This is a genomic window from Curtobacterium sp. NPDC087080, from assembly GCF_044745105.1.
GTDB lineage: Bacteria > Actinomycetota > Actinomycetes > Actinomycetales > Microbacteriaceae > Curtobacterium.
The window spans coordinates 328138-383702 of the sequence record NZ_JBIUZP010000003.1 but is presented as its reverse complement, the minus strand read 5'-3'; the positions used below and the strand labels follow the sequence as shown (position 1 = coordinate 383702).

62 protein-coding genes (1 of these 62 running past the window's edge) are annotated in these 55565 nt (G+C 73.1%); 41 read left to right on the top strand and 21 right to left on the bottom strand.

What is annotated here, in order from left to right; translation table 11 throughout:
• The 9 genes from ACIPEQ_RS10140 to ACIPEQ_RS10100 form a co-directional block, all read left to right on the top strand.
• Positions 1 to 539, top strand: the 3' portion of a protein-coding gene (locus ACIPEQ_RS10140) for a magnesium and cobalt transport protein CorA (protein WP_238638141.1). Its footprint begins 445 nt before the window's first position; 539 of the gene's 984 nt are visible here — the last part of the coding sequence; its start codon lies beyond the left edge, outside the window; it ends in the stop codon at positions 537 to 539.
• Positions 540 to 683: 144 nt separating this feature from the next.
• Positions 684 to 2804: an alpha-galactosidase gene (locus ACIPEQ_RS10135; RefSeq protein ID WP_402715034.1), complete on the top strand. Its 2121-nt coding sequence runs from the start codon at positions 684 to 686 to the stop codon at positions 2802 to 2804.
• 121 nt (positions 2805 to 2925) lie between these two features.
• Positions 2926 to 4221 (top strand): chloride channel protein, encoded by a 1296-nt coding sequence (locus ACIPEQ_RS10130; protein WP_402715033.1) that lies wholly within the window; start codon positions 2926 to 2928, stop codon positions 4219 to 4221.
• 84 nt (positions 4222 to 4305) lie between these two features.
• Positions 4306 to 4518 (top strand): antitoxin, encoded by a 213-nt coding sequence (locus ACIPEQ_RS10125; protein ID WP_209824242.1) that lies wholly within the window; start codon positions 4306 to 4308, stop codon positions 4516 to 4518.
• A gap of 110 nt (positions 4519 to 4628) precedes the next feature.
• Complete coding sequence (locus tag ACIPEQ_RS10120) at positions 4629 to 5924, top strand: aminotransferase class V-fold PLP-dependent enzyme (RefSeq protein ID WP_402715255.1); 1296 nt, start codon at positions 4629 to 4631, stop codon at positions 5922 to 5924.
• Complete coding sequence (gene sufU, locus ACIPEQ_RS10115; RefSeq protein WP_402715032.1) at positions 5921 to 6370, top strand: Fe-S cluster assembly sulfur transfer protein SufU; 450 nt, start codon at positions 5921 to 5923, stop codon at positions 6368 to 6370. The genes ACIPEQ_RS10120 and sufU overlap by 4 nt, the downstream gene beginning before the upstream one ends.
• Positions 6371 to 6496: 126 nt before the next feature.
• Positions 6497 to 7894: an LLM class flavin-dependent oxidoreductase gene (locus tag ACIPEQ_RS10110; protein WP_402715031.1), complete on the top strand. Its 1398-nt coding sequence runs from the start codon at positions 6497 to 6499 to the stop codon at positions 7892 to 7894.
• Between the two features lie 33 nt (positions 7895 to 7927).
• Positions 7928 to 8422: a GNAT family N-acetyltransferase gene (locus tag ACIPEQ_RS10105; RefSeq protein WP_402715030.1), complete on the top strand. Its 495-nt coding sequence runs from the start codon at positions 7928 to 7930 to the stop codon at positions 8420 to 8422.
• An 87-nt stretch (positions 8423 to 8509) separates the two neighbouring features.
• Positions 8510 to 9232, top strand: coding sequence for a VIT1/CCC1 transporter family protein (locus ACIPEQ_RS10100; protein WP_402715029.1), 723 nt, complete (start codon positions 8510 to 8512; stop codon positions 9230 to 9232).
• A 149-nt stretch (positions 9233 to 9381) separates the two neighbouring features.
• Here ACIPEQ_RS10100 and ACIPEQ_RS10095 read toward each other — a convergent pair whose 3' ends face one another.
• Entirely contained in the window at positions 9382 to 10257 is an 876-nt protein-coding gene (locus ACIPEQ_RS10095; RefSeq protein ID WP_402715028.1) for a hypothetical protein, read from the bottom strand.
• A 254-nt stretch (positions 10258 to 10511) separates the two neighbouring features.
• Here ACIPEQ_RS10095 and ACIPEQ_RS10090 point away from each other — a divergent pair, with 254 nt between their 5' ends.
• Entirely contained in the window at positions 10512 to 11102 is a 591-nt protein-coding gene (locus tag ACIPEQ_RS10090; protein WP_402715027.1) for a hypothetical protein, read from the top strand.
• Positions 11103 to 11253: 151 nt separating this feature from the next.
• Here ACIPEQ_RS10090 and ACIPEQ_RS10085 read toward each other — a convergent pair whose 3' ends face one another.
• Positions 11254 to 11787, bottom strand: a complete 534-nt coding sequence (locus tag ACIPEQ_RS10085; protein ID WP_402715026.1) for a GNAT family N-acetyltransferase — start codon at positions 11785 to 11787, stop codon at positions 11254 to 11256.
• Positions 11788 to 11976: 189 nt separating this feature from the next.
• On the opposite strand from ACIPEQ_RS10085, the gene ACIPEQ_RS10080 reads away from it, so the two are divergent.
• The 6 genes from ACIPEQ_RS10080 to ACIPEQ_RS10055 all read left to right on the top strand — a co-directional run bounded on the left by ACIPEQ_RS10080 (position 11977) and on the right by ACIPEQ_RS10055 (position 16537).
• Complete coding sequence (locus ACIPEQ_RS10080) at positions 11977 to 12552, top strand: VanZ family protein (protein ID WP_402715025.1); 576 nt, start codon at positions 11977 to 11979, stop codon at positions 12550 to 12552.
• Positions 12553 to 12745: 193 nt separating this feature from the next.
• Positions 12746 to 13330, top strand: a complete 585-nt coding sequence (locus tag ACIPEQ_RS10075) for a hypothetical protein (protein WP_402715024.1) — start codon at positions 12746 to 12748, stop codon at positions 13328 to 13330.
• Entirely contained in the window at positions 13327 to 14190 is an 864-nt protein-coding gene (locus ACIPEQ_RS10070; RefSeq protein ID WP_402715023.1) for a DUF4262 domain-containing protein, read from the top strand. The genes ACIPEQ_RS10075 and ACIPEQ_RS10070 overlap by 4 nt, the downstream gene beginning before the upstream one ends.
• 94 nt (positions 14191 to 14284) lie before the next feature.
• Positions 14285 to 15439, top strand: coding sequence for a hypothetical protein (locus ACIPEQ_RS10065; protein WP_402715022.1), 1155 nt, complete (start codon positions 14285 to 14287; stop codon positions 15437 to 15439).
• A 196-nt stretch (positions 15440 to 15635) separates the two neighbouring features.
• Positions 15636 to 16118, top strand: coding sequence for a hypothetical protein (locus ACIPEQ_RS10060; protein ID WP_402715021.1), 483 nt, complete (start codon positions 15636 to 15638; stop codon positions 16116 to 16118).
• Positions 16119 to 16180: 62 nt separating this feature from the next.
• The gene (locus tag ACIPEQ_RS10055) at positions 16181 to 16537 is read left to right on the top strand and encodes a hypothetical protein (RefSeq protein WP_402715020.1); all 357 of its coding nucleotides are present in this window, start codon (positions 16181 to 16183) and stop codon (positions 16535 to 16537) included.
• Positions 16538 to 16555: 18 nt separating this feature from the next.
• On the opposite strand, the gene ACIPEQ_RS10050 is transcribed toward ACIPEQ_RS10055, so the two are convergent.
• Complete coding sequence (locus tag ACIPEQ_RS10050) at positions 16556 to 17101, bottom strand: cysteine hydrolase family protein (protein WP_402715019.1); 546 nt, start codon at positions 17099 to 17101, stop codon at positions 16556 to 16558.
• Between the two features lie 60 nt (positions 17102 to 17161).
• Here ACIPEQ_RS10050 and ACIPEQ_RS10045 point away from each other — a divergent pair, with 60 nt between their 5' ends.
• Entirely contained in the window at positions 17162 to 17575 is a 414-nt protein-coding gene (locus tag ACIPEQ_RS10045; protein WP_402715018.1) for a hypothetical protein, read from the top strand.
• A gap of 40 nt (positions 17576 to 17615) precedes the next feature.
• Here ACIPEQ_RS10045 and ACIPEQ_RS10040 read toward each other — a convergent pair whose 3' ends face one another.
• A complete protein-coding gene (locus tag ACIPEQ_RS10040; protein ID WP_402715017.1) occupies positions 17616 to 17909 on the bottom strand; it encodes a hypothetical protein in 294 nt (97 codons plus the stop codon).
• Positions 17910 to 18008: 99 nt separating this feature from the next.
• Here ACIPEQ_RS10040 and ACIPEQ_RS10035 point away from each other — a divergent pair, with 99 nt between their 5' ends.
• The 8 genes from ACIPEQ_RS10035 to ACIPEQ_RS10000 all read left to right on the top strand — a co-directional run bounded on the left by ACIPEQ_RS10035 (position 18009) and on the right by ACIPEQ_RS10000 (position 26919).
• Positions 18009 to 18524: a hypothetical protein gene (locus ACIPEQ_RS10035; protein ID WP_402715016.1), complete on the top strand. Its 516-nt coding sequence runs from the start codon at positions 18009 to 18011 to the stop codon at positions 18522 to 18524.
• 90 nt (positions 18525 to 18614) lie between these two features.
• Positions 18615 to 19508, top strand: a complete 894-nt coding sequence (locus tag ACIPEQ_RS10030) for an SDR family oxidoreductase (RefSeq protein WP_402715015.1) — start codon at positions 18615 to 18617, stop codon at positions 19506 to 19508.
• A gap of 169 nt (positions 19509 to 19677) precedes the next feature.
• Positions 19678 to 21240 (top strand): NCS1 family nucleobase:cation symporter-1, encoded by a 1563-nt coding sequence (locus ACIPEQ_RS10025; protein ID WP_209824233.1) that lies wholly within the window; start codon positions 19678 to 19680, stop codon positions 21238 to 21240.
• Between the two features lie 121 nt (positions 21241 to 21361).
• A complete protein-coding gene (locus ACIPEQ_RS10020) occupies positions 21362 to 22141 on the top strand; it encodes an aspartate/glutamate racemase family protein (RefSeq protein ID WP_402715014.1) in 780 nt (259 codons plus the stop codon).
• Entirely contained in the window at positions 22138 to 23544 is a 1407-nt protein-coding gene (gene allB / locus ACIPEQ_RS10015; RefSeq protein WP_402715013.1) for an allantoinase AllB, read from the top strand. Before ACIPEQ_RS10020 ends, allB begins: the two co-directional genes overlap by 4 nt.
• Positions 23541 to 24782, top strand: a complete 1242-nt coding sequence (locus ACIPEQ_RS10010; protein WP_250368334.1) for an alanine--glyoxylate aminotransferase family protein — start codon at positions 23541 to 23543, stop codon at positions 24780 to 24782. The genes allB and ACIPEQ_RS10010 overlap by 4 nt, the downstream gene beginning before the upstream one ends.
• Positions 24779 to 26092, top strand: coding sequence for an allantoate amidohydrolase (locus ACIPEQ_RS10005; protein ID WP_402715012.1), 1314 nt, complete (start codon positions 24779 to 24781; stop codon positions 26090 to 26092). Before ACIPEQ_RS10010 ends, ACIPEQ_RS10005 begins: the two co-directional genes overlap by 4 nt.
• The gene (locus ACIPEQ_RS10000) at positions 26089 to 26919 is read left to right on the top strand and encodes an SIS domain-containing protein (RefSeq protein ID WP_250368332.1); all 831 of its coding nucleotides are present in this window, start codon (positions 26089 to 26091) and stop codon (positions 26917 to 26919) included. Before ACIPEQ_RS10005 ends, ACIPEQ_RS10000 begins: the two co-directional genes overlap by 4 nt.
• Here the strand turns inward: ACIPEQ_RS10000 and ACIPEQ_RS09995 are convergent.
• Positions 26886 to 27380 (bottom strand): SRPBCC family protein, encoded by a 495-nt coding sequence (locus tag ACIPEQ_RS09995; RefSeq protein ID WP_402715011.1) that lies wholly within the window; start codon positions 27378 to 27380, stop codon positions 26886 to 26888. The genes ACIPEQ_RS10000 and ACIPEQ_RS09995 overlap by 34 nt on opposite strands.
• A complete protein-coding gene (locus tag ACIPEQ_RS09990; protein ID WP_402715010.1) occupies positions 27377 to 27949 on the bottom strand; it encodes a GNAT family N-acetyltransferase in 573 nt (190 codons plus the stop codon). The genes ACIPEQ_RS09995 and ACIPEQ_RS09990 overlap by 4 nt, the downstream gene beginning before the upstream one ends.
• Positions 27950 to 27994: 45 nt before the next feature.
• Here ACIPEQ_RS09990 and ACIPEQ_RS09985 point away from each other — a divergent pair, with 45 nt between their 5' ends.
• From ACIPEQ_RS09985 to ACIPEQ_RS09970, 4 genes are all read left to right on the top strand, one after another.
• The gene (locus ACIPEQ_RS09985; RefSeq protein WP_402715009.1) at positions 27995 to 29029 is read left to right on the top strand and encodes a dipeptidase; all 1035 of its coding nucleotides are present in this window, start codon (positions 27995 to 27997) and stop codon (positions 29027 to 29029) included.
• 167 nt (positions 29030 to 29196) lie between these two features.
• Positions 29197 to 30135 (top strand): cysteine synthase A, encoded by a 939-nt coding sequence (gene cysK, locus ACIPEQ_RS09980; RefSeq protein ID WP_126891344.1) that lies wholly within the window; start codon positions 29197 to 29199, stop codon positions 30133 to 30135.
• Positions 30132 to 30716, top strand: a complete 585-nt coding sequence (gene epsC / locus ACIPEQ_RS09975) for a serine O-acetyltransferase EpsC (RefSeq protein ID WP_402715008.1) — start codon at positions 30132 to 30134, stop codon at positions 30714 to 30716. Before cysK ends, epsC begins: the two co-directional genes overlap by 4 nt.
• A gap of 91 nt (positions 30717 to 30807) precedes the next feature.
• The gene (locus ACIPEQ_RS09970; RefSeq protein WP_402715007.1) at positions 30808 to 31290 is read left to right on the top strand and encodes an MmcQ/YjbR family DNA-binding protein; all 483 of its coding nucleotides are present in this window, start codon (positions 30808 to 30810) and stop codon (positions 31288 to 31290) included.
• On the opposite strand, the gene ACIPEQ_RS09965 is transcribed toward ACIPEQ_RS09970, so the two are convergent.
• Positions 31192 to 31827 carry an MOSC domain-containing protein gene (locus ACIPEQ_RS09965; RefSeq protein ID WP_402715006.1) on the bottom strand — a complete coding sequence of 212 codons (636 nt, stop codon included), beginning with the start codon at positions 31825 to 31827 and terminating at the stop codon, positions 31192 to 31194. The two genes, ACIPEQ_RS09970 and ACIPEQ_RS09965, sit on opposite strands and share 99 nt — an antisense overlap.
• Before the next feature lie 106 nt (positions 31828 to 31933).
• Between ACIPEQ_RS09965 and ACIPEQ_RS09960 the strand changes: the two genes are divergently transcribed.
• Genes ACIPEQ_RS09960 through ACIPEQ_RS09945 form a run of 4 tightly spaced genes read left to right on the top strand, consistent with a single transcriptional unit; the run spans position 31934 to position 33669 of the window.
• The gene (locus ACIPEQ_RS09960) at positions 31934 to 32134 is read left to right on the top strand and encodes a hypothetical protein (RefSeq protein WP_402715005.1); all 201 of its coding nucleotides are present in this window, start codon (positions 31934 to 31936) and stop codon (positions 32132 to 32134) included.
• Positions 32135 to 32150: 16 nt separating this feature from the next.
• Positions 32151 to 32705 carry an RNA polymerase sigma factor gene (locus tag ACIPEQ_RS09955; RefSeq protein ID WP_402715004.1) on the top strand — a complete coding sequence of 185 codons (555 nt, stop codon included), beginning with the start codon at positions 32151 to 32153 and terminating at the stop codon, positions 32703 to 32705.
• A complete protein-coding gene (locus ACIPEQ_RS09950) occupies positions 32702 to 33364 on the top strand; it encodes a hypothetical protein (RefSeq protein ID WP_402715003.1) in 663 nt (220 codons plus the stop codon). The genes ACIPEQ_RS09955 and ACIPEQ_RS09950 overlap by 4 nt, the downstream gene beginning before the upstream one ends.
• Positions 33361 to 33669 (top strand): hypothetical protein, encoded by a 309-nt coding sequence (locus ACIPEQ_RS09945; protein ID WP_402715002.1) that lies wholly within the window; start codon positions 33361 to 33363, stop codon positions 33667 to 33669. Before ACIPEQ_RS09950 ends, ACIPEQ_RS09945 begins: the two co-directional genes overlap by 4 nt.
• Before the next feature lie 131 nt (positions 33670 to 33800).
• On the opposite strand, the gene ACIPEQ_RS09940 is transcribed toward ACIPEQ_RS09945, so the two are convergent.
• The 7 genes from ACIPEQ_RS09940 to ACIPEQ_RS09910 form a co-directional block, all read right to left on the bottom strand.
• On the bottom strand, positions 33801 to 34700 hold the full coding sequence (locus tag ACIPEQ_RS09940) for a phospholipase (protein ID WP_402715001.1): 900 nt from the start codon (positions 34698 to 34700) through the stop codon (positions 33801 to 33803).
• Between the two features lie 283 nt (positions 34701 to 34983).
• Positions 34984 to 35445, bottom strand: a complete 462-nt coding sequence (locus ACIPEQ_RS09935) for a MarR family transcriptional regulator (protein ID WP_209824220.1) — start codon at positions 35443 to 35445, stop codon at positions 34984 to 34986.
• Between the two features lie 165 nt (positions 35446 to 35610).
• Positions 35611 to 36273 carry a GntR family transcriptional regulator gene (locus tag ACIPEQ_RS09930; RefSeq protein WP_402715000.1) on the bottom strand — a complete coding sequence of 221 codons (663 nt, stop codon included), beginning with the start codon at positions 36271 to 36273 and terminating at the stop codon, positions 35611 to 35613.
• A gap of 124 nt (positions 36274 to 36397) precedes the next feature.
• A complete protein-coding gene (locus ACIPEQ_RS09925) occupies positions 36398 to 36844 on the bottom strand; it encodes a DUF1810 domain-containing protein (RefSeq protein ID WP_402714999.1) in 447 nt (148 codons plus the stop codon).
• Positions 36841 to 37638, bottom strand: a complete 798-nt coding sequence (locus tag ACIPEQ_RS09920; RefSeq protein WP_402714998.1) for a DUF2071 domain-containing protein — start codon at positions 37636 to 37638, stop codon at positions 36841 to 36843. The genes ACIPEQ_RS09925 and ACIPEQ_RS09920 overlap by 4 nt, the downstream gene beginning before the upstream one ends.
• The gene (locus ACIPEQ_RS09915; RefSeq protein ID WP_402714997.1) at positions 37635 to 38033 is read right to left on the bottom strand and encodes a hypothetical protein; all 399 of its coding nucleotides are present in this window, start codon (positions 38031 to 38033) and stop codon (positions 37635 to 37637) included. The genes ACIPEQ_RS09920 and ACIPEQ_RS09915 overlap by 4 nt, the downstream gene beginning before the upstream one ends.
• 45 nt (positions 38034 to 38078) lie before the next feature.
• Positions 38079 to 39380 (bottom strand): bifunctional phosphopantothenoylcysteine decarboxylase/phosphopantothenate synthase, encoded by a 1302-nt coding sequence (locus ACIPEQ_RS09910; protein ID WP_402715254.1) that lies wholly within the window; start codon positions 39378 to 39380, stop codon positions 38079 to 38081.
• A 65-nt stretch (positions 39381 to 39445) separates the two neighbouring features.
• On the opposite strand from ACIPEQ_RS09910, the gene ACIPEQ_RS09905 reads away from it, so the two are divergent.
• Both ACIPEQ_RS09905 and ACIPEQ_RS09900 read left to right on the top strand, forming a co-directional pair.
• A complete protein-coding gene (locus tag ACIPEQ_RS09905) occupies positions 39446 to 40234 on the top strand; it encodes an NRDE family protein (protein ID WP_402714996.1) in 789 nt (262 codons plus the stop codon).
• A 135-nt stretch (positions 40235 to 40369) separates the two neighbouring features.
• Positions 40370 to 41137: an SGNH/GDSL hydrolase family protein gene (locus ACIPEQ_RS09900; RefSeq protein ID WP_402714995.1), complete on the top strand. Its 768-nt coding sequence runs from the start codon at positions 40370 to 40372 to the stop codon at positions 41135 to 41137.
• A gap of 82 nt (positions 41138 to 41219) precedes the next feature.
• Here ACIPEQ_RS09900 and ACIPEQ_RS09895 read toward each other — a convergent pair whose 3' ends face one another.
• On the bottom strand, positions 41220 to 42149 hold the full coding sequence (locus tag ACIPEQ_RS09895) for an SDR family oxidoreductase (RefSeq protein WP_402714994.1): 930 nt from the start codon (positions 42147 to 42149) through the stop codon (positions 41220 to 41222).
• Between the two features lie 82 nt (positions 42150 to 42231).
• Between ACIPEQ_RS09895 and ACIPEQ_RS09890 the strand changes: the two genes are divergently transcribed.
• The 3 genes from ACIPEQ_RS09890 to ACIPEQ_RS09880 all read left to right on the top strand — a co-directional run bounded on the left by ACIPEQ_RS09890 (position 42232) and on the right by ACIPEQ_RS09880 (position 45148).
• Complete coding sequence (locus ACIPEQ_RS09890) at positions 42232 to 43341, top strand: LLM class flavin-dependent oxidoreductase (RefSeq protein WP_402714993.1); 1110 nt, start codon at positions 42232 to 42234, stop codon at positions 43339 to 43341.
• Positions 43342 to 43705: 364 nt separating this feature from the next.
• Complete coding sequence (locus ACIPEQ_RS09885; RefSeq protein ID WP_402714992.1) at positions 43706 to 44332, top strand: hypothetical protein; 627 nt, start codon at positions 43706 to 43708, stop codon at positions 44330 to 44332.
• 324 nt (positions 44333 to 44656) lie between these two features.
• Entirely contained in the window at positions 44657 to 45148 is a 492-nt protein-coding gene (locus ACIPEQ_RS09880; RefSeq protein WP_250368310.1) for a pyridoxamine 5'-phosphate oxidase family protein, read from the top strand.
• 122 nt (positions 45149 to 45270) lie between these two features.
• Here ACIPEQ_RS09880 and ACIPEQ_RS09875 read toward each other — a convergent pair whose 3' ends face one another.
• A complete protein-coding gene (locus ACIPEQ_RS09875) occupies positions 45271 to 46524 on the bottom strand; it encodes a hypothetical protein (protein WP_402714991.1) in 1254 nt (417 codons plus the stop codon).
• Positions 46525 to 46806: 282 nt separating this feature from the next.
• Here ACIPEQ_RS09875 and ACIPEQ_RS09870 point away from each other — a divergent pair, with 282 nt between their 5' ends.
• The gene (locus ACIPEQ_RS09870) at positions 46807 to 47193 is read left to right on the top strand and encodes a RidA family protein (protein ID WP_126892370.1); all 387 of its coding nucleotides are present in this window, start codon (positions 46807 to 46809) and stop codon (positions 47191 to 47193) included.
• A 34-nt stretch (positions 47194 to 47227) separates the two neighbouring features.
• Here ACIPEQ_RS09870 and ACIPEQ_RS09865 read toward each other — a convergent pair whose 3' ends face one another.
• The 5 genes from ACIPEQ_RS09865 to ACIPEQ_RS09845 are packed head-to-tail and all read right to left on the bottom strand — an operon-like array spanning position 47228 to position 52640.
• Entirely contained in the window at positions 47228 to 48841 is a 1614-nt protein-coding gene (locus ACIPEQ_RS09865) for an amidohydrolase family protein (protein ID WP_402714990.1), read from the bottom strand.
• A complete protein-coding gene (locus ACIPEQ_RS09860) occupies positions 48838 to 49506 on the bottom strand; it encodes a bifunctional 4-hydroxy-2-oxoglutarate aldolase/2-dehydro-3-deoxy-phosphogluconate aldolase (RefSeq protein ID WP_402714989.1) in 669 nt (222 codons plus the stop codon). Before ACIPEQ_RS09860 ends, ACIPEQ_RS09865 begins: the two co-directional genes overlap by 4 nt.
• A 34-nt stretch (positions 49507 to 49540) precedes the next feature.
• Entirely contained in the window at positions 49541 to 50563 is a 1023-nt protein-coding gene (locus tag ACIPEQ_RS09855; RefSeq protein WP_402714988.1) for a sugar kinase, read from the bottom strand.
• Positions 50560 to 51414, bottom strand: coding sequence for an IclR family transcriptional regulator (locus ACIPEQ_RS09850; protein ID WP_402715253.1), 855 nt, complete (start codon positions 51412 to 51414; stop codon positions 50560 to 50562). The genes ACIPEQ_RS09855 and ACIPEQ_RS09850 overlap by 4 nt, the downstream gene beginning before the upstream one ends.
• Positions 51414 to 52640, bottom strand: coding sequence for an alanine racemase (locus tag ACIPEQ_RS09845; RefSeq protein WP_402714987.1), 1227 nt, complete (start codon positions 52638 to 52640; stop codon positions 51414 to 51416). The genes ACIPEQ_RS09850 and ACIPEQ_RS09845 overlap by 1 nt, the downstream gene beginning before the upstream one ends.
• Positions 52641 to 52785: 145 nt before the next feature.
• Between ACIPEQ_RS09845 and ACIPEQ_RS09840 the strand changes: the two genes are divergently transcribed.
• Both ACIPEQ_RS09840 and ACIPEQ_RS09835 read left to right on the top strand, forming a co-directional pair.
• A complete protein-coding gene (locus tag ACIPEQ_RS09840) occupies positions 52786 to 54177 on the top strand; it encodes an MFS transporter (protein ID WP_402714986.1) in 1392 nt (463 codons plus the stop codon).
• A gap of 157 nt (positions 54178 to 54334) precedes the next feature.
• A complete protein-coding gene (locus tag ACIPEQ_RS09835; RefSeq protein WP_402714985.1) occupies positions 54335 to 55114 on the top strand; it encodes an endonuclease/exonuclease/phosphatase family protein in 780 nt (259 codons plus the stop codon).
• Positions 55115 to 55565 lie beyond the last annotated feature (451 nt).

Here is a 55565-nt window from a genome sequence, read left to right as displayed (position 1 = left end):
TGATGGACTCGATCGTCGACGGCTACGCGCCGGTGATCGACGGGCTCGAGGAGGACATCAACCAGATCGAGGACCAGCTGTTCTCCGGCGTGGCCGGGGTGTCGCGGCGCATCTACGAGCTGTTCGGCGAGGTCGTCGACTTCCAGCGCGCCGCCCGACCGCTCATCGGCATCATCGAGAACCTGCACCGCGGCGCGGAGAAGTACCACCTGCCCGTGGAACTGCAGCGCCGGTTCCGCGACGTCCTCGACCACGTCATCCGCACGGTCGAGCGCCTCGACACCTTCCGTCAGCTGCTGCAGAACGCCCTGACGGTCGACTCGACCCTCGCGGCGCAGAAGCAGAACGACGACACCAAGCGCATCTCGGGCTGGGCGGCGATCCTGTTCGCGCCGACGCTCATCGCGGCGATCTACGGCATGAACTTCACGCACATGCCCGAGCTGTCGTGGACGTGGGGGTACCCGCTGTCGATCGTCGCGATGATCGCCTTCGCCGCGATCCTGTTCGTCGTCTTCAAGGTGAAACGCTGGTTCTGACGGCCCCGCGCCGCTGACGGGTGGGCCCGGCCGACGCCCCGGTTCCACCGACCCGCGCGCGTCGTGTTGCGCGGGACACGGCGCGACGGCCAGGCTCGTCGTGCCCCCGACGCGCAGGCGTCGACGACGCCGACCGGAGCAACGATGCCCACCACCACGAACGACCTCGTCCACCTGACCGCCGGTGGGGTGTCCGTCGTCCTGGACTGCCGCGACGGCGCACTGCCCGCCGTCGTCCACTGGGGCGCCGCCCTCGGCGCGCTGGCCCACGGCGAGCTCGTCGCCCTCGCCGACGCCGACGTCGCCCCGGTCGCGAACAACGAGGCCGACGTGCCCGTCCGCCTCGCCCTGCTGCCGGAGCCCCACCGCGGCTGGACCGGCCGCCCCGGGCTCTCCGGTCACCGCGACGGCCGCGACTGGTCGCCGGCGTTCACGGTCACGGCGCTGCACGTCGACGACACGCGCATGACGGCCGAGGCCGAGGACACGACGGCGGGGCTCGCCGTCCGGATCACCGTCGAGGTGCTCGTGTCCGGCCTGGTCCGCACCCGCGCCGCCGTGACGAACACCGCCGCCGGCACGTACACGGTCGACGACCTGACCGTCGCGCTCCCCGTGCCCTCCCGCGCCCGCGAGGTCCTCGACTTCGCCGGCCGCTGGGGCAAGGAGCGCACCCCGCAGCGCCGCGAGCTCGTCGTCGGCACGCACGAGCGTGACAGCCGCAAGGGCCGGACCGGCGCGGACGCCGCGACCGTCCTCAGCGTGGGGGAGCCCGGCTTCGGCTTCACCCACGGCGAGGTGTGGGGCGTGCACACGGCGTGGAGCGGGAACCACCGCCACTTCGCCGAGCGCCTGGCCACCGGGCGCCAGGTCGTCGGCGGCGGCGAGCTCCTGCTGCCGGGCGAGGTCCGGCTCGACACCGGTGAGACGTACGAGGGCCCCTGGGTGTACGGCGCCTGGGGGGAGGGCCTCGACGACCAGGCGCGACGGTTCCACCGCTGGCTCCGCAGTCGCCCGCAGCACCCCACGAGCCCGCGGCCGGTGACGATCAACGTCTGGGAGGCGGTCTACTTCGACCACGACTTCGCCCGGCTCACCGACCTGGCCGAGCGAGCCGCCCGCCTCGGCGTCGAGCGGTACGTCCTCGACGACGGCTGGTTCCGCGGCCGTCGCGACGACCACGCGGGCCTCGGCGACTGGTACGTCGACGAGGACGTCTGGCCGGACGGCCTCGGTCCGATCGTCGACCGCGTCCGGGCGCTCGGCATGGAGTTCGGCCTCTGGTTCGAGCCCGAGATGGTGAACGAGGACAGCGACCTCGCCCGCGCGCGCCCGGAGTGGATCATGCAGGCCGACGGGCGGCTGCCGGTGCGATCCCGCGACCAACAGGTGCTCAACCTCGCGATCCCGGAGGCGTCCGCGTACGTGCTCGAGCGGATGACGGCGATCATCGGCGAGTACGGCGTCGACTACGTGAAGTGGGACCACAACCGCGACCTCGTCGAGGCCGGCTTCCCGGGCGGCGGGGCGGCCGTGCACGAGCAGACCCTGGCGACCTACCGGCTGATGGCGACGCTCAAGGAGCGCTTCCCCCAGCTCGAGATCGAGTCGTGCTCGTCCGGCGGCGCCCGCGTCGACCTCGCGGTGCTCGAGCACACCGACCGCGTCTGGGTGTCGGACGACATCGACCCCTCCGAGCGCCAGCAGATGCACCGGTGGACGCAGCAGCTCCTGCCGCCGGAGCTCCTCGGCGCCCACGTCGCGAGCGGCGTGAACCACACGACGGGACGCTTCCACGACGTGTCGTTCCGCGCCGGCACCGCCCTGATCGGGCACTTCGGCATCGAGTGGGACCTCGCGCAGGCCACCGAGGACGAGGAACGCACGCTGGCGTCGTGGATCGCGCTCCACAAGGAGTGGCGCGCACTGCTGCACACGGGGCTGCTCGTCCGCGTCGACGAGGTCGACCCGACCCGCCTGGTGTACGGGGTCGTCGCCGAGGACCGCCGTGACGCCGTCTTCTTCGTCGCGAGCACCGGTCGGTCCGAGGTGTCCGGCGTCGGCCGCGTCGTCCTCCGCGACCTCGACCCGGACACGCGCTACCGCGTGGACCCCGTCCTGGTCGGCGACGACCACGACGTGCGCGCCCCCGAGTGGTGGTCCGGTGACCGCGTCTTCAGCGGTCGCGTGCTCGAGCAGGTCGGCCTGCAGCCGCCGCTCCTCCCGTCGGACCGGGTGGTCCCCTTCCGCGTGACGGCCGTCTGACCGCGACGCGACCAGCAGGCGGACGGGAGGCCCGTGGCGGCCCCGCCACGAGCCTCCCGTCCGTCCACAGGTGCGGTCGGCGGTCCGTGGGCCGGTCCCGATCGCCGCTAGGCTTCCGGTCATGCCGCAGACCGGAACCGCGACACGCACGACCACGCCGGTCTGGGCCCTCAAGCTCGCCGTCATCACCGCGCTCGTCGGCATCGCCGGCGGTGCGGCGGGCATCTCGGTGTGGCTCGCCCTGCAGGCGATCCAGTTCGTCGCCTTCGGGTACCCGTTCGGTGGGCACCTCGAGGCCGCCGACGCGCCCTCCGGGCTCAACCGCTTCCTCGCGCTCGCCGCGGCCGGTGTCCTGACGGGTGTGGCCTGGTGGGCGCTCCGGCGGTGGGCGAAGCCCGTCGTCTCGGTGACGGGAGCCGTCGACGGCAAGCGGATGCCCGCCGTCGCCACGGTCGCGAACGCCGCGGTGCAGATCCTCGCGGTCGGTCTGGGCGCGTCGATCGGGAAGGAGGTGGCGCCCCGCGAGATCGGTGCGTGGCTGTCGCAGCTCGTCACCGCGCGTGCCGGGCTGACCGGGCGCGAGTCGCGGATCCTCGTCGCCTGCGGTGCCGCCGCGGGTCTGGCGGCGGTGTACGACGTGCCGCTCGGCGGTGCGCTCTTCGCGGTCGAGGTGCTGCTCGGCGAGCTGACGTTCGCGACGGCGTTGCCCGCCTTCGCCACGAGCGCGATCGCGGCGTTCACAGCGCGGCTCGTGATCCCCGACGAGGTGCTCTACCACGTGCCCGCGATGCACCTGTCGCCGTCGCTGCTGGTGTGGGCGATCATCGTCGGGCCGCTGCTCGGGTTTGCCGGGGTCGGATTCGTGAAGCTCACGAACCGGCTGCAGGGCATGGCGCCGAAGGGGTGGCACCTGCTCGTCGTGCTGCCCGTCGTGTTCGCCATGGTCGGGCTCATCGCCGTGCCGTTCCCGCAGATCCTCGGCAACGGCCGCGCCCTCGGGCTCGTCGCGATGAACGCGACCACCTCGTCACCGGAGATCGCGGGGCTCTCACCGATCGTGTTCCTGCTGCTCCTCGGCATCATCCGGACCATCACCACCTCGGCGACGATCGGGGCGGGTGCGGTCGGCGGCACGCTGACGCCCTCGATCGCCATCGGGTCCGCGGTCGGCGGTGCCCTCGGCGGCCTCTGGGTGCTGCTCTGGCCGGCCGACGGGTCGAGCCTGGCGGCCTTCGCGTTCGTCGGTGCCGCGGCCTTCCTGGCGACCACGATGCGTGCACCGTTCACCGCGCTCGTGCTCGTCGTCGAGTTCACACAGGAGGGCACCGACATCCTCATCCCGTCGCTCCTGGCGGTCACGGGCTCGGTCGCGGTCTCGTACGTGCTCGCGCGGCGACGCAGCGCGCAGATGGTCTGACGCGCCCCGGACACCCGTCCGGCGCACGCCTACCATCGGCGGCAGGTCGGGGCGACGGGCCCCGCGCGAGGTGAGGAGCCGTCCATGGCAGGGTTCGACGACATCACGAAGAAGGCGCAGGAGTTCCTGAAGGACGGCAAGGTCCAGGACGCCCTGAAGAGCGAGAAGGCCGAGGGCGTCAGCGACAAGGTCCTCGGCGGTGTCGCCGACGCGGTGAAGAAGGCCACCGGCGGCAAGTACGACGACAAGATCGACAACGCCCGCGACGCGGCCGACAAGCGCATCGGCAACGAGTAGCGGCTGGTCCGCGCGGGCTCGGTCCGCCGGCCAGACCGGGCCGCGTCGGCTTGTCCGCTGCAGGCGATTGGACGCGCGGGGCGGGACGGACCACGATTGACCGCGTGACCGTGCTCGCCCCGAACCAGCCGCTGACCGAGTCCGAGGTCGCCGCGATCAAGCGGGACTTCCCGATCCTCCAGCAGGAGGTGAACGGGCACCCGCTCGCGTACCTCGACTCCGGCGCGACCGCCGAGCGGCCGCGACAGGTGCTCGACGCCGAGCGGCGGTTCCTCGAGCACGACAACGCAGCCGTGCACCGCGGCGCGCACACGCTCGCGGCCCTGAGCACCGACGCCTACGAGGACGCCCGCGCCACGGTCGCCGGGTTCGTCGGCGCGGCCTCGCCGTCCGAGGTCGTCTGGACGGCGAACGCCACCGACGCGCTGAACCTCGTCGCGTACGGCATCGCCAACGCCAGCCGGGGGCGCGGGGGAGCGGCGGCCGAGCGCTTCCGCATCGGTCCCGGCGACGAGGTCCTGGTGACGGAGGCCGAGCACCACGCGAACCTCGTGCCGTGGCAGGAACTCGCCGCGCTCACCGGTGCGACGCTCCGCTGGGTGCCGGTCGCCGACGACGGCACCTGGACCGCCGAGGACGCCGTCGCGCGCATCACCGAGCACACGAAGGTTGTCGCGTTCGCCCACGTCTCGAACGTCACCGGCATGGTCGCTCCCGTCGCCGCCGTGGTCGCAGCCGCCCGCGCGCACGGCGCCCTCGTCGTCCTCGACGCGTGCCAGTCCGCGCCGCACCGACCCCTCGACGTGCAGCAGCTCGGCGTCGACTTCGCCGCGTTCTCCGGGCACAAGATGCTCGGCCCGAACGGCATCGGCGTCCTGTGGGGTCGGGGCGAGCTCCTCGACGCCCTGCCGCCGTTCCGCACCGGTGGGTCGATGATCACCACCGTGACGATGGAGGCGTCGGAGTACATGCCGGCGCCCGAGCGCTTCGAGGCCGGCACGCAGCCGGTGTCCCAGGCCGTCGCGCTCGCCGAGGCGGTCCGCTACCTGCAGGGCATCGGCATGGAACGCGTCCGCGCCCACGAGGAGCACCTCGCCCGCCGGATGCTCGACGGTCTGGCGGCGGTGCCGGGCATCCGGGTCGTCGGCCCGCCCGCCGGCGTGCCGCGCTCGGGGCTCGTGTCCTTCGACGTCGACGGGGTGCACGCCCACGACGTCTCGCAGTACCTCGACGCGCAGGGCATCGCCGTCCGGTCCGGACACCACTGCGCGCAACCGCTGCACCGTCGGCTCGGGCTGGTCGCCACGAGCCGCGCGAGCACCTACGTGTACACGACCGAGCAGGACGTCGACCGCTTCCTGGCCGCCGTCGGCGAGGTCCGCGGGTACTTCGGAGCGGCCTCGTGAACGGCCTCGACTCGCTCTACCAGCAGGTCATCCTCGACCACGCGAAGGCCCGGCACGGCGACCTCGTGCTCGACGACGCCGATGCGTCGCACTTCGAGCGGAACCCGACCTGCGGCGACGAGATCACCGTCAGCATCCGCCTCGAGCCCGGCACGGACCGCATCGCTGCGATCGGCTGGCAGGGCGACGGGTGCTCGATCTCGATGGCGTCCGCGTCGGTGCTCACCGACATGGCCGTCGGCCGGACCGTCCCGGAGCTGCTCGAGCTCACGTCGGCGTTCCGGGACATGATGCGCTCGCGCGGCGCGGGGGAGCCCGACGAGGACGTCCTCGAGGACCTCGTGGCGTTCCACGGCGTCTCGAAGTTCGTCATGCGCGTGAAGTGCGGGATGCTCGCGTGGGTCGCGGCGGAGGCCGCCGTCCGCGAGGCGAGCGCGGCCCGCTGACGCGGGAGGACATCGGGCGGGAGGCGCTGGTCGGGCCGGTGCCGCGCCTCCCGTCCGTCACACGGCGCGTGTCACGCTTCGTCACGGTGCGTGACCAGGACGCGGTCGCCACGTAGCGTCGCGACCGTGAGCGACCCGAAGCAGCGGCAGATCCGGTTCAACGCGTTCGACATGAACTGCGTGGCACACCAGTCCTCCGGGCTGTGGCGCCACCCTCGCGACCGTTCGCGGCACTACAAGGACCTGTCGTACTGGACGGACCTGGCGCAGCTGCTCGAGCGCGGGCGCTTCGACGGCATCTTCATCGCCGACGTCCTCGGCACGTACGACGTGTACGGCGGGACGAACGAGGCGGCGCTCCGCACCGGCTCGCAGGTGCCGGTGAACGACCCGATCCTGCTCGTCTCCGCGATGGCCGCCGTGACCGAGCACCTCGGCTTCGGCATCACCGCGGGCACCGCCTACGAGCACCCGTACCCGTTCGCCCGGCGCATCTCGACGCTCGACCACCTGACGAAGGGCCGCATCGGCTGGAACGTCGTCACCGGGTACCTGCCGAGTGCGGCGCGCAACATGGGGCAGACCGACCAGCTCTCGCACGACGACCGCTACGACGTGGCGGACGAGTACCTCGAGGTGCTCTACAAGCTGTGGGAGGGCTCGTGGGAGGACGACGCCGTCGTCGAGGACCGCGAGACCGGCGTGTTCACCGACCCGGCCAAGGTGCACCCGATCGAGCACCACGGCACACACTTCGACGTCCCCGGCATCCACCTGTCCGAGCCCTCGGTGCAGCGCAGCCCGGTCGTCTACCAGGCGGGCGCCTCGCCCCGCGGCATCCGCTTCGCCGCCGAGAACGCCGAGGCGGTGTTCGTCGGCGCACCGACGGTCCCGCAGCTCGCCGCGACGGTCGGCAAGATCCGTGACGCCCTGGAGGCTGCTGGTCGCGACCGCTACGCCGCCCGCGTCTACACGCTGCTCACCGTCATCACCGACGAGACCGACGAGGCAGCCCAGGCCAAGTACCGCGAGTACCGGTCGTACGCGTCGGCCGAGGGTGCGCTCGTGCTGAACTCCGGCTGGATGGGGGTGGACCTGTCGCAGTACGACCTGGACGAGCCGCTCGGCAACATCGAGTCGAACGCGATCCAGTCGGCGGCGGCGAACCTGTCCGCGGCGACGGGGGAGGACGGATCGAACTGGACGGTCCGGGACATCGCCGAGCACACCGCGATCGGCGGCCTCGGACCGGTCGCGGTCGGGTCCGGCGCGACGATCGCCCAGCAGCTGATCGACATCCAGGAGCAGACCGACGTCGACGGGTTCAACCTCGCCTACGCGGTGACCCCCGGCACGTGGGAGGACGTCATCGAGTTCGTCGTGCCCGAGCTCCGCGCCCGCGGGGCCTACCCCGAGGAGTACGTCGAGGGGTCCCTGCGCCACAAGCTGCACGGCCGCGGCGACCGGCTGCCCGACGAGCACCGCGGCGCGCAGTACCGCGTCGGCGCACGGGCGAGCGTCTGACCGACCCAGGCGGGTGCGACGTAGGGTGGTCCGGTGATCGGGTCGTCCTTCGTCGTGCGCACCGCGGACGACGAGTCGACCGCGGATGCCTGCGTCGCGCTCTGGGTCGCCGCCGTGGCGGACCGCGACGGCGTGCCGGCGTCGGACGCCGTCCGTGCCCGTGCACACGAGAAGTTCGCTGCGGAGCGGGTCGCCCTGGTGGTCGCCGACGACGGCGGGGACCCGCTCGGGTTCGCCCTCGTCACCGCGCCCGGGTCCGGTGGGACGCCGGGCGATGCCGCGTACCTCAGCCTGCTCGCGGTCGCGCCGTCGGCGCAGGGCCACGGCCTCGGACGCCGACTGCTCGCCGCCGCGGTGGACGCCGCAGCGGCCGCCGGGCACGACCGGTGCGAGCTGCACGCGTTGGACGACAACGCGCCGGCCCTCGCGCTCTACACGAGCGCCGGGTTCCGGCCGGTCGGCGAGCCGTTCCCGCACGCGCTCAACGGTCGCCCGACCCGTGTCTGGCAGGCGGGCGTCGCGCGGTGAGGTGAGGCTCACCTCACCACGAAAGCCCTGATCAGGCTTGCCTCACCTTGCTGGCGCGATCCGCTCTGCAGTGGTTCGATGGCCGTCATGTCGACCGCATCGGACCTCTCGCTCCCCACCTCCGAGCACGACGACGCCACCAGCGCCGCGCGGCTCAACTGGCTCCGCGCCGGACTGCTCGGCGCGAACGACGGCATCGTGTCCGTCGCCGCCGTGCTCGTCGGTGTCGCCGGAGCCGGTGCGGGCACGGGGCCCGTCGTCGCTGCGGGCACCGCGGCGCTCGTCGGCGGGGCGATCTCGATGGCCCTCGGCGAGTACATCTCGGTGAGCGGCGCCCGGGATGCCCAGCGCACCGGGCAGGCCGCGGAGCAGGCGAAGCTCGAGGCCGACGCCGAGGACGCCCCGGCACTCGCGGCGCACTACCGGTCGCTCGGGGTCGAGGACTCGGTGGCGGACGCCGTCGCCCGCGAGCTCGCGCGACCCGAGGTCCGACGCCGTCGAGCCGACGCCGCACTCCGGGACGCTGAGGACGAGGTCGTCAGCCCCTGGCGCGCCGCGTGGGTGTCGGCTGCGACGTTCTCCGTCGGTGCGCTCCTGCCGTTCCTCGCGATGCTGCTCGCGCCGGAGTCCGCGCGCATCGCCGTCACGGTGACGGCCTCGCTCGTGGCGCTCGCGCTGACCGGGACCGCGGGTGCGGTGCTCGGGGGTGCCCGTCGTGGCCGCGCGGCGCTGCGGGTCGTCGTCGGTGGGGCGCTCGCGCTGGCGGCGACGTACGTGGCCGGAGCGCTGCTCGGGACGCACGCGCTCTGACCGGACGACGAAGTCGCTCCGAGCCCTCCCGGTGGAGACGGTTCGGGCCCGAGCAGCGTGCGCCCCGGGAATTTCGCCGGGGCACGGCAACCCCTGCGACCGGTCCTCTGCTCACGTCGGTGGTGACCGGGCGAAGGCAGTCGGACGGGTCAGCGGCTCGGGGGCAGGGCGTGGGTGACGAGGCTCGACACCTCCTGGGCCGCGCGGTCCGCAGCCTCGGGGTCGGCAGCGCCGGTGATGACGAGCGCGAGTACCACAGGGGCCGCGTTCCCCGAGGCACGGTAGGGCACCTCGAGCGTGCTGACCTCGACGAGGCTGCCGGCTCGGCTCCTGTCGCTGACCCCGGCCACCTCCCACGGTGCGTCGGTGCCGGCCGCGGTCGCAGGGGATCCCACACCGTTGAGCAGGATGTTCCGCAACGTGCCGCGACGATCAGGGGCGAGCGTCTCGCCGTACACCGCGTCGTCGAGCAGGGTCGCGAAGCGCCGCGCTGACGGCCCGGCAGGATGCTGTCCGAGGAGCACGTCAGCGCGACGCCGGAAGGCATCGTCGCCGCCGAGCCAGGTCACGAGCGTCTGCTGCGCTTCCGGCGCGCTGGTCTGCACGGCAGCGCTGACGGCATCCAGGAGCGTCGCGGAGCCTCCCGTCCCGGCCGTGGTTCGTGAGGAGGCAGGAGGTGCTGCGAGCTGGTCGTCAGAGGCGTCGGCGAGGACGAGCACGCCCGCGGTGAAGGCGCGCAGGTCGAGCGGAACGGCTTCGGTTGCCCTGAAGCCCAGGTGGTGGCCGTCACCGGTGTCGATGGCATCGACCCGTACGTCGAGGTCGTGCTCCTGCTCGTAGGCGGACAGACGGTCGGAGAACTCTGCGGCCGTGATCGCCTCCGGAGCCCGAGAGGCGATGACGGTCTCGTGCGGTGCGGCCGGTTCCGGGGACGCGGAACACCCGGCGAGGGACACGCTCATGGTGACCAACACCGCCGAGGAGGTGATCGAACGGGCGGTGGGGCGGCGGAACGGGCGGAGCACGGAACAACGGTACGGTGACCCAGATGGCTGTCTGCGCGCGTGGCTCCCTGCGTCGCGGGATCGGTCGAGTGCTCGCCGTCGCGGTGTCGGGCCTGGTCGTGAGCGGTTGCGCGCAGGCGACGACCACCACCACGGTCACACCGAGCTCGACGGCGGAACCGGGTGCAGCAGCGTCAGCTGACGAGGTACCGGTCCTGACAGCGCCGTCGTCGACGGCACGCCCGATGTCGTCCACGGAGCGTGCGTTGGCTGCGTTGGAGCAGGCCGAGCGGGCAACGATCAGCACCTGCGTGATGCGTGGCACAACTGGTGCCGTCTCGACCTACAAGGGAGCGGAGGAGATGCCGGCGGACGCTCTCCTCGCGGTGATCCTTCCCGTGATCGCTGCCCGGAACGACGACCCGGGTGCGACGAAGCTGCCGATCGCGCAGGATCGCGCTGGTGTCGACGCCCAGGTCCACCGACTCGGTGGTGCCAGCGGTGTTGCGGCCGGCCTCAGCGCGTTGGACGATCGCGTGACGACGACGAGCACGACGACCGCCCTGCAGGCCTGCAGCGACATGAACGCTGCGCTCCTCGGTGATGTCCTCGATGAGCGGTCGAACAGTTCGTACCGGGAAGCGCTCCTCTCGGCAGCCAGCCGGGGGACTGCCGAGTCTGTCCGCGCATCGGTGCCGGATGGATGGACCACCGCGGGGACGGTGCTCGTGAGCGGAACCACAGCAGGAGCGGTAGCGGTGCTCGGCGGGGTCCACTGGTCCACGGTCATCACCGTCTTCGTCACCGGCGCAGCGGACCCGGCCGATGTGATCAGCCGCGCGACCCGGATCGCGCTCACCGCGTGACGCAGCGTCCGGCGCGCTGCCGTGCCGATCGTTGCTGCGGTCTCGACTGCGCTCGCGAAGCCGTCTCAGCGCCGCGATGGTCGAACCGTGCAGCGGACCGCGCCGGTACCGCGAGCCGTTCCGATGCCTTGCGTTCCTGGTGAACGATCGCCTACCGGGCAGGCGCGTCGGGCAACGACACGGCGAACTTGAAGCCGACGTGGGAGTCGATGAAGCCGAGACGACGGTAGAAGCGGTGCGCGTCGGTACGCGCAGCGTCGGAGGTCAGCTGCACCAGCGGGGTCTCGAGTTCGATCGCGGCCTGCTCGACGACCCATCGCATCAGGGCCGTTCCGACGCCGGAGGACCGCTGTGTGCCGGCGACGCGGACTGCCTCGACCAGCAGCCGGGCACTGCCTCGTCGAGCCATCCCGGGGATGACCGTCAGCTGCAGCGTGCCGATGACGGCTGCGAGCTCGTCCTCCACGACGAGCACATCGTTGCTCGGGTCGCCGATGATGCGCTGCAGCGCTTCCGCGTAGGCCACCTCGTCCGCAGTGCTCCCGACGTCGCCACGCCCGGCGCTGATCGGATCGTCCGACAGGAGCCGGATGATCGGATGCAGGTCCGCGGCTGTGGCCCGTCGGAGCAGCAGCTCGCGGTCGCCGGAGCTGATGGTGGCGGGGAGGGTCAGTGCAGAGATCACACCGCATTGTCGCTGGCGGAGTCCCATGGCACGGCCGAGACGTGGCCGCTCGTCGATGGTCCGTGGGCGCCTGCCGCGTTCGGCCCGCGCGGAGACTGCGCCCGTCCTGTGATCGGTTCGCAGCGATCGGCTTCCGGATCAACCTCTGGAGGGACCCGCTGAGCGAACAATCCGGGCAGGATCGCTCGAGTGTCTGACGATCCCTTCGGAGAGGTACCCGCCCTGCCCGTTGCCCTCGTGGTCGGCGTCGTCGCCTTCCTCGTCCAACTGCTGGTCTTGCTCCCGAGCCGGCGCTTCACCTGGCCCCGAGGCGCTGTGGCGGCCGCACTCGCGGTCTACGTCGCCGGCATCTTCGCGAACACGGTCCTCCCGATCTTCCTCGACCGGCCTCCGCAGCTGCAGCCGTGGACGCCGAAGCTGGCCCTGATCCCGTTCTCCGACTACGAGGTCATGGACGCGGTCACCAACGTGATCGTGTTCGCCCCGTTGGGCATCCTGATCCCGCTCCTGATGCGCCGACCGTCCTGGGCGAAGGTGGTCCTCACCGCCGCGGCGGTCAGTCTCGCGATCGAGCTCCTGCAGATCGTCATGGACGGGCTCTTCGGCGGAGGCCACGTCGCGGACGTCAACGACTTCCTCTGGAACACCCTCGGCGGGGCCGTCGGTCACGCGATCTTCGTCGTGCTCTCTCGCACGCCGGGCCTGTCGCGTCTCGTCGAGCTCTTCCGCTGGCACCCTGCCACGAAGACGACGCGCACTGGCTGAACCAGGCTGGAGATGATCCGCCACCCGCGCCAGCAGGGCCCTCCTCGATCCGACGGCGAGGACGAACCGGGAGAACCGGCAACCGCTCACCGGCGCCGAGGACCCAGACGCCGCTTCTCGCTCGAGGCCCGAAGTGGGGTAGCGCGGGACGGACGGCCGATGGGATCGTCGAGGCTGAGAACGGAGGCTGGTTGTGAGCACACGGCTTCGGCAGTCGAGCCGTGGGGTCCTGACGGCCACGCTCTGTGTACAGCTCGTCTTCATCGCGTCGATCCTCGTCGGCATGACGACGCCACCGAGCGAGCAGTCAGCGTCCGATCAGGCCCTGATCCCCACTGTCTGGTGCGTGTTCGGCGGACTCGTTCTCCTGAGCGTCCGGACGCTGTTCATCGGTGTCTACCTGGCGCCGGGCACGGTCATCGTGCGGAGCTGGCTCTGGACCTACAGGATCGCGTTGGACGGGGACACGGTGTTCGGGCTCGAGGCCTGGAACGATTGGCTGCTGTCGCGGGGTGAGCCGGTCGGGAACGCTCAGATGATCACCGTCACGGGGACGTCGTCCCGCTCCTTCCCGGCCACTGGGGTGCGACGAAGCCGCGCCGTCGCCCAACGCGATCTGTTGAACGCATACGCTGCGCTCGAGGATGCGACGGAAGCGACGGCCCGTGACTGGGCCCGAGGCGCTGCGTGGCGGATCCAGAGGGACCAGTCGAAGCTCCGACAAGCAGAACGACAGCGCCGCGGCGGCCGGCACTCCGATCGGTCCGGCACGTCGTGAGTCCGACACGGCCCCAGGCAGGGCCCCTCGGCTCGAACTCACCACCCGATCCGTCCGGATGCATTGAGGAGTTGAACGAGTCCCGCGCTCTCGTCCTCGTCGGCGGCATCATCGCAGCCGCGGGCGGTCTCGTCTCTGCCGTCGCGGTCATCGCGGTCTTCGCCGCCGGGTTCGATGGCGGAGCGAACATCGGCGCTGGCCTCCTGCTGCTGCTCGGCGTGCCGGTCGCCGTCGTGGGAGGATCCCTCCTGCTCGTCGCCGCGGTCGGCTGGCTCGTCCGTCGGCGCCGTCGTGTGTCCGACGCGCGACGAGGTCGAACCGGAGCGCATTTCTCAGCGTTCGTGCCGTCGTTCCGCGCACACGACCCCTCGCACTTCCGGCAGCCCTTCGGCCAGCGGACTGACCCATCCAGCTACGCTCACCTGGTGAGCAGTCCGCATGACGATCTCGTCGCCCGGATGAGGGCGATCGTCGACGAGTACGGCTGGGGTGTCCAGCACGTCCTCCCGGATGCCCAGAGCGGTGAAGCGTCGTTCTCCTACACGATCGGGCTCACCGCGCGCGGATGGGCCGAGCTCATCATCACCGGATTGCCGCCGGGGGTCGCAGAGCAGTTCATCCGCAACGCTGTCGACGAGCAGCAGGAGAAGGGACCGTTCCGTGCAGGCGACCGTTCCCAGGAGCTGACGGAGTCGGGATCCGTCGTGTTCACCGGAGCAGTGGACGTCCGCGGCATGACCGCGACGGCTGCCATCGTCGGATCGTTCACGGCGCTGCAGATGGTCTGGCCGGACTCCCAAGGGCATCTCCCTTGGGACGCCGACCATCGCAACCCGAGATCGGCCCAACCACTCCTCTGAGCGAGGACCGCGCGTGTCGGCCGTTCTGCCGGTGCTGGCAGCCGGCCTGGTGTCGCGGCACGGGACCGTGACCGGCTGCTGTCAGACTGGCCCGGTGGATGCCTCCCGTTCGTGGCTGAGCCTGGCGATCCAGTCGGTGGCTGACATGGACTCGGAGCGGGCTCTCGCGGTCGCGCGCGTGTTCGACGCCCATCCTCAGCTCCGGCCGCGGAAGGTCGGAGGCGACCCCAGGCGGATCGCGGTCGAGCCGTCACTGGAGGCAGTGGTCGCTGCGAAGGGCCTTCCCATCGAGTGGCTGACGTTCCGCGAGATGAAACCCGACATGGAGATGGGCGAGTTCAGCTTCCTGCCCGGACGCGGCGGCGGCTACGGCGACAGCGTCGGTGGAGGGTTCAAGCAGTACCTCACGGGGAACAGGCTGAGGCAGGAATGGGGTCGAAGCGTCGTCGCCGACCGGACTCTCGTGGAGGAGGTCGCGACGCTGTTCGAGGAGCTCGTCATCGCCCTCGACGCTGCGTGGGGTGCCGTGGATCTCTCCGAGGGCGTGCTCTCCGGCGGCCCGCCCGCGTGGCACAAGCTCTGGGGAGTCTTCTGGATCAACTACTTCGGTCCCGCGTTCCTCGCCAGGTACCCGCAGCTCGCATCCCTTCCCGGGGCCACCGTCCTGCCCGGCGGCGGTGCCCTGGTGCGCATCGCCGGAGAACCTGGTGCGGATGTCGCCGGGTCGGATGCCGTTGCTGCGCTCCGGGATGTGTTCGATGCACGAGCGTTCGAGTTCACTCGCCCGAATCCGGCACTCCCACCGGTGGAGGAACACCTGGCAGCTTCTCCGGGTACCAGCGAGATGCCCTGGGTTGCGTGGGAACGCGCGAGAACGAAGAAGGGCCTGGAGAGGCGGCATGCCAGTTCCCGTAGACGGCTCGACGCCGCGCTCGCGGCCCGAACAGCCCCCGTCCTGGACGCGGCCGCCGTCGAGTGGTCGACGTCGCTCGACGTCGACGATTGGAAGGCGTTTGCTGGCTACCTGAAACGGAAGCTCCACGGCGACTTGTCGTCATCCATCGGATCCGCTCTGCTCGCCGTCATCGCCTCCGCCCCGGTCGACGAAGAAGACGCAGTCGTCCTGTCCACCGACCTCGGAGCGGTCCAGCTCGGCTGGCACGTCGACGATCCCGACACTGTCGACATCTTCCTTTGGGGGCCGGACGAACTCAGCCGGCTGTGCGACGCCTGGTTCGCGGGCGACTGACCCGGAGACGGTCACCCGCCGGTCCGTGGGACGGCTCCCATCCCCATCCGTCACCTGGTCCACCACGACTCGGAGCACGGGAGTGAGCAAGATGGACGATGTGCGTTTCGACACCGTTCTGACTGCGGCCGAAGTCCTGATCCTCCGGGCGGAGGTTGCCGCGCTCCGGCGCCCTGCTCGACGACTCGCTCGTGGGGTGACCGCGCCGCGGGGTCGTGTCACGCAGCCGCAGCAGTTCCAACTCGTCGTCGACGAGCGCGACGAGAGCTGGACGTTCGATCGGCAGGGCGACCGCCACCGCGACCGGTACGCGGACGGCATCCTCCACTCAGTCGACGGACCGGTGGACGTCAGTTTCGCCCGCAGCGGGACTGTCGCTCCTCCGGTCCGCATGCTGACACCGGAGCGTCTGCCCGTGTGGGGCTCGCCAGCGAGCTTCGCGCCGGTCCTGGTGCAACGGCTCCCCAGCCACTGCGTGCTCGTGACGTGCGAGCATGAACTCGACCCCGCGGACCGGGTGACCGTGGTCGTCGACGAGCGGGACGGGGTCGCACACCGGTGGTACGGCACCAGCGACGTCACCGTGCTCACGGAGCTCCGCGTCATGGATGACGATGAGCCGGTGCCGCCGCGCCCCCGCTTCTCCCGCCTCCCGCAGTGGCCAGTGAGCGAGTACTGAGTGCCGCGCCGTCGTCTCGCTCAGCCCGTCGCGCCTGGGACGCGATGCACGATGATGGGGTCGTGATCAACGACGAGTCTGCTGCGGCCTCCGAACCACTGGCCAGTCTCGGCGCACTCATCGCGGAAGGCGACAGCAACGACCTCGTGCGCACCGCACGCGATGCTCTCGAACTGTTGACCGCTGTCGACCCGATCGGTCTGAGGCCAGGACGTGTCGGCGGCACCCCGGATGACGAGTACGCACCAGAGGCCGTGGCCCTGGCCCGGATCCTGCTCACGCACGGGAACATCACGGTGCAGGAGGTGGAAGACGTCTGGTCACGCTCGTTCTCCGAGTCCTTGGTTGAGCGGCTCGGATCGTCACACGTCGCTGGACTGACTCGTGATCTGAACCGTCTCCGCCGCGTACACGAGTGAATGATCCCTCGCCGGTCGTCAGAGTACGGGTGCGAAGTCGATCCGGTCGTGCCGCTCGGCGGCGAAGTGCCGGCCGGGGTACCTGAGACCGCCGAAGTACATGTTCGTGTGCGCGACGATCTGCTCCGCACTGATGTGGACACCGCCGTGCTCCGCGTCCGTCGTGGTGTGTGCGTCGGACACCAACGTCACGTCGAAGCCGTGCACCGCTGCTGCCTGGGTCGTCGTCCGGATGCAGTGGTCGCTCTGCGCACCGGCGACGACCAGGTGCTGCACGCCCGAGCGCTCCAGGACCTCGAGGAGATCGGTGTCCGCGAACGCATCCCGGTACTCCTTCTGCACGAGCGGCTCCTCCGGTCGGAGTTCGAGTGGTGCTGCGAGTTCCCAGTCCGGAGAACCCTCGGCGAAGTCGCCGTGATCCTGTACCCACACCACCGGTACTCCGCTCGCTCGCGCACGGTCGACGAGTCGGGCCGTCCGTGCGAGCACGCCGTCGGCATCGAAGCAGTCCCGCACGACGCCTCGTTGCAGGTCGATGACGAGGATCGCGGTCACGGTCGGCATGACGGCATCATGCCACCGACGCGGCACCGCCCGGGCGGCTGGTGGTGCGAGAGTTCATTCATGACGAAGCGCGCTCGACGGCCTGCGGACGCTGTCGGAGGCCCGACCGCGGGAGCCCGGGTCGCCTCCGGCCGCTTCGCGGTGCGTCCCGGCACCTTCAACCTCGCAGGCGAGCTGTTCACGCCTGCGGGTGTCCGGCTGACCCGCCGTGAGACGGACGTCAGCGAGGAGACCGCGGCTGCGCTGGTGCGCGCCGGCGCCGAGGTTGCGTACGAGGCATGCGGCTGCGGGGGCGGCGGGCCGTGCAAGCCCCTCTGGACCGAGCCTGCAGGGGCCACGGCGATCGCGAAGACCACGCTCCCGACCGTGGAGTCCCGCCCGACGGCTCCCACCTGGATCGACGTGTGGGCGGGTGACGGAGCAACCGCGGTCTTCTGTCACGGCGACATCACCTGGGGTCCGATGCTGCCCTGAGCTGCCGACGCTGCCGAGAACGGTGTGGTCCTCAGCAGAACTACGGGCAGGGAAGGGACGCAACGAGCAGGAAGACCACCACGACGAAGAAGCCGGTGGCGAAGGCGCCCGCTGCGAGCGCGATCCAGAGACCAGTCCGGCGCTGCCTCCACTGCCACAGGCACAGAGCGGTTGCCGACAGCCAGAGACTGCTCTGCACGAGGACGAGCATCCAGGATGCCCACCGCAGTTCGTCGCTGATGATCACGGTCCAGGACAGGGCGAACCAGACCACGCCGACCGTCGCCGCCAGACCGACAGCGAGTGTCGCGATCGTCGGCCAGGTGCCTGCCACCCCTCGCACCCGGGGCGGTGGCGCCACCTGCTGCCAGACGAGCGGTTCTTCCGCGGGTGGTTGCACGACGGGAGAGTACACGGAGCACGATAGATCCAGGTGCCCCGCTCCGTGCGCGCCCTACACTGCACGCACGCCCCCTCCCGGTGTCGGCGTCACCCCGATGATCAGAAGGACGGTCCCGTCATGGGCATGTTCGCCACGTTCACCTACGCCGAACAGCGATGGGTCGTCGACGAGGAGGAGGAAGCCATCGACGGGAGCACCCAGCCCGAGCCCTTCCTCTCCGCGACCGTCCACGACAGCGACGTGTGCACCGTGGTGTACGGGCCCGGACCGGCCACCGGAGGGTTGGTCTACCTCGGGTTCCAACCGCGCGACTACTTCGACGACCCTGACGCGAGCGACGACGTCGACCTGGACGTCCAAGCCGAAGGACTGGCGAGGTGGGCCGCAGCAGTGACTGGTGAATCGGTGTCAGCGGACGCGATCCGGCCGCTCCTGGCGGAGGCCGTCGTCGAGGAGCCGACTGACGACTTCGTCGAGGAGACCCTCGAGGAACTCGTCACCCTGCTCGGTCTGCCCGTCCCAGGAGAACTCGTCCGAGAAGACTGACGAGCCCTCCCGACACACGCCGGCCGGGTCGCGTCCGGACTCCCTAGAGTGGGCCGCAGGGGGCACGGCGTCCCGGGCGGAGGACCAGTCATGCGCGTAGCGATCACCGGCGGCACCGGCTTCGTGGGGCGACACCTCGCGGAGCGGTACCCAGCCGACGACGTGGTGGTGGTCTCCCGCCGGACCGGTGTCGAGATCGACGACGTCGACGCCCTCACCGACGCCTTCGCCGGGGTCGACGCGGTCGCCCACTGCGCCGGCATCAACCGCGAGATCGGCGACCAGTCCTTCGAACGGGTGCACGTCCGCGGCACCGCCGCCGTGCTCGAAGCGGCGCACCGGGCAGGGGTGCAGCGCGTCGTGCTCCTGAGCTTCCTGCGGGCCCGTCCGGGCACGGGCTCCCCGTACCACGAGACGAAGTGGGCGGCGGAGGAGATGGTCCGGTCGTCCGGGCTCGACTACACGGTGCTCAAGGCCGGCATGATCTACGGGCACGGGGACCACCTCGTCGACCACCTCAGCCACACCGTGCAGACCGTGCCGCTGTTCGCCTCCGTGGGGTTCCGCGAGAAGACGATCAGCCCCATCCCGGTCGACGAGCTCGTGGACGTGCTCGTCGGCGCGCTCGAGGGACGGCTGTCCCGCCGGACGGTGGCGGTCCGCGGGGGCGAGGCGCTGCTGCTCAGCGAGGCCGTGCGCCGGGTCGCGCGCGTCGTGGGTCGCCCGGTGCGGGTGTTCCCGGCGCCGGTGTGGGCGCACCGGCTGCTCGGGCAGGTGACCGAGTGGACCATGCGCGTGCCGCTCGTCGCGAAGGCGCAGGTGCGGATGCTCGCCGAGGGGGTCACCGAGGCGACGCAGCCGGCCGGGGAGCTCCCCGCGGACCTCGCGCCGACGGCCCGTTTCGACGACGAGCACATCCGTGCGGCGCTCCCGCCCCGGGGCGGCTTCACCTGGCGGGACCTGCGGCTGCCGGGACGCCGATGACCCGGTGAGCACTCGGCCCTGACATCCGACTGCTCCGATCCGGAACGCTCGTTCCAGCACGTCCACCGCGTCACACGACCGTTACACGAGGGAAACGGGCGGCGCGAACAGCCTCCATAGCGTCGTCCACGAGCGGGGACCCCCGCCGCCCACTCCCACGGAGGACGCCTTGGTCACAGAGATCGCGACCCCGGTCGCCGCGCCCCACGCCCCCCGCACGACCTCGTCGGCAGCTGCCGGCGCGGGCGTCGTCAAGCCCGGGTACGACCCGGCGCTCACCAACGAGGACCTCGCACCGCTGCGTGAGCAGCGCTGGACGAGCTACAACATCTTCGCCTTCTGGATGTCCGACGTGCACTCGGTCGGCGGCTACGTCACCGCCGGGTCGCTCTTCGCGCTCGGCATCGCGAGCTGGCAGGTGCTCGTCGCCCTGGTCGTCGGCATCCTCGTCGTGCAGGTCTTCGCGAACCTCGTCGCGAAGCCGTCCCAGCGGACCGGGGTGCCGTACCCGGTCATCAACCGCGCGGTGTTCGGCGTCATCGGGGCCAACGTCCCCGCCGTGATCCGCGGCCTCATCGCGACGGCCTGGTACGGCGTGCAGACCTTCCTCGCGGCCCAGTCGCTCAACATCGTGTTCCTGAAGTTCGTCCCGGGTTCGGCGGCGCTGCTCGACCACTCCTTCCTCGGGCTCTCCGCGCTCGGCTGGATCTCCTACGGCATCCTCTGGGTCGCGCAGGCCGCGCTGTTCTCGATGGGCATGGAAGCCATCCGCCGCTTCATCGACTTCGCCGGCCCGGCCGTCTACGTCGTGATGATCGCGCTCGCCGTGTACCTGGTCGCGAAGGCCGGCATCGGCAACATCTCGCTGACCCTGCACACGGGCGCGCCGATGTCGTTCGGTGCGTCCGTCCCGGTCATGCTCTCGGCCGTCGCGATCGTCGTCAGCTACTTCTCCGGTCCGATGCTGAACTTCGGCGACTTCTCGCGTTACGGCCGCTCGTTCCGGTCGGTGAAGCGCGGCAACTTCTGGGGCCTGCCGGTCAACTTCCTGTTCTTCTCGGTGCTCACCGTGCTCTGCGCGAGCGCGACGGTCCCGGTCTTCGGCAAGCTCATCACGGACCCGATCGAGACGGTCCAGGCGATCGACGCACCGTTCGCGATCCTGCTCGGCGGTCTCACGTTCGTCACCGCGACGGTCGGCATCAACATCGTCGCGAACTTCATCAGCCCCGCGTTCGACTTCTCGAACGTCGCCCCGCGGAAGATCAGCTGGCGGACGGGCGGCATGATCGCCGCCGTCGGCTCCGTGCTGCTGACGCCGTGGAACTGGTACGGCAACGACCAGGCGATCCTCTACACGCTCGGCATCCTCGGTGCCCTGATCGGCCCGCTGTTCGGGATCCTGATCGCCGGCTACTACCTGGTGGCGAAGCAGCGGGTCGCGGTCGACGACATGTACTCGAAGGAGCCGACCGCCCGGTACTGGTACCGCGCCGGTTGGAACCCGAACGCGATGTGGACCCTGCTGGTCGCCGGCGCCGTGTCGGTCGCGAGCGCGGTCCTGCCGCCGGCCACGGGCGTCCTGCCCTGGCTGAGCAATTACAGCTGGTTCATCGGCTGCGGCCTCGGGCTGGTCGTCTTCTGGGCGCTCGAGCGTCGGTCGCCCCGCATGCCCGTGCTGGCCGCCGACGACCCGACGGTCGACGACGGCGCTGCCGCCGGGCGCGACTGAACCGTCCGCCACACCCCGCTCAGCGGCACCGGCCGGGAGGCGCGACCCGCCTCCCGGCCGGATCGTCGCCTCCGCCGCCACCACGTTCCACCCCGTCCCCGCCCCGCCCGAGAGGTCCCGCTTGCGCATCCGCGTCGTCAACCCCAACACCACCGCGTCGATGACCGTCGCGATCGGCCGCGCCGCGGCCGCCGTCGCCGGACCCGGCACCGTCGTCGAGGCGGTGACGCCCACGACCGGTCCGGCCTCGATCGAGAGCCACTACGAGGAGGCCCTCGCGGTCCCCGGGCTCCTGGAACAGATCGCGCTCGGTGAGCAGCAGGGGGTCGACGCGTACGTCGTCGCGTGCTTCGGGGACCCGGGGCTCGACGCGGCGCGGGAGCTCGCCGCCGGCCCGGTGATCGGGATCGCCGAGGCCGGCTACCACGCGGCCGCGATGCTCGGGCGACGGTTCGGCGTCGTCACCACCCTGGCCCGCACGACCGGACGGGCGTGGGAGCTGGCGGAGCGCTACGGGTTCGCGTCCCTGGTGACCGAGGTCCGTGCGTGCGAGGTGCCCGTGCTGCAGCTCGACGACCCGACGTCGGGGGCACGCGAGCTCGTCGTCGAGGAGTGCCGCGCCGTGCTCGCCGGCGGCGCCGACGCCGTGGTGCTCGGGTGCGCGGGCATGGCGGAGTTCTGCGCCGAGGTCTCGCGGGAGATCGGGGCGCCGGTGGTCGACGGCGTGGCCGCGGCGACGGTCCTCGCGGAGTCGCTCGTCCGGCTCGGGCTCCGCACCGGCAAGACCGGCGAGTACGCCCCGCCGCCACCGAAGCCGGTGACGGGGCTGCTGTCCGGGTTCACGCTGCCGTCGGCCGACGGGGCAGCGAGCCCGGCCCTCGTGACGGGGGTCTCGGCGTGAGCACCGCAGCTCCTGTCGACCTGGTGCTCCGCGCTCGGCAGACGTGGGTCGACGGCGTCCTCCGGCCGGCCGCGGTGGTCGTCCGCGACGGCGTGGTCGACGCGGTCCTGCCGTTCGGTGCGTCGGTCGCGGCCTCGCTCGACCGCACCGTGCCCGACGAGCACGTGCTGCTGCCGGGGCTCGTCGACACCCACGTGCACGTCAACGAACCCGGCCGCACCGAGTGGGAGGGCTTCGCCTCGGCCACACGGGCGGCGGCCCTCGGCGGCGTGACCACGATCGTCGACATGCCGCTGAACTCGATCCCGGCGACGGTGGACGTCGACGCCCTCGCGGTGAAGCGGTCGAGCGCCGAGGGCCGCGTCGCGGTGGACGTCGGGTTCTGGGGCGGCGCGGTCCCCGCGAACGCCGGAGCACGCGGTCCGCTGCACGATGCCGGGGTCTTCGGGTTCAAGTGCTTCACCGCGCCGAGCGGCGTCGACGAGTTCCCGCACCTCGACCCGGTGCAGCTGCGCGCGGCGATCGAGGAGGTCGCCGAGCTCGACGCGCTGCTCATCGTGCACGCCGAGGACCCGGACCACCTCGTGCCGCACGAGACGCTCGGCAGCCACTACGCCGACTTCCTCGCCACCCGTCCGGGCCGTGCCGAGCAGTCCGCCGTGGCGCGGGTCCTCGACGGGGCTCGGGCGACGGGTGCCCGCGTGCACGTGCTCCACCTGTCCGACGCAGCGGTGCTCCCGATGATCCGGGCAGCCAAGGCCGACGGCGTGCGGGTGACCGTCGAGACGTGTCCGCACTACCTGGCGTTCGAGGCCGGGTCGATCCCGGACGGTGCGACCGAGTTCAAGTGCTGCCCGCCGATCCGCGACGACGCGAACCGCGACGCGCTCTGGGCGGGGCTGCTCGACGGCACGATCGACTGCGTCGTGTCGGACCACTCGCCGTCCACGGCCGACCTGAAGACCGACGACTGGGGATCGGCGTGGGGCGGGATAGCCGGACTCCAGGTGGGCTTCCGGGCGGTGTGGACCGAGGCGGTGCGCCGGGGGCTGCCGGTCGAGACCGTCCTGCCGTGGTTCACGACCGGACCCGCGGCGATCGTCGGGTTCGCCGACCGTGGCCGGATCGCGCCGGGGGCGGTCGCGCACCTCGCGGTCCTCGACCCGGCGGCCGAGCGCGTCGTCGAGGTGTCGGCCCTCGCCCACCGCAACCCGGTGTCCGCGTACGCCGGCCTGCGCACGCTCGGGGTCGTCACCGAGACCTGGCTCCGCGGGCGACTCGTGGCGACGGCCGACCACGGGGTCACCGCCGTCGCCGGTGTCCTGCTCGACCGACCGACGGCACCGCAACACGCACGAAACGAGCGTTCCAGTACAGTCGTCAACGGAACGGAGGCACCATGACCCAGCCAGTGAACCCGCCCGCCCGACTCCTCATGGGGCCGGGACCGATCGACGCGGACCCTCGCGTGCTCCGCGCGCTGTCGACCCCGCTCGTCGGGCAGTACGACCCGTGGATGACCGCGACCATGACCGGTACGCAGGAGCTGTACCGCCGGGTCTTCGGCACGCGGAACGACGCCACCGTGCTCGTCGACGGCACCTCCCGCGCGGGCATCGAGGCGGCGCTGGTGTCGTTGCTCGCCCCGGGCGACCGGGTGCTCGTGCCGGTCTTCGGACGCTTCGGACACCTGCTCGCCGAGATCGCCACCCGTGCCGGTGCCGAGGTGCACACCATCGAGACCGAGTGGGGGCAGGTGTTCCCGCCGTCGGTGATCGAGGACGCGGTCCAGCGGGTCCGGCCGAAGGTCCTGGCGGTCGTGCAGGGCGACACCTCGACGACGATGAACCAGCCGCTCGACGAGCTCGGGGCGATCTGCGAGCGGCACGGCGTGCTGCTGTACACCGACGCCACGGCGAGCATCGGCGGCAACCCGCTCGAGACCGACGCGTGGGGGATCGACGTCGTGAGCGCCGGCCTGCAGAAGTGCCTGGGCGGCCCGTCCGGCAGCGCACCGATCACCCTGTCGCCGCGGGCCGTTTCGGTGCTCGACGGCCGTCGCAGCATCGAGGCCGGCATCCGCGAGGTCGACGACGTCGTGTCCGACGACCCGATCCGGTCGAACTACCTCGACCTCGCGATGATCCTCGACTACTGGGGCCCGCGGCGCCTCAACCACCACACCGAGGCCGCGTCGATGCTCTACGCCGCGAACGAGTGCGCCCGCATCCTGCTCGAGGAGGGGCGCGAGGCGGTGATCGAGCGCCACGCGACCGCCGGCCGGGCGATGCTCGCCGGGGTCGAGGCGCTCGGGCTGCGCGTCTTCGGCGACGTGGCCCACAAGATGCACAACGTCGTGGCCGTGGAGATCCCGGACGACGTCGTGGGCGACCAGGTCCGCGGCGCGATGCTCGAGGACCACGGCATCGAGATCGGGACGTCCTTCGGACCGCTGCACGGACGGGTCTGGCGCATCGGGACGATGGGGTACAACGCCCGGAAGGACACCGTCGTGCGGACCCTCGCCGCGCTCGAGCACTGCCTGCGCCGCGCCGGCCACGCCGTGCCGCAGGGTGCCGGGGTCGACGCCGCACTCGACGTCCACGCCGACCGCGTCACGCCGATTGGGGCAGCCGCATGACGACGACCGGACCCACGACGACCGGACCCCGGACGGCCGAGGCCCACGCGACAGCGACCGCGAGTGCCCGTGCGATCGCCGACGCCGCGACGATCGTCCGGTGGTGCGACACGCTCGCCGGGGTGTCCCAGGACGCGGACCGCACCACCCGCGTGTACCTGTCGCCCGAGCACGCCCGGGTGAACGCGGTGGTCGCGGAGTGGATGCAGGACGCCGGACTCCGCACCTGGCAGGACGCCGCGGGCAACCTGCACGGCATCGTCGACGGCGCGACGCCGGACGCCCCCGTGCTGCTGCTCGGGTCGCACCTCGACACCGTGGTCGACGCGGGCCGCTACGACGGCGTCGTCGGCGTCCTCATGGCGATCCGCACCGCGGCCCGACTCGCCGCATCGGGGCCGCTGCCCTTCGCCCTGCAGGTGATCGCGTTCTCCGACGAGGAGGGCACGCGCTTCGGCAAGGCCCTGCTCGGGTCCTCCGCCGTCGCCGGTGTGTGGGACGACGCCTGGTGGGACCTCGAGGACGGTGACGGGGTCACGCTCCGGCAGGCCTTCACCGACTTCGGCCTCGACCCCGCCCGCGTGCGCGAAGCGGCGCTGCCCCCGGAGCGGCTCGTCGGGTACCTCGAGGCGCACATCGAGCAGGGCCCGTACCTCGAGCGGGCCGGTCAGGCGCTCGGCGTGGTCACGAGCATCGCGAGCGCCCGGCGCTTCTCCGTCGAGGCGGTCGGTGAGGCCCGGCACGCCGGCGGCACCCCGTACGAGCGGCGCCACGACGCGCTCCTCGCCGCGGCCGAGGCGGCGCTCGCCGTCGAGCGGATCTGCCGCGCCGAGCAGCACGTCGGCACGGTCGGCACGATGTCCGTCGAGCCCGGCGCCGTCAACGTCGTCCCGGGGCTCGCCCGGTTCAGCGTCGACCTGCGCGGGGAGTTCGACGAGGGGCGCGACCGCGTCTGGGAGACGATCACGGCCGCCTTCGACGAGATCGGGGACGCACGGGGCGTGACGGTCTCGCCGACCGAGGTGCACCGCGCGCCGGCGGTGTTCTGTGCTCCGGCGCTGATGGACGCGGTCCGTGCCGGCATCGCCTCGACCGGAGCGGCCGCACCGGCGGAGCTGTTCTCGCGCGCCGGGCACGACGCGATGTCCCTCGGGCTCGTCACCGACGTCGCGATGCTGTTCCTCCGCAACCCGGACGGCATCAGCCACCACCCCGACGAGTTCGTCTCGGAGGACGACGTCGCGCTCGGTCTCGACGCGCTGGCCGTCGCGGTCGAGCGCATCGCCGACGACCGGGCGGAGGCGCGGTGAGCGCCGTGCCGGACGTCCGGGCCCGGGTCGACGCGGTCTGGGACCGACTGTCGCCCGCGGAACGCCGGGTCGCCGCGATGGTCCGCCACGACCCGGAGCTGCTGCTCGTCGGCACCTCCGCCGAGCTCGCGGCCGAGTCGGGCACCTCGAAGGCCACGGTCTCGCGGCTCGTCCGCTCCCTCGGGTTCCAGGACGCCGCCGAGGTCCGGCAGGAACTCATGTCCGCCCGGGGCAGCGGGCTGCCGTGGGCGGCCGAGGACGCCGCACACGTCGACCAGCGGGCGGTCGAGGCACGGAACCTCGATGCCGCCTTCGCCTCGCTCGCACGGGCCGACCGTGTCCGGCTCGCACGTCGGATCGTCCGAGCCCGTCGGGTGCTCGTCGTCGGGGAACGCGGTGCGCACCCCGTCGCGATGCAGCTCCGCTCCCAACTGGCCCAGGTGCGTCCGGACGTCCGGATCGGTCCGGCTCCGGGACAGCGACTGGGCGAGGAGGTCGCGGACCTCGACCGGCGGGACCTCGTCGTGCTCGTCACCGTCCGCCGGCACGCGGCGGGTGCCGAGCGGCTCGTGCGGCACTGCGTCGCGACCGGTGCCGACGTGGTCGTGCTCGGTGACCCGACGGCGGCGGTGATCGCGGCTCCCGCGGCGACCGCGGTGCTCTGCCCGGTGGACTCCCCGTCGGCGTTCGACTCGATGGCGGCGCTCTTCGCGGTCGTCGCGGCGATCGCGAACGACGTGTACGAGGCCTCCGGGCCGGCCGGGCGTGCCCGGGTGGACGCCGTGGCGGTGGCCTACGACGCGCTCGGGGAGCTCGCCCCCCGCTGACCGTCCCCGTCCCGCTCGAGCTCGTCGCGCAGCGATGCGTTGCGCGCGGCGATCAGCCGCGGCAGGTAGCGGGCGAGCGCGATCCGCTCGGCCAGCCAGCCGAGCGGGCCGAGGGGTGCCCGGAAGACGATCTCGTCGACCATCCGCGTGCCGCCGGTCGACGGTCCGAACCGGTGCTCGTGCCGGAACCGGGCGAACGGACCACGTACCTGCTCGTCGACGAAGCGACCCGGAGCCTCCAGGGCGGTGATCCTGCTCGTCATCGACCAGACGATCCCGAAGTGCCGCGCGCGCCAGGTGACGCTCTCGCCGAGCCCGATCGTGCCGGTCGTCGTCCCGGCCACGGCGCGTTCGTCGGTGTCGGCCATCGAGCGTTCGTGCGCGCCGATGTCGAGCGACAGGGCGAAGACGCGCTCCACCGGGGCCGCGATCTCGGTGACGACGCGGAAGGCGACGGTCACGGTGTCGGCCAGTCCGTCGGCGTCGTCCGGTCGTCGTCGCGCAGCACGGCGGCGAGCAGCTGGTCGTGGCGGACCCCGCGGTGGACGACGGCCGAGCGGGACCGGCCCTCGTACCGCATGCCGATCCGTCTGGCCGTCGCGGCCGAGGCCGCGTTCGTCCCGAGCGCGCGCCACTGCACCCGCACCAGACCGAGGCCGATCGGCGGTGCCGCGAAGGCCCACTCCAGCACCCGCGCGGCGGCCTCGGTCACGAACCCGTGCCCACGGCCGTCCGGGTGCAGCGCGTACCCGATCTCGGCCGCACCGTCCACGAAGCCGAACACGCCGACCGTGCCGAGCAGGCGCGGGTCGTCGCCCCGTCGGATCCCGAAGTCGTACCGGGTGTCGTCGCGCCAGCCCTCGCCGACCCGCTCGATGAACTGGTGCGCCTCGGCGTGGCCGTACGGCACGGGGACCGGGGTGAAGGCGATCACGTCGGGGTCGTTCGCGTACGCGACGACGGCGTCGGCGTCGGCCGGACCCGGAGCGGAGAGCACGAGCCGGTCGGTGCGGAGCGTCACGGGGTGCACACCGCGAGCCTAGTGATCGTCGGGTCGCACGGTAGCGTCGGCGGCATGACGTTCGACTCCCTCGCCTTCCCGGTCATCGACGGACACAACGACCTGCCCTGGGAACGTCGCGAGTCGCACGACTCCGGGGTCGAGGGCATCGACACCGAGCAGGGGACGCTGCACACCGACCTGCCGAAGTTGCGCGCCGGAGGAGTGGTCGGGCAGTTCTGGTCGGTGTTCGTGCCGTCGGACGACCCCGACCCGGTGCGGACCACGCTGCAGCAGATCGACACCGCGCACCGCATCGTCGCGCGGTACCCCGACGACCTGACGTTCGTCCGCTCCGCCGCCGGACTGCGCGCCGCCGTCGACGCCGGACGGATCGCGTCGCTGCTCGGCGCCGAGGGCGGTCACTCGATCGGCGACGACCTCGCCGTCCTCCGGTCCTTCGCCCGGCTCGGTGTGCGGTACATGACGCTGACGCACAACGACGACACGACCTGGGCCGACTCGGCCACCGGCGCGCGGGTGCACGGCGGCCTGACCGAGCGCGGACGCGAGGTCGTCGCCGAGATGGAGCGGATCGGCATGCTCGTCGACCTGTCGCACACCGCTCCGGCGACGATGCGCGACACCCTCGACGTCGCGACGCAGCCGGTCGTCTTCAGCCACTCGTCCACCGTCGCCGTCGACGACCACCCCCGGAACGTGCCCGACGACGTGCTCGCCCGGACGGCCGACAACGGGGGCGTCGTGATGATCACGTTCGTGCCGAAGTTCGTCTCTCGCGCGTGGGCCGACTGGGAGGAAGGGGGTTCCGAGGGGGAGCCGCCGCCCGTCACGGTGGCGGACGTCGCCGACCACGTCGACCACGCCCGCGAGGTCGCGGGCGTGGCCCACCTCGGCCTCGGCGGGGACTACGACGGCACCCCGGTGCTGCCGCCGGACCTGCGGGACGTGTCGCGGTACCCCGTGCTCGCCGAGGAGCTGCGTCGCCGCGGCTGGGGCGACGAGGACCTGCGGGCGCTCGCCGGGGGCAACGTGCTCCGGGTGCTCGAGGCGACGGACGAGCGGTTCGCGCGGAGCGCCCTGCGCTGAGCCGCGCAGACCCGGTGGGGAGCGTCGCGGCCGGGAGGCACGGTGTGCGCCCGCCACGTCAACGGGCGTCATCGACAGGGGAACGCCGGGCGCCGTCGCTAGGATCGCGAGCGGACCGCAGCGCCGCCACCGACGGCGCGAGAACTCGACCCGGAGGACGACAACGGATGACCGGCACCATCTACGACAACATCTCGCAGGCGTTCGGCAACACCCCGCTCGTCCGACTCAACCGCCTGCCGAAGGCCGACGGTGCCGAGGTCCTCGCCAAGCTCGAGTTCTACAACCCCGGGTCGAGCGTCAAGGACCGCCTGGGCGTCGCGATCATCGACGCGGCCGAGGAGTCCGGCGAGCTGCGCCCCGGCGGCACGATCGTCGAGGGCTCGTCCGGCAACACCGGCATCGCCCTCGCACTGGTCGGTGCCGCCCGCGGGTACCGCGTGGTGATCACGATGCCCGAGACGATGAGCGTCGAGCGGCGTGCCCTGATCCGTGCCTTCGGCGCCGAGATCGTCCTGACCCCGGGATCCGAGGGCATGAAGGGTGCCGTGGCGCGCGCGGGCCAGATCGTCGAGGAGACCCCCGGCGCGATCCTGGCCCACCAGTTCGAGACGCCCGCGAACGCCGCGATCCACCGGAAGACCACGGCCGAGGAGATCCTCCGCGACACCGAGGGGCACGTCGACGTCTTCGTCGCCGGAGTCGGCACCGGCGGGACGATCACGGGCGTCGGGCAGGTGCTCAAGGAGCGTGTGCCGGGCGTGCAGATCGTCGCCGTCGAGCCGAAGGACTCTCCGCTGCTCACCGAGGGCAAGGCCGGCCCGCACAAGATCCAGGGCATCGGCGCCAACTTCGTGCCCGAGGTCCTCGACCGCGACGTCATCGACGAGGTCTTCGACGTCGAGCTCGACGACGCACTCCGGGTCGCCCGCGCGCTCGGCACCGAGGAGGGCATCCTGGCCGGCATCTCGTCCGGCGCGATCATCCACGCCGCCGTCGAGATCGCCGCCCGTCCGGAGAACGCCGGCAAGCGCGTCGTCGCGATCGTGTGCGACACCGGCGAGCGCTACCTGTCCACGCCGCTGTTCGAGGGGCTCACTGCGTGACGCGTGCCGCCCGACGCGGCGTGCTGTGGCGGGTCCGCGAGGACCTCGCCGCGGCACGCCGCGGTGACCCCGCTGCCCGGGGCGACCTGGAGAACGCGGTCGTCTACTCGGGGCTGCACGCGATCTGGACGCACCGGCTCACCCACCGGCTGTGGCTCGCCCGGGGCCTGCCCGGCTCGCGGTTCGCCGCCCGGGTGCTCGCGCAGGTCGCTCGATCGGCCACGGGCATCGAGATCCACCCCGGCGCGCGCATCGGTCGACGCTTCTTCATCGACCACGGCATGGGCGTCGTGATCGGCGAGACCGCGGTGATCGGCGACGACGTGCTGGTCTTCCACGGTGTCACGCTCGGCGGGCGCGGTGGGGAGCACGGCCCGGGTCAACGGCGGCACCCGACCGTGGGCGATCGCGTGGTGCTCGGCGCGGGATCGTCGCTGATCGGCGCGATCACGGTCGGCGCGGACTCGGTCGTCGGTGCGAACACGGTCGTGACGAAGGACGTCCCCGCCGGCTCCGTCGTGACGGGTGTGGCCGGGACCGCTCGACCGAGGTCGGGGCACGAGGGCGTCCCGACGCTCTGACGGCGGTCGGTCGCGACCGGTCGCGCGCTGCCGCTGTCGACTACCCGCCCGCGGCCGACAGCGTGTCGGAGCGGTGCGGCATGCTGGTGGGGTGGACGGCGCAGCACTGCACGAGGTGACCTTCCGGACGGCGCTGGCCCTGCCCGCGGTCGAGGAGACGCAGCCCTTCGGCGAGCAGTCCGTCGTGCACAAGGTGGTCGGGCGGATGTTCGTCCTGGCCACGACGCTGCGCGGTGTGCCGATCGTCAACCTCAAGTGCGCACCGCCGCACGCAGCGGCGCTCGTCCGGGACCACGCGGAGATCACCCCGGGATGGCACATGGACAAGCGTCACTGGATCACGCTGGCTCCCGGCGACGGCCTCGACGAGACGATGGTCGAGGACCTCGTCGCGAACTCGTACGACCTCGTGGTCGCCGGCCTGCCGCGGTCCCGCCGTCCGCTCGACCCCGACGTCGGGCGTCGCGCCGGCGGGTCAGACGCGGCCGCGCGCGAGCACCTTCGAGACGTCCCGGACGACCTTCGGGGCGAGCCGGTCACCGGAGTCGAGCACCGCGCGGGCCCGCTCGGCTGACAGTCCGGCCGAGATCTCGCCGATCGTGACACCGTGCGCCGGTCGGTGCGTCACGACCACCCGGTCGCCCGCCGCCACCGGTCCGCTCCGCAGGACCCGCAGGTACGCTCCCGGGCGGTTCTCCGCGGCGAACCGCTTCACCCACCCGGGGATCCCCATCCGGCGCGCGAAGGTGCCGCACGGCACCCGCGGGATCGTGACCTCGAGCTCGAGCGTCTCGCCGATGCGCCACCGCTCGCCCGTCACGGCACCGGTCACGTCGACCCCGTCCGTGCGGAGGTTCTCTCCGAACAGCCCCGGCGGGACGTCGCGACCGAGCAGGTCCGAGAAGTACGCGGCGTCCTCGTCGGCGTAGGCGTACACCGCCTGGTCCTCGCCCCCGTGGTGCTTCCGGTCCGCCTGCACGTCGGCGTGGAGTCCGAGCGGGCGGACGCGGACCGGGCCGTCCACGGGTCGCTTGTCGATCGCCGTGATGCCGATCGTGCCCGAGTCGCGCAGCAGTTGGTCGACGCGGCAGACAGCGGTGACGTGGCTCATGCCCCCATCCTGACGCAGACGGCGACCCGGACGCCGCGATGCGCACGGGGGCGTGACGATCCGGCTCCGGGATCCGTCACACCGGTGGAACCAGAGGAGACCGACCATGACCGACGCCACCTTCGCCACCGCCGCTGCCCTGCGACGCCCCGGCACGCTCCCGACCCGCTGCCGGGCGACGCGCTCCCCGGTCGCGCACGGTCTCGCACAGGTGCGCGTGCGGACGCTCGGTGCCCGTCCCGTCGGTCCGCTGCAGGTGGTCGCCACGGGCACGGCCGTCACCCGCCCAGACTTCCCCCACCGCTGACCGGTAGAAGGGTCACGTGCCGTACCAGCCCCTCGCCGACCTCGACGACGCCGTCCTCGCGGGCCGCTCGTCCGACGGTGACGTCCGGGCGTTCGAGGTGCTCATCCGGCGGTACACGCCGCTGCTCCGCGCCTACGCCCGGCGCACGCTCGGGTCGACCGACGAGCTCGACGACGTCGTGCAGGAGACCTTCATCACCGCGTGGGGGCGACTCGACGCGCTCGAGGACGGCGCCAAGGTCAAGTCGTGGCTCATGCGGATCCTCAGCCGCAAGTGCATCGACCGCATCCGTGCCCGGCGCGAGCACCTCGACGTCACCGAGCTCGAGGTCGCCGCGCCCCGGGACGACGCCCCGGAGCGGGTCGCCGAGGCCCGCTCCCGCGAGGAGGCCGTCGAGACCGCCCTCGCGGAGCTGCCCGAGGCGCAGCGGCGCTGCTGGGTGATGAAGGAGGTGCTCGAGTACCGCTACGAGGACATCGCCGAGGAACTCGACCTGCCCGTTTCGACGGTGCGGGGACTGCTCTCGCGTGCGAGGAAGAACATGATCCGTCTCATGGAGGCATGGCGATGACCGGACCCGACGACGTGCGGCCCGACGACGTACAGCTCGACACGCTCGAGCCCGAGGACCTCGACGGCCACACCATCGACGAACTCGCCGACTACCTGGACGCCGGGATGCAGCCCGCCGATCCGAGCATCGACGACTCGGCCGCGTGCCAGAACGCCCTCGCCGCCCTGGTCCGGCTCCGGCAGTCGTCCCTCGGGTCGCTCGACGCCGCCGCCGAGCAGGAGGCCCCGGCCGACGAGTCCTGGATCGGCGGTGTCCTGGCGAACATATCGCTCGAGGCGCGCGCCGGTCGTGACGTCCCGCTCCGCCCGTCGGTCCCGACCGAGCGTCCCGTGATGACCGAGGGGGCGATCCGCTCGCTGGTCCGGACGGCCGGCGACGTCGTGCCCGGCGTCGTCGTCGCGCGGTGCTCGCTGCAGGGCGACGTGACGCTGCTCGACGCACCCGTCCGGGTCCTGGTCGAGCTGGCGGTCCGGACCGGCACCCCGATCCACCCCGCAGCCGAGCACGTGCGCCAGGCCGTGGCCGGGACCCTGGCCGAGCAGACCGACCTGCGGATCGAGGCGGTCGACGTCCGTGTCCGGGACCTCCTGCCCCCGCTCGCCCCGGGCGACGGAGACGCGGCGCTCGGCACCACCGACGAGGAGGCCTCCGCATGAGCCTGGACGACGAGACGGCCGCGGCGATCGAGGCCGCGGTGCTGGCGGCACCCGGCGTGGCCGACCTGTACCGCGCCCGGCCGACGCTCGGCAGCGCGGTCGAGTCCGCCCGACGCATCGCCTCCCGTGCGCCCGTCTCCCGGGTCGTGCTCGACGACGACGTCCTGCGCGTCGTCGTCGGCACGGACGGCTCGGTCCCCGCGCGTGCCGCGGCACGTGCGGCGCACGACGCAGCACTGCGCGTCGCGGGCGAGCGCGGGCTCGCGCTCGTGCGCGTGGACGTCCGCATCGCGCGCGTCGGCTGATCGGGCACAGACCGTCTGCAGGACGTCGACGGGGCGACGAGGACGGACCACGTGACGGACGGGAGGCACGGCACCCGCTGGCACCGTGCCTCCCGTCCGTCCGGTGGTGACGTCCGTCACCCGCTCGCGGCTCAGTAGAAGTTGGTCGCCTGCGAGTGGGCCCACGCCGCGCAGGGCGTGCCGTAGGCCGCACTGATGTACTGCAGCCCCCACGTGATCTGCGTGGTGGCGTTGGTCCGCCAGTCCGCCGCGACGGTACCCATCTTCGAGCCGGGGAGCGCCTGCGGGATGCCCGTCGCGCCGCCGTTCGGGTTGACGGCCTGGTAGTTCCACCCGGACTCCTTGGTCCAGAGGTTGTCGAGGCACTGGAACTGCGCGGAACCCCAGCCGTACTGCGACGACGCCATCGAGGACGCGGTGGCCTTGGCGCCGCCGACGGTGTTCGCAGCGGCCTGGCGCTCGGCCTGCGCCGCGGCCTCCGCCGCTGCGCGCTCGGCTGCCGCCGCCGCTTCGGCCTCGGCCTGCGCCTGCGCTGCCGCCGCTGCCGCCGCGTCGGCGTCCGCCTTGTCCTGCGACGCGCTCGCGTCCGCGACCTGTGTCGCGGCGTCGACGGTCGAGGCGATGCGGGTGGTGATCGCCGAGCCGGACATGCCGCGGTAGTCCGAGAGCGCGGCGACCTGGCGCTCGAGGGCGCGGGTGTCGGTCTTGTCGTTCGCGTCGGCGAGCACGGTGCGGGCGGTCGCGATGGTCGCCGCGGCCTGGGCGCGGTCGAGGTCCGACCCGTGCAGCGCGGGGGTGCTCGTGGCGCTCGCGGATGGGATGCCGATGGCCTCGCCGAGGGCCGGCTGCGTGCCGACGGTGGCGAGACCGCCGACGAGGGCGACGGCTGCCGCTCCGCCGACGACGAGGCCGGACCGGCTGCGGAGTGCACGGCGGACACGGCGGCTGGGGGTGTCGAGTGCCTGGCGGCGGGTCGTGGGGACCGGGGTCGGGGTGGTCGTGCTGGGTGCTTCGGGGGTGGTTCGCGTCATCGGTTCCGGTGGTCGGCCGGCTGGAGGGCGACTCCCGGGCACGCCGGAGCGGACACGCGAGGGTGGGGGAGCGTGCACGGCCGTCGTGGGGGAGCCGCGAGCCGGGGGAGGACCGGACGGTGGTGTGGGGCCCGTCCGTCCGCCGCCGGGCGGCCGGGTGGCCGCCTGCTCGGGCGAAGCCGTCACGATGACGTGTCAGCCTGGACACCGCGTCCAGGGGCACTGGCAGAACCGTCCGTCCACCCCCGTGTAACGGTTGGATAACGACCCTGGTGCGACCGTGTCAGCGCTCGGAGGTGGGAGCTTCCTGGGTGCGTTCGCCCTGCCCGATGCGCTCGAGGGCCGCAAGGGCTGCGGCGATCGAGTCGACGTCCTCGGCCGGGAGCGCCGCGATGAGCTCGGCGACGATGCCCGTGCGGTCCGCGCGGGCCCGTTCGACGGCGGCGATGCCGGCCGGCGTGGCCGACACCATGAAGGCTCGACCGTCGCGGGGGTCCGCCTCGCGCTCGATGAACCCGCGCTGTTCGAGCTCGGTCAGGATGCGCGTCATGGTCGGCTTCGTGACCACCTCGATCCGCGACAGGTCGCCCGGGCGCAGGGGTCCCTCGGTCTGGATGGTGGCGAGCGCGGAGACGAGACCGTAGCCCAGCGAGGCCGAGTCGGTGCGGGCGCGGCGGTTGATGCGCCCGACCGCCGCGGCGAGGCGCGCGGCGATCTCGGTGCGGTCCGGCTGGCGGTGGCTCATGCGGGCTCCAGGGTCGTCGGGTCGAGGCGGTTCGACCGTGGTCGGAGCGATGCTACCGGTGCGCGCACGGCTGTGACCGAGCGCCCCGCGGGAGCCCGGTGCCGGGTGCGGAACGCCCGCCCCGGCATCCGGGACGGGCGTTCCTGTACGGACTGACAGGGCCGTTCAGCCCTGGCGGTGCTGCTTCTCGCCCGGGAGCAGGTGGATCGCCTCGGTGGCGAGCTCGGCCGCCACGTTGTCGCCGCTCTCGGTCGCGTCGCGCAGCCGCCGGAAGTCGGCGGTCAGCTGGTCCCAGTCGATGAGCTCGTCGAGGTTCGGCAGACGCAGACGGAAGGCCAGCCCGTCCGTGGTGTCGCGGCACACCCGCTGCAGGTTCTCGTTGCCGCAGGCGTCGACGTAGAGCCCGAAGACGGAGAGGGCGTCGCGGTTGACGGCCGGGACGTCGTGGGCGTCGAGCTCGGCGATCGTCCGGTCGAGCTGCGCCAGGATCTTCTTCCGTGTCGACGCCGTGAGCCGGGGGACGGCCAGGCGGACGACCCCGCCGAACAGCACGCCGAGGGTCTGCATCGCCTCGACGACCTCCTCGGCCTTCGGCGTGGTGACCCGGGTGTACCGGTTCGGCGCCATCTCGATCAGGCCGGCGCGGGCGAGCTGGCTGAGGGCCTCACGGATCGGGGTGCGGGAGACACCCAGCCACGCGATGAGCTCGTCGTCGTTCAGACGCTCGCCGGGCACGAGCGTGCCGTCCATGATCGCGGCGTGGATCTTGTGGCGGACGGTGTCGCGGAGCAGCTGGTGCTCGGTGGGTGCGCTGCTGGGGACCGGCATGCGGGTGTCCTCGTTCTCGGTGGACGGTGTGGGGCGCCGGACCGGTCGGTGTCGGCGCGTGATCACCGTACCTGATATGTGAGCGGTCGTCCGTCACGCGTCGTCGGGTCCTGACCCGACGTGCTCACGGCTCGTCGAGGAGCCGCACGGTCAGGGGGTCCTCGGTCCCGTCGAACCACCGGTCGAGCACGGCGCGGAACGGGGCCGGGTCCGCCGCGGCCCTGGCGAACAACGTCATCGACGAGCGGGCCTTCATCGCGTCGATCCCGCCGAACAGGTCGTCCGCGCTCCGTGCGGGTGCGGCGGCCGCGGCCCGGGAGGCCTCGAGCAGCCGGGGCCCGAGCACGGGGTGCGCCAGGAACGCCCGGGCCTCGGCGAGCCCCTCGACCGCGTACCGCTGCGCCGTCGCACTGCGCCCGAGCCCGGCGAGCTGCGGGAACACGAACCACATCCAGTGCGACCGCTTCCGGCCGGACGCGAGCTCTGCGAGTGCCTGCTCGTGCACACCCTCCTGCGCGCGCACGAAGCGGCCGAGGTCGTACGGGTCGTGGTCGGACTGGTCCCCGCTCACCGCACGACCTCGCCCCACGCGTAGCGCACCGTCGTGGCGTCGACGACGAGCAGCGAGTCGGGTTCCCGGTCGAACAGCCCGGGCAGGCCCACCGCGTCCGGGAGATCCCCCTCGAGGCGCTCGAGCCGGGCGGCGCGCACGGTCAGCGGCGCGTGCTGGCGCTGCCAGAACAGCGTCTGCGCCAGGTGCCGCGCATGGATCCCCGCCCGTGTGGTCAGCGCGGCGGCGAGCGGTGTCTCCACGACCTCGCCCGCGGTGACCCGGACCAGCGCGTCGTGTCGCGGGCGGGGTCGTGGCGGACGCTGGTCGCGCCCCCGGAGGAGGTCGCGCGCCCACCCCACCGGGTGCGCCGCACGAGCCGGGTGCCGGACGGACCGGTGGTCGAGGGTGTCCCCGCGACGGGTCGCCCGGACGTGGGAGAACGTGTACGGCACGCCGAGCAGCGTGTTCGCGGCGACGATCGCGGGCACGTGGCCGGTGTCCACCGTCCGGTAGACGATGCCGTGGCGCCCCGCCGTGTCGACGGTCGGGATCTCGATCGTGACCTCGGTCATCGAGCCGAGCCGGCGCGAGGGCGGGAAGGGCGGGACCGCCGTCTCGCGGAACACGTAGGCGGTCAGGCCGACCCAGGCGCTGCCGTCGACCACGTCGGGGCGGGTGCCGCGCGGGACGAGTCGGGCCAGCGACGCCGGGTCCCGCCGCCAGTGCGCGACGACGATGTCCTCCCAGGCGTGCACGGCGACCGGGCGGTGCACGAGCGGGGCGGCCGCCCGCTGCGGGACCGGGTCGGTCACCGTCGCGGCGCGTGTCGGCCCACGCGCAGGGCCCAGGCGACGAGCGGGGCCTGCAGCGGCAACCGCAGGACGCCGACCAGTCGTGCGACGCGACCGGCGCGCGGGCTGTCGAGCAGGTCGGCGGCCATCTTCACGTTCGCGGGGAAGACCGCCGTGAACAGCGCCGCCGCCGCCCACCCGGACGCCCGACGGGTGGCCGGCACGGCGAGCCCGACGGCGATGCCGAGCTCGGCCACGCCGGACACGACCGTGGTCAGGCGCGGCGGGAGTCCCTCCGGCACGATCCGGTCGTAGCCGCGCGGCCGCAGGAAGTGGGTGACACCGGCTCCGCCGAGGAGCACGGCGAGCAGGGTGGCCGTCCGGGTCGCGCGTCGGGCGCGCTCGCGTCGTCGCATGGCACCATCGTGCACGTCAGCGGCCGTGCGGGTACCGGGTGTCGCTCAGGTCAGCGCGGTCGCGACGAGGTCGAGCACCGCCGAGGCGACGTCGGCCTTGCTGCCCGAGGTCTCCCGCACGACCTCGCCGCCGGGCACGAGCACCTCGATCGCGTTCTCCTCGCGCTCGAAGCCGGCGTCCCACCCGACGTGGTTCACGACGAGCAGGTCGGCCGGCTTCCGGGCGATCTTGGCGCGACCGAGGGCGATCCGGGCCTCGCGGTCGGGTTCGGTCTCCGCCGCGAACCCGACGACGATCTGCCCGGTCCGGCGCGCCCGCACGAGGTCGGCGAGCACGTCCGGGTTGCGGACGAGCTCGAGCGTCATGGTGTCGCCCTGGTCGTCCTTCTTCAGCTTGTCGGGACGGACCTCGGCCGGTCGGTAGTCGGCGACCGCGGCGGTCATCACCACCACGTCCGCGTCGACGGCTGCGGCGTGCACGGCGTCGGCGAGTTCCCGGGCCGATCCGACCGGCACCACCGTGGCCGCGAGCCCCGCGGTGAGCCCGGCGCCCACGTTCGCGGCGACGAGCGTGACCGCCGCGCCGCGTCGGACGGCGTCGGCGGCGATCGCGACGCCCTGGCGTCCGCTGGACCGGTTGCCGACGAAGCGCACCGGGTCGAACGGCTCGCGCGTCCCGCCGGCGCTCACGACGACACGCACCCCGGCGAGGTCGCCCTGGTCGCCCCGCGCGCCCGTCGCGACGGCACCGGCACCACCACCTGCCGCGACACCGGCCGGGAGGCCCGCCCCGCCGTGGTCCCGTCGGCCCGCCTCCGACGGACGGTCGAGCACCGCCAGCGCCGCGGCCGTGATGTCCTCGGGCTCCGCCATCCGACCGATCCCGGCGTCGTCGCCGGTCAGCGCACCGACCACCGGGCCGACGAAGTGCACCCCGCGGTCCCGGAGCGTCCGGACGTTCGCCCGCGTCGCCGGGTGCTCCCACATCTGCGGGTGCATCGCGGGGGCGACCACCACGGGTGCCTCGGTCGCGAGCAGGGTCGTCCCGAGCAGGTCCCCGGCCAGGCCGTGCGCCATGCGCGCCAGGGAGTCGGCGGTCGCCGGCGCCACGACCACCAGGTCCGCCCGACGGCCGAGCGCCACGTGACGCACCTCGGCGACGTCGTCCCAGACGCTCGTCGTGACGGGGTTCCGGCTCAGGGCCTCGAGCGTCGGCAGCCCGACGAAGCGGAGCGCGCCCTCGGTCGGGACGACGTGCACGTCGTGGCCGCGCTTGACGAGGTCGCGGACGACCCCCACGGCCTTGTACGCGGCGATGCCCCCGGTGATCCCGACGACGACGGACAGACGGCGACCTGCTGCAGCATCCACCCCGGTCACGCTACCCGGAGCGCCGTGCGAGGATCGAGCCCATGTGCACCGTCGTCGTCCGCGTCGACCCCGCCGCCGAGTGGCCCGTCACCGTGCTGGCGCTCCGTGACGAGTCGCCCGAGCGCCCCTGGGACCCGCCCGCCGCCTGGTGGCCCGACCTCGACCCGACCGTCCGCGGCGTCCGTGACCGCTCCGCCGGCGGTGCCTGGCTCGCCGCCTCGGACGCGGCGGGACTCGCGGTCGTGCTGAACCGCGCCGAGCCCGTGCCGAGCGAGGACGGGACGTGGACCACCCGCGGGGTGCTGCCGCTCGACGCCCTGACCGGTGCGGCGCCGGGACCCGACGGCCCGCTCCCGACCACCCGCGCGTTCAACCTGGTGCGGGCCACGGCCGAGGGCGTCGCCGTCGACGCGTGGGACGGTACGGCGGTCCGGACGACCGAGCTCGGGCCGGGTGTGCACATGGTCACCCACGGCGCGCCGGACGACCCCGCCGCGCCGCGGATCGGTCGGTGGCTCGAGGCCTTCCGCGCCGCTCCGGCACCGGTGGGTCCGCCCGTCCTCGGCCCCGTCGACGAACTCCGGACGGCCGACCACGGCGAGGACGCCGGCGACGGGTGGAGCGGGTGGTTCGGCGTGCTCGCGGAGTCCGCCGCGCTGCCGGCCGACCACCCGGACGCGATCCTCCGCGACGCGGTCGAACCGGACGGGCACGTCGCGACGCTGTCGGTCGTCGCCGCCGCGGTCGCACCCGGTCGGACGGTGCTGCAGCACGCGCGGCTCGCCCACCCCGGGCGCCTCGACGGGACGGTCGAGCTGCACCGGGCCTGAGGGACGGCGCTGCCACTGCGGCTCACCCACCCCGGCGTCGGCCACACCCGATCCGGCCCGGCGTCCCTCGATGCTGTGAGGAGCAGCAGCGCTCCGGGCGGTCCGGTCGTGGTCCGGCGGCGTACGGTCCCCGTCGTGACCCCGACCACCCGGCCGTCCCCGCGCACCCACGCGGTCGACGGCGCTCCCGCAGTGCTCCGCCGCCACCGCGGTCGAACCGTCCTCGCGACGGCCCTCGCCGCCCTCACCGCGCTCGCCCTCGTCGGGTGCAGCGAGGACTCCTCGCGCGCCGCCACGCCGTCGCCGAGCACGACCGGCCGTGCCTGGGACCACGCCCCGGGAGAGCGGATCGTCGTGATCGGCGACTCGGTGAGCGGGGGGCACGGGCTGACCCCGGAGCAGGCCTGGCCGGCGCTCCTGGCCCGGACCGAACGGTGGCAGCTGACGAACCTGTCGTGCGACGGCGCCGGTGTCGTCGCGACGGGGGACCAGGACGAGTGCGCCAGCGCGTACCCGGGGCTCGTGAAGCGCGCGGTCGACCTGCGACCCCGGGTCGTGTTCGTGCAGGCGAGCTCGAACGACCTGGGCGAGGACGACGCCCAGGTGACGAGCGCCACCGACCAGCTCGTGGCCCTGGTGCACCGCGACCTGCCCGGGGCCCGGGTGGTGGGCCTGAGCGCGGTCTGGAACGAGCAGGACCCGCCGACGCAGCTCGCGACGATCTCGCACGCGCTGCAGCGGGCGATCGGGCGCGACGGGGGCACCTACGTCGACATCGGGCAGCCGCTGGCCGGGCACCCGGAGTGGATGCAGTCCGACGACGTGCACCCGACCGCCCGAGGGCAGCGTGCCCTCGAGGCGGGGGTGATCGACGCGTTCGCGCGGGACCACCTGCGGTTCTGACGCCGGCGGGGCGCAGGGCGGGGGGGGCTCCAGGCCGGTGCCCGTGCCGGTGCCGGTGCCGGCGACCTTACCGTGCCGTCGGTCAGGCGGGCGCGCGCGTGTCGGTGAGGTCCTCGGCGACCGTCCAGAGCGACCGGGCGAGGTCCGAACTCCGGGCGGACCGCGGCACCGAGACGGTCGTGGTCGGTCCGGTCAGGCCACCGAACCCGGACGGCCCGTAGTACGCGCCACCCACCGCGGCCGGCCCGACGGCCGCGTACAGGAGCGGTTCCGCCCCCTGCTCGACCGCCTGGGTGAAGGGGAGCGCGCGGTCGCTCGCGCGCACCGGTCGGTCGCGGCCGAGCGAGCGTCCGGTGGACTGCAGGTTCGTCCGCGTGTACCCGGGGTGCGCCGCGGTGCTGACGAGCGGCCAGTCCCGCTCGACGGACAGGCGGTGCAGGTGCAGGGCGAGCAGCAGGTCGGCGAGCTTCGACTGGGCGTACGCGCGCCAGCCGTTGTAGCCGTGCTCCCACTGCAGGTCGGCGAAGCGGATGCTGCCCGGGATCGCCGCGAGGCTCGACATCGTCGCGACGCGCGGGGGCCGTGGGTCGTCGCTGCCCGAGGCTGTGTCGAGCAACGTCGGCAGCAGCAGGTTCGTGAGCGCCAGGTGCCCCAGGAAGTTCGTGCCGAACTGCAGCTCGAAGCCGTCCGCGGTCTCGAAGCGCTCGGGCGGGGCCATCACGCCGGCGTTGTTCACCAGCACGTGCAGGGGGCGACCGTCGTCGGCGATGCCCGCGGCGAACCGGCGGACGCTGCCGAGGTCGGCGAGGTCGAGCTCGCGCACCTCGAGGTCGGCGCCCGGGTGCTCCCGTCGGATCTCGGTCGCGGCGTCCTCGCCCTTCGCGGTGGTGCGGACGGCGAGCACGACGCTCGCTCCGGCACCGGCGAGGCGCTTCGCGGTCTCCTTGCCCGTGCCGCTGTTCGCGCCGGTCACGACGATGCGACGGCCGGTCTGGTCGGGGATGTTCGCCATGCGCGGGACCGTACGCGCGGGGGCTGGCCGACTCCTGCGCGCCGTGGTAGATTGATGCAAACGCATCGACCAGGAGGCGCACATGAGCAACGCATTCGGCACCGGCCGTCCCTCGGACGTCCCGCCGCCCGCACCCGAGCGCATCGGTCCGGTGCAGCTCGGCCTCGACACCTTCGGTGACGCCACCGAACTCGCCGACGGCTCGCTGCAGTCCGACGCGCAGAGCATCCGCAACGTCGTCGACCAGGCCGTGCTCGCGGACCAGGTCGGCATCGACTTCATCGGCGTCGGGGAGCACCACCGCGAGGACTTCGTCGTCAGCGCCCCCGAGGTCGTCCTCGCCGCCATCGCCGCCCGCACCTCGTCGATCCGCATGGGCTCCGCCGTCACCGTGCTGTCGTCGGACGACCCGGTCCGCGTGTACGAGCGCTTCGCCACCGTCGACGCGCTGTCCGACGGTCGCGCCGAGGTGATCCTCGGCCGCGGCTCCTTCACCGAGTCCTTCCCGCTGTTCGGCTACGACCTGTCCGACTACGAGGTCCTCTTCGAGGAGAAGCTGCAGCTCTGGAACGCCCTGCGCGGCGGGGACGCCGTCACCTGGTCGGGCACGAAGCGCGCGGCGCTCGTCGACCAGGACGTCTTCCCGAAGCTCGAGCACGGCCCCATCCCCACCTGGATCGGCGTCGGTGGCTCGCCGCAGTCGGTCATCCGTGCGGCCTCGTACGGCCTGCCGCTGTTCCTCGCGATCATCGGCGGGCAGCCCGCCCAGTTCGCCCCGTTCTCGCGGCTGTACCGGCAGGCGCTCACGCAGCTCGAGCTCCCGCAGCAGCCCATCGCGATGCACTCGCCCGGCTTCGTCGCCGAGACCGACGAGGAGGCCGCCGAGCGCTACTGGCCGTACCACAAGGCCGTCACCGACCGCCTGGGCCGCGAGCGCGGCTGGCCGCCCCTCGACACCGCCCAGTACCAGGCCGGCCTGTCCGCCGGCGGGTCGCTGTACGTCGGGTCGCCGGAGACGGTGGCACGGAAGATCGCGCGCAACATGCGGATCCTCGGCGTCTCGCGCTTCGACATGCGCTACGCCACGGGTCGCCTGCCGCACGCGGACATGATGCGGTCGATCGAGCTCTACGGCACGCGCGTCGCACCGCGGGTGCGCGAGCTGCTCGCCGAGCCGGTGCCGGTGCCGTAGGCGGACGCGTCCCCGGGACGGTCCGGTCCGTTCCGTTCGGCCCGTTCGTCCGGTCGGTCCGGTCCGGTCCGGTCGGTCCGGTCGGTCCGTTCCGGTCGGTCCGGTCCGGTCCGGTCGGTCCGTTCCGGTCGGTCCGTCCCGCGAAAGCGACAGATGTGCGCGGATGTTCCGCTGCAGTCTGTCGCTTTCGCGTCCCCGTCCCCGTTCCCGTTCCCGTCCCCGGCCTCCGCCCCGGCCGCAGCCCCGTCCCCGTTCCCGCCCGCGTGTCGACGGGCACGCTGGGGGCGCTCGACGCCCGCCGGCCGGGAGGCTCGTCTCGCCCCCGCCACGTCGGCTCACGGCGGCGCCGGGTACCGTCCAGGGCATGTCGCCCCGTCCCAACATCGTCGAGCGTCGGTTCCGTGGTCGCATAATGGGCGTCGGCACGACGTCCGGCGTGCGGTTCGTCGTCGGCATGTGGGAGCAGTCGCCGTTCGGGGCCTTCACGGACGTCTTCGTGGAGCAGCCGGACGGGACGAGCGTGCTCCTCGCGCCGGACGAGATCGTCGCCGCGTACGTCTCCGGCACCTACCGCTTCGACACGGTGTCGGTGGTCGACATCAGCGCCCGCCGCACCGCTCGTGGGCTCGAGCTCGATGCCGGCCCGCTCCGCGCCTCGATCGACGTCGGAGCCATCTCGCCGCTCGGACGGGTGCTCCGCATCGTGCCGAAGCCGATCGCCCGCGACCCCCGGTGGCTCAGCGTGATCGACCCGGTCGCACGACTGGTCGCTCCCGGCGCGGGCACGGCCGGGACCGCAGGAGGTGGCCGCCGCGAGTACTACGGCGTGACCGGGGCGCACGACGTCACCGCCGTCACGGGGTCGTGGGCGGGGGAGCCGCTGGGGTCCCTGGCCCCGCTCGACCCGCCCGTCGCGTTCGGCTTCGCGTCGATGCCGCGCGTCCCGCAGGTCGTCGACGTCGAGACGACGATCCGCGAGCCCGCCGCCTGACCCACGCCGCTGCCGCTCGCGCCGCGGCGCGGCGCTGAGCGGTGGGGCGGAGTGTGCTCGTGCCCGTTCCTTCCCATGACGACCGCGGTACCTGATCGTTCCGGGCGTACCTCCTGTTCCCGGAAGGCCAGGTTCGCCCGTTCTCGCCACGTACGCCCGTTCTCGCCCGCCACGACGAGCCCGCCGCCTGAACCACGCCGCTGCCGCTCGTGCCGCCGCGGGCAGGTCCCAGCGACGAGGGGCACACTGGCGGGAACGGAACGCGCCCGGGCAGTGCCCGGCCGGACGTCGAGCACAACGGGGCGCACGACGAACAGGAGCATCATGACCGACACGCAGGCAGACCACCGCGCAGCCATCTCGGACATCGTCCACGGCGCCCGAACCGCCCTGCTCACCACCGTCAGCGACGACGGCAACCTGCACGCCCGACCCCTCGCCGTGCAGGACAAGGCGTTCAACGGGACCCTGCGCTTCCTGGTGCAGGACGGCAGCGAGAAGGTGGAGGACATCGCGCGGAACCCGCACGTCAACGTCGCCATCGAGTCGCAGGGCGGGTACCTGTCGATCGCGGGCACGGCGACGGTCACCCGCGACGAGTCCGTCATCGACGAACTCTGGTCCCCGTTCGCCGAGGCGTGGTTCCCGGACGGCCGGCAGGACCCGACCATCCGACTCCTCACCGTCGAGGGCGACTCGGTCGAGTACTGGACGCAGGACACCGGCCCGGTCGGCAGCCTCGTGCAGACGCTCAAGGCCGCGATCGGCAAGCAGAGCCAGCCCGACACCGGCCACCACGGAACCGTCGAGCTCTAGCCCGTCCCCCTTCCGCAACACGCAACGTCGGCGGTTGCTCGCAGCACTAGACCCCTGCGAGGAACCGCCGACGTTGCGTGCCGCGGGCGTGCCACGAGCGTGCCGCGAGCGTACCGCCGGGGTCAGGGCGGGCCGAGCAGCCAGAGCACGGCGACGAGCACCGGCTGCCCGAGCAGCGCGCAGCTCACGAACGTCCAGCGCATCCAGGGCCGGGCGACGAGCTCGGGGGAGCCGAACAGCGGCGCGAGCGGCATGAGGAGCCGCGGGGTCGACGCCATCGGCAGCGACACCGCGAAGACGTAGAGCGCGTACGCGGCGGAGTACAGCACCGTCGTGGAGCCGAGCGCACGGGTCGAGCGACGCAGCAGCCAGACCGGGTACGCCACGAGCAGGAAGACCACGATGAGTACCCCGCCGACCCCGAGCCACCGGCCCGCGATGAGGAACCAGGGCGTCATCGGCGTGAACTCGACGCGTCCGATGAAGTTGACCCACCAGGACATCTCGGTCTCGAGGTAGGCGTCCGGCCGTCCCGTGACGTGCGCGGCGACGACCGGCCACGCCAGCCCTGCCGCGGCCATCACCACGCCGGCGACGACGACCCGGACGCGTTCCGCCACCGGGAAGGCGTCGAGGGACCGCACGCCCGTGCCCGATGCGGCCCGCCTGGCCCGGAGCCAGCGGACGAGGGCGACGACCCCGAGCAGGAGCGGCAGTGCGAGCGCTCCGGGACGGGTGAACGCCGCGACGACCCCGAGCACCGTCAGGAGGCCGTAGCGGCGGCGTTCGAGGGCGAGCAGCGCGCCGAACGTCAGCGCCAGGAAGGTGCTCTCCGCGTAGCCGACCTGGAGCAGGAACGACAGCGGACCGCACGTGAAGAAGAAGACCGCCCACATGCCCGCCGCGTTCCCGGCACGGTCGCTCACCAGTCGGTGCAGGAGGAACGTCGCGACGAGCCCGGCGGCCAGGGCCACCAGCGGTGCCCCCACCGTGAAGGGCACACCGGTGGAGGCCGTGAGCATCCGGATGGCGAAGGGGAACGCCGGCAGGAAGGCCCAGGCGTTCTGGGCGACGTGCCCGGCGGCGTCGAGGGGCAACGCGGTCGGGTAGCCGTGCACCGAGATCTGCTCGTAGTACTGCCCGTCCCAGGCGGTGAGGAACGACCCGAAGCCGTGCTCGTTCCCCCAGATGGCGTTGTCCGGCATCTGCCGCGCCATCAGCGGGTAGGCGAGCGCCAGCCAGACTGTGGACACGAGACGTCCGCCACCCCAGACCACGAGCACCGCGGCCCACACGGGCAGGCTCGTCGCCAGGTCGACGACGCGTCGTCGACCGTTCGCGAGCGTCCCGGTGACGGCGCCGTCGGTGCGGCTCACCGGCCCGCTCCGACGGGCGCAGGGCTCGTGGTGGGCACGTCCAGATCGTACCGACCGGCGCCTGGCACCCTCCGGCACGGGGGGTACGCGGCCACACCGCACCGGACGGGAGGCGCGTCACCCGTTCTGCAGACCGGAACGACTCCGGCGGGTGCTCGGCCACCGTCGCGTGGCCGGTCCTAGCCTGGGGGCTCCTGCCCGACGGACGAGCACGCTCGCTGCGGACCGTCGTGGGCAGGTCACGTCCCGAGTCCCACGACCCACGACCCACGAGGAGCCACCGTGCCGAAGACCGCCATCGTCACCGAGAACGCCCCGGCCCCGGCCGGCCCGTACAGCCAGGGCATCGTGGCGAACGGGTTCCTGTACACCGCCGGGTTCGGCCCGCAGGACCCGGCGACCGGGGAGACGGCGGAGGACGTCGCCGGTCAGACCGCCCAGGTGCTGGCCAACGTGGCCGCCGTCCTCGCCGAGCACGGCGCGACCCTCGACGACGTCGTGAAGTCGACGGTCCACCTCGAGCACTCGGACCGCGACTTCGCGGCCTTCAACGAGGAGTACGCGAAGCACTTCTCGGAGCCGTACCCGGTCCGCACGACCGTGCAGTCCCACCTGGCCGGGATCCTCGTCGAGATCGACGTCGTCGCGGTGCTGCCCAGCGCCTCCTGACCGGACGCCGGCGTCCCGGTCCCTGAGCGGAACCTCACGCGGGCCCGTCCTCCTGAGGTGCGCTCGTGCCCGCGCGCCGGATCCCGGTGCCCGGGGTCGCGCCGGTCAGACGCCCGTCTCGGAGCACCGCGATGCCGGCGACCAGCACGTCGTCCGTCCCGACCGCGGTGGCCGTCGGGTCGTCGTAGGTCGAGCGTGCCGACACCCGCTCGGGGTCGACCACCGCGAGGTCGGCGACCGCACCGGCACGGACCACCCCGCGGTCGCCGAGCCGCAGCTGCTCGACGGCGGTGGTGGACAGGTGCCGCTGCGCCTCCGACCAGGAGAGCAGCCCGGCGCGCACGAAGTCGCCGAGGTACCGCGCGACCGTGCCTGCTGCGCGAGGGTGCGGGTGCGTGCCGACGTGGATGCCGTCCGAGCCCGCGGTGTGCCCGGGGTGCCGCACGAGCGGTGCGAGGTCGGCGGGAGACCGGGGGTGCGGGACCCGCATGATCGCCGTCACCTGCAGCGCGGAGGCGACGAGCAGGTCGATCGCCAGCTCGACGGGCTCGGTGCGTCGGGCGGCGGCCGCGTCGGTCAGGGTCCTGCCCTGCAGGTCGTGGTGCGCGGGTGACGGCACGTGCGACAGGGTGACCTGGTCGGCCCACCCCGGCCCGAGGTCGGGCCGCGCGGTGACCCGTTCGAGGACGGCTGCCAAGACCCGGTGACGCCCGGCGTCGTCGGCGACCGCGCGGGCCAGGTCGTCGGTGCCGGGTCGCGCGAGCGCGGCGGGGAGCAGCAGCATCGACAGGATGGTGCAGCCGCGCGAGTACGGGTAGCTGTCGAACGTCAGGGGGATCCCGTCCGCCGCCAGGTCGTCGAGCAGGCCGAGGGCGGTGTCGACGGGGGCGTGCAGGTGTGAAACGTGCGCCCGGACCCCGCTCGACCGGACGATCGCGGCGACCTCGTCGAGTCCCTCGCCCAGGTTCGCCTCGTAGCCGCCGCGGACGTGCGAGACGTAGATCCCGTCGACGGCCGCGACCTCCGCGCAGAGCGCCGCGAGCTCGGCGGTGTCGGCGTACAGCCCCGGCACGTAGTCGAGCCCGGTGGCGAGACCGAGCGCTCCCTCGGCGAGCCCGCGGCGGACGAGCGCGCGCACGGCGTCGGTCTCCTCGGCGCTCGCGGGGCGGTCCTCGTCGCCGAGCACCTCGTGCCGGACCGTCCCCGCCGGCACGAGGGTTGCGACGTTCACGGGCGTCGAGCCGTCGTACGTCGCCAGCAGGCCGGCGATGCCGCCGCCGCGGTACCGGGGGTGCGGACCGTCGATCGCCGCGAAGTACCGCCCCGCCCACGTGCCGTCGCCCGGGGCCGGGCCGACGCCGTCCTGGCCGGTGACGATCGTCGTGACGCCCTGGCGGAGCAGCGCGAGCTGGACGTCCTCGTCGAAGACGCGCGACCCGGCGTGCGAGTGCGCGTCGACGGCCCCGGCGAGCACGGCACGCCCACCGCAGTCGACCGTGCGGACGTCGTCGGGCGCGGACGGTCCCGATCCGACCGCGGCGATCCGGCCGCCCTCGACGAGCACGTCGGCACGGTGCAGCCCGTCCGGGCCGACGACCGACCCGCCGCGCAGCAGGACCGGCGCGCCGGCGTCCGGGTCGGCGGTCACCGGGCGAGTCCCGCGAGGAGGCGCTCGCCACGGGACCGCACGGCGTCCGTGTCCCCGGTCCTGAGGGCGTCGCCGACCAGGGGGGAGCCGAGTCCGACCGCGACCGCTCCGGCCGCCAGGTACTCGGGGGCGTCGTCGACCCCGATCCCACCGGTCGGCACGACGTCGACGAAGTCGAGCGGGGCGAGCACCTGCCGCAGGAACGCCGGGCCGCCGAGCTGCGCCGCCGGGAACACCTTCACCGCCCGGGCTCCGAGCCGCCACGCACGCACGATCTCGGTCGGGGTCGCCGCGCCGGGGTACCACCCGAGGCCGCGTTCGTGGGCCCGCTCGCCGATCGCCGGGTCGAGGTGCGGGCTGACGACGAAGGAGGCTCCCAGGTCGGCCGCCTCGTCGACCTGCTCGGGCTCCAGCACGGTGCCCACGCCGACGGACACCCCGTCACCGAACCGTCGCGCGGTCCAGGCGGTGCCCTCCCGCCAGCGCGGTGTGTTCGTGGTGAGCTCGATCGCCCGCACACCGGCGCCGACCAGGGCGTCGACGACCGCCTCGACGTGTTCGCCGGTGCCGCCGCGGAGGATCGCGACGGCGGGGCCCGCGCGGTGCCGGACGCCGTGGTCGGGCGTCGGCGTGCTGCTGCCGGTGGACGTGTGGTGGGTGCGCACGGGCTGGGCTCCTCGGGTCGGTCGGTCGGTGTGGTCAGCGCTCGACGTGGTCGTGCACGGCAGCAGCAGGGTCGTCGGTGTCGGTGTCGGTGTCGGTGTCGGTGTGGGTCGTGGCTCCCGGGCCCGGCAGTCGCCAGTCACCCGGGACCGTGCAGGCGAGCGCCCCGGCGTCGGCGGCGCGGTCGAGCGCGGTGTCGGTGTCGGCGCCCGTGAGCGTCGCCGCGAGCCAGGCCGCCACGAACGCGTCACCGGCACCGACCGGGTCGACGACACGGACCGGGGTCGCCGCGCGTCGGGTCGTCCGCCCGTCGACGACCGAGACGGCACCGCGCGAGCCGAGCTTCACCACCGCCCGACCACGGGCCAGGTCGGCGACCCCCCGGGCGAGGTCCTCGTCGGACGTGGGCGGGGTGTCCCCGTCGTCTCCGGTGCCGTCCTGGGCACCGAGCAGGATCCTGGCCTCGTCGTCGCCGGCGAACACCACGGCGGCGCGGGCGGCGACCGCGCGGTAGTGCTCCCGGGCGACCGCGGCGTCCAGCAGCTTCTGCCGGTGGTTCACGTCGAAGGACACCGGCACCCCGGCGGCCTCGGCGCGGTCGAGCACCGCGGTGACGGTCCGACGGGCGGACTCCGAGAGCGCGAGCGTGATGCCGCTGACGTGGACGAGCGCCGACTGCTCGACGAGCCCGGCCGGGACGTCCTCGGGCACGAGCGCCGAGCCCGCGGAGTGCCGGCGGTGGTAGGTCACGCGGGTCCGACCGTCCTGCAGCCGCTCCTTCATCATGAGCCCGGTCGACCGCTCCGGGTCGACGGTCGCGACGACGTCGACGCCGGCCTGTCGGACGTCCCGCAGGACCCGTTCGCCCGCGGGGTCCGCCCCCACCCGGCCGACCCACGTCGCCGGGACGCCCGCCCGGGCGAGGCCGATCGCGACGTTGCTCTCGGCCCCGCCGGTGTCGACGCGCATGTGGTCGAGGTCGCGCACCTCGCCGATGCCGGGGCCGGCGAGCAGCAGCATCGTCTCGCCGAGGGTGAGCACCCCCGCCCGCGCGGTCACCGGGCCGCCCCACCCTGTGCCGTGCGACGCAGGGCGAGCTGTGCGGACGAGGACCCGAGGGCGACCGAGATCTCGAGCGCGGTCCGGACGACACCGTCCCCGAGCTCGCGGACCGCCGCCGCCGGGAAGCGGGACGCCAGGCCGGAGATGCTCATCGCGCCGACGACCTGGTTGGCGTGGTCGAGCACGGGCGCGGCGACGCAGCGGATGCCGGGCTCGTTCTCGCGGTCGTCGATCCCGTAGCCGCGGGCACGGGTGCGCTCGACCTCCTGCCGCCACCGCCCGTCGTCGGTGATGGACTGGTCGGTCATCGCGGTCGCGGGCACGGCGAGCACCGCGCCGAGGAGCCCCGGGTCGCCGAACGCCACGATCGCCTTGCCGGACGCGGTGTTGCGCATCGGCAGGCGGTTCCCGATCCGCGACCCCATCCGGACCGTGCCGCGGGTCTCGACCTTGTCGACGTAGACGATGTCGGTGCCGTCCGGGACGACGAGGTGGCAGGTCAGCCCGGTCGCCTCGGCGGTGCGTCGCATGAACGGTGCGGCCGCGGAGCGCAGGTCGATGCCCTCGAGGTAGCTCTGCCCGAGCAGCAGCGCACCGAGCCCGAGGGTGAACCCGGCGTCCGGGGTGCGGCGGAGCAGGTCCGTCTCGACCATCGGGGCGGTCAGGCGCAGCACCGTCGACTTCGCGGTGCCGAGCATCGCCGCGAGCTCGCCGAGCGACACCGACGCGGCGCCGTTCCGGGTGCGGTCGGCCACGTGGTCGAGGAGCGACAGGCCCCGGCGCAGCGACAGCGCGGCGTTCCGCGCGGGCACTGCCGGAGCCGGCTGCTGCTCGTCGTCGGCGGGCATCAGAACCACGTCGCGATCGTCTCGGTGACGGTGTCGTCGTCGGCGAGCACCTGGACCTGCCGCCACTTGTCGAAGACCGTGCACGGGTGCGAGACGCCGAGCACGACGACGTCGCCGGGCGTAAGCCCGGGTGCGCCGTCGGTCAGGGCGAGGTAGCAGTGCTGGTCGTCGAGGCGGGTGACGGTGACCGCCCCGGGTGGTGGGACGACCTGCGGGTCGTGGGCCGTGCCTCCCTGCCGGATCCCGCGCACCACCGGCAGACCCTCGTCGAACGACACGTCGCGCTTGCCGACCGCGACCAGCGCGCGGCCCGGCTCCGGGCGCGAGGTGACGCGGCCCCACACCTCGATCGCCGGACGGAGCGAGCCCTCCTCGGGGCGGCGGCCGAACGGCGTGCGCTCGGCGTAGAAGCCGTCGTCGTGCGTGAGGTAGGCGCCCGAGCGCAGGAGCACGTCGACGTCGTCCGGCCGGTCCTGCACGGCGTCGACCACCCCGTCGAACCAGGCGCTGCCGCCCATGCTGAGCAGGGTGCGGCCGGCGACGAGACGACGCACGTCGCCGGCGATCGCGAGGACCTCGGCGACCCAGGCGCGTGCGGTGTCGACGTCGGGCAGACCGCCCTCGTACCCGGTCACCCCGCGGAGCACGAGGCCGGCGTCGTGCGCGGCCCGGGCGACCTCGTGCGCCTGTTCCGCCGAGCGGACACCGGTGCGGCCGCCGGGGAACCCGACCTCGACCAGCACGTGCACGGTGCCGTCGACGGAGCGGGCGGCGCTCGCCGCGGCCGTGACCCCGGCGACGGAGTCGACGTTGCAGAGCACGTCGGCGGCGGGGTCGACGCTCCGACGGGATACGAGCCAGGCGAGGCCGGCGGGGTCGAGGACCTCGTTGGCGACGAGGATCCGGTGCACCCCGTGTTCCCACGCGACCATGGCCTGCTGGACCGAGGCGATGGTGACGCCCCAGGCGCCGGCACGGACCTGGCGGTCGGCGAGTGCCGGGGCCATGTGCGTCTTCATGTGCGGGGCGAGCAGCAGCCCGTGGCGGTCGACGTACGACTGCATGACGGCGGTGTTGTGGGCGAGGGCGGACTCGCGGAGCGTCATCACCGGGAGGTGCGCGTGGTCGAGGACGTGGCGCCCGACGACCGGCGCGGCGGGGTCGGCGGCGCCCTTCGTCGTGACGGTGCCCGGCGTGCGTGCGGTGGCGGCGGGGGTGGTCGTCATCGGTCCTCCTGCGCTGGTGCGTTCCGGTCCTGCGGCAACGTTCCCGGTGCCGGGGGCCGGCGGGCAACGATGTCGTCGTCCTCATTGTGCGCTGCAGAACGTCCGGCCCGGGTGCCGGGACCGAGCGGGCATAGCATTCGGGGTGATGACGACGACGGCGACGACACGACGACGGGGCAGCACGGCGGTGGCCGTGCTCGTCGCGGGCACCTTCTTCATGGAGCTCCTGGACGGCACGATCCTCGCGACCGCCGCTCCGGCCATGGGGCGCGACCTCGGCGTCGACTCCGCCGCGATCGGCGTGGCCATCACCGCCTACCTCGTCACGCTCGCGGTGTTCATCCCGGTCAGCGGCTGGCTGACCGACCGTGTCGGGTCGCGCACGGTCTTTGCCGGGGCGATCGCGCTCTTCACCGTCGCGTCCGCGCTGTGCGCCGCGTCGACCGGGCTCGTCGAACTCACGCTCTGGCGGATCCTGCAGGGCCTCGGGGGAGCGCTGATGGTGCCCGTCGGACGCCTGGTCGTGCTGCGCAGCGCCGGGCGGGAGCAGCTCGTCACCGCCATCGCGATCCTCACCTGGCCCGCACTCGCGGCACCGATCATCGCCCCGTTCGTCGGCGGGGTGCTCGTCGACACCCTCAGCTGGCACTGGATCTTCCTCGTCAACATCCCGCTCGGGATCGTCGCCTTCGTCGCCGCGCTGGTCCTCGTGCCGCAGGAGCGTGCACACGAGCGCGTCCCGTTCGACTGGCGCGGGTCACTGCTCGCGTGCCTGGGGCTCGGCTCGCTCGTGGTGATGGCCTCCCTGCTCGCGCTCGACGAGATCCCCCTGGTCGCGGTCGTCGTGTCGGGCGTGGTCGGTGGCGTCTGCTGCTGGCTCGCCGTCCGGCACTTCCGCCGGGCACCGCACCCGATCATGGGGCTGGAGTCCTTCCGGCTCGAGACCTTCCGCGTCTCGCACGCCGGCGGCAGCCTGTTCCGGCTCGCTGTGTCGGCCGTACCGTTCGTGCTGCCGCTGCTCTTCCAGGACGCCTGGGGCTGGAGTGCGGTGCTCGCCGGGTCCGCGGTGCTGTGGGTGTTCGTCGGCAACCTCGGCATCAAGCCGATGACGACGCCGTTCCTCCGCTGGTTCGGCTACCGGCCGGTGATCGTCGTGTCGAGCGCGATCGCGGCCGCGAGCGTCGTCGCGATGGTGTTCCTCACCGAGGACACCCCGTTCTGGCTGCTCGCCGTGCTGCTCGTGGTGAGCGGTGCCGCGCGCTCGGTCGGCTTCACGGCGTACAACACCATCGCCTTCGCGGACGTCGAGCAGGCCGACATGACCCCGGCGAACACGCTGTCGTCCACGCTGCAGCAGGTCGCGGCCGGCTTCGGGGTGGCCGTGGCGGCCGTGGCGATCCGGGCGGCGGCCGGGCTCGGTGGGACCGGGCCCTACGACGTGGCGTTCTGGGTGATCGCGGTGCTCCTCGTGGTGGCCTGTGTCGAGGGCGTCCTGATGAGCCGGACCGCGGGGGACACGGTGCGACCGGCGCGCTGACCGGCGGGGCCGGCGGGGCTGGCGGCCGTCCGCTGTCCGTTCGCGACACGGTCACACGCGTGAAACCCGGGGTGCGCTACGGTCACAGCAACTGTCCGCGACAGCCGAGTACGGTTGCCGCGGCAGGGTGACCGAGACACCCAGGACGGAAGGCAGCATGGCCGGGCCACAGCAGCAGGGGACGATCGCAGGCGACACCGCCGTGCAGCCCACCGAGCTGCGCGTCGTCAGCTACAACCTCCGCGAGCACACCGCCAACGGCGAGCTCGCCGCCCTGGCAGAGGCGTCCCAGGCGGACGTCATCTGCGTGCAGGAGTGCGACAGCAACGACCTCGCGCCGCACGTCGCCGGACTCTCGCTCGCCGCGTCGACGAAGGCCAACCGCCTCGGGCTCGCGATCTACAAGCGCGACGACCGGTTCGAGGTGCAGGACTTCAGCATCCACTCGCTGCAGAAGTCCCTGCACGACCGGGTGCTCGCCCCCGCACACGAGCGGCTCATCGCGATGCGGCTCCGCGACACCGAGGCAGACAACGAGGTGATCGTGGCCTCGTTCCACGCCTCGCCGCTGACGGCCACGAACTCCCTCCGGCGCAAGCAGATCGAGGCGGCGCACCAGTTCGTCCGCGACCTGTCGGACGAGGCGCCGGCCATCATGGTCGGCGACTTCAACTACCCCTGGTTCCAGACGAACCTGCGTCGCAAGATCGAGGAGCACGGCTTCGCGCTGTCGCTCTCGGACCAGCCGACCTACCTGCGCTACCGCAAGTTCACCGGCCACTTCGACTTCGCCACGAGTGTCGGGCTGCACATCGCCGGCGTGGAGACCCTGCCGGCGGGCATCTCCGACCACCGCCCGATCCTGGTCCGCGCGCACTACGAGCACCCCGGCGTCGCGACCGCGGCGGTCGAGGTCCCGGAGGCCCCCGCCGCCTGACGCCGCCGAGCCGCGGTGCTCGCCGCGACCGACGGGACAGCCGAGCGGGCGAGACATGCCGCGACGCGACCGTCGACCGGGTGCGATCGGTCGTCGGCAGCATCGAGCGTGACGGATCGTGCCCGCTCGCTGCCCGCCGTGCACCGTCCTGCCGAGCACGGAGCCGCGGGCGCCGGGTCCGCCGAGCGGGCGAGACATGCCGCGGCCCGGCCGTCGGCCGGGTGCGATCGGTCGTCAGCAGTGCCGAGCGTGACGGATTGTGCCCGCTCGACGCGGCCCCGCGCGATGGAACGGGACCCACGACGGACGGGAGGCGCGGGGGCCCCCGGCCCCCCCCCCCCCCGCCCGGGGGGGGGGGGGGGGCCGGTACAGGAACCCAGCCCCCGCCACAAAACCCCCCCCGCGGCCGTGTAACCCCCCCCACCCCACCGCGGCCACCCCAACCCGGGTG

Coding starts and splice junctions, on each gene's coding strand:
- ACIPEQ_RS10135 (WP_402715034.1), top strand. CDS start 684: ATGCCCACCACCACGAACGACCTCGTCCACCTGACCGCCGGTGGGGTG.
- ACIPEQ_RS10130 (WP_402715033.1), top strand. CDS start 2,926: ATGCCGCAGACCGGAACCGCGACACGCACGACCACGCCGGTCTGGGCC.
- ACIPEQ_RS10125 (WP_209824242.1), top strand. CDS start 4,306: ATGGCAGGGTTCGACGACATCACGAAGAAGGCGCAGGAGTTCCTGAAG.
- ACIPEQ_RS10100 (WP_402715029.1), top strand. CDS start 8,510: ATGTCGACCGCATCGGACCTCTCGCTCCCCACCTCCGAGCACGACGAC.
- ACIPEQ_RS10050 (WP_402715019.1), bottom strand. CDS start 17,101: ATGCCGACCGTGACCGCGATCCTCGTCATCGACCTGCAACGAGGCGTC.
- ACIPEQ_RS10045 (WP_402715018.1), top strand. CDS start 17,162: ATGACGAAGCGCGCTCGACGGCCTGCGGACGCTGTCGGAGGCCCGACC.
- ACIPEQ_RS10030 (WP_402715015.1), top strand. CDS start 18,615: ATGCGCGTAGCGATCACCGGCGGCACCGGCTTCGTGGGGCGACACCTC.
- ACIPEQ_RS10010 (WP_250368334.1), top strand. CDS start 23,541: ATGACCCAGCCAGTGAACCCGCCCGCCCGACTCCTCATGGGGCCGGGA.
- ACIPEQ_RS10005 (WP_402715012.1), top strand. CDS start 24,779: ATGACGACGACCGGACCCACGACGACCGGACCCCGGACGGCCGAGGCC.
- ACIPEQ_RS09985 (WP_402715009.1), top strand. CDS start 27,995: ATGACGTTCGACTCCCTCGCCTTCCCGGTCATCGACGGACACAACGAC.
- cysK (WP_126891344.1), top strand. CDS start 29,197: ATGACCGGCACCATCTACGACAACATCTCGCAGGCGTTCGGCAACACC.
- ACIPEQ_RS09965 (WP_402715006.1), bottom strand. CDS start 31,827: ATGAGCCACGTCACCGCTGTCTGCCGCGTCGACCAACTGCTGCGCGAC.
- ACIPEQ_RS09960 (WP_402715005.1), top strand. CDS start 31,934: ATGACCGACGCCACCTTCGCCACCGCCGCTGCCCTGCGACGCCCCGGC.
- ACIPEQ_RS09950 (WP_402715003.1), top strand. CDS start 32,702: ATGACCGGACCCGACGACGTGCGGCCCGACGACGTACAGCTCGACACG.
- ACIPEQ_RS09945 (WP_402715002.1), top strand. CDS start 33,361: ATGAGCCTGGACGACGAGACGGCCGCGGCGATCGAGGCCGCGGTGCTG.
- ACIPEQ_RS09940 (WP_402715001.1), bottom strand. CDS start 34,700: ATGACGCGAACCACCCCCGAAGCACCCAGCACGACCACCCCGACCCCG.
- ACIPEQ_RS09935 (WP_209824220.1), bottom strand. CDS start 35,445: ATGAGCCACCGCCAGCCGGACCGCACCGAGATCGCCGCGCGCCTCGCC.
- ACIPEQ_RS09930 (WP_402715000.1), bottom strand. CDS start 36,273: ATGCCGGTCCCCAGCAGCGCACCCACCGAGCACCAGCTGCTCCGCGAC.
- ACIPEQ_RS09915 (WP_402714997.1), bottom strand. CDS start 38,033: ATGCGACGACGCGAGCGCGCCCGACGCGCGACCCGGACGGCCACCCTG.
- ACIPEQ_RS09905 (WP_402714996.1), top strand. CDS start 39,446: ATGTGCACCGTCGTCGTCCGCGTCGACCCCGCCGCCGAGTGGCCCGTC.
- ACIPEQ_RS09895 (WP_402714994.1), bottom strand. CDS start 42,149: ATGGCGAACATCCCCGACCAGACCGGCCGTCGCATCGTCGTGACCGGC.
- ACIPEQ_RS09890 (WP_402714993.1), top strand. CDS start 42,232: ATGAGCAACGCATTCGGCACCGGCCGTCCCTCGGACGTCCCGCCGCCC.
- ACIPEQ_RS09885 (WP_402714992.1), top strand. CDS start 43,706: ATGTCGCCCCGTCCCAACATCGTCGAGCGTCGGTTCCGTGGTCGCATA.
- ACIPEQ_RS09880 (WP_250368310.1), top strand. CDS start 44,657: ATGACCGACACGCAGGCAGACCACCGCGCAGCCATCTCGGACATCGTC.
- ACIPEQ_RS09850 (WP_402715253.1), bottom strand. CDS start 51,414: ATGCCCGCCGACGACGAGCAGCAGCCGGCTCCGGCAGTGCCCGCGCGG.
- ACIPEQ_RS09845 (WP_402714987.1), bottom strand. CDS start 52,640: ATGACGACCACCCCCGCCGCCACCGCACGCACGCCGGGCACCGTCACG.
- ACIPEQ_RS09840 (WP_402714986.1), top strand. CDS start 52,786: ATGACGACGACGGCGACGACACGACGACGGGGCAGCACGGCGGTGGCC.
- ACIPEQ_RS09835 (WP_402714985.1), top strand. CDS start 54,335: ATGGCCGGGCCACAGCAGCAGGGGACGATCGCAGGCGACACCGCCGTG.